The 49,565-nt window shown below is 35.4% G+C and carries 48 protein-coding genes; 30 read left to right on the forward strand and 18 right to left on the reverse strand.

Annotated elements, in window-relative coordinates:
- The first annotated feature begins 103 nt into the window (after nt 1–103).
- The 4 genes from ACSHWW_RS13020 (at nt 104) to ACSHWW_RS13035 (ending at nt 3,096) form a co-directional block, all read left to right on the forward strand.
- Complete coding sequence (locus ACSHWW_RS13020) at nt 104–1,153, forward strand: COX15/CtaA family protein (protein WP_435682900.1); 1,050 nt, start codon at nt 104–106, stop codon at nt 1,151–1,153.
- Between the two features lie 147 nt (nt 1,154–1,300).
- Nucleotides 1,301–1,837 (forward strand): IS1096 element passenger TnpR family protein, encoded by a 537-nt coding sequence (locus ACSHWW_RS13025; protein WP_435682901.1) that lies wholly within the window; start codon nt 1,301–1,303, stop codon nt 1,835–1,837.
- A 6-nt stretch (nt 1,838–1,843) separates the two neighbouring features.
- The gene (locus ACSHWW_RS13030; RefSeq protein WP_435682902.1) at nt 1,844–2,902 is read left to right on the forward strand and encodes a nucleoid-associated protein; all 1,059 of its coding nucleotides are present in this window, start codon (nt 1,844–1,846) and stop codon (nt 2,900–2,902) included.
- 5 nt (nt 2,903–2,907) lie between these two features.
- Nucleotides 2,908–3,096, forward strand: a complete 189-nt coding sequence (locus ACSHWW_RS13035) for a hypothetical protein (protein ID WP_435682903.1) — start codon at nt 2,908–2,910, stop codon at nt 3,094–3,096.
- Nucleotides 3,097–3,415: 319 nt separating this feature from the next.
- On the opposite strand, the gene ACSHWW_RS13040 is transcribed toward ACSHWW_RS13035, so the two are convergent.
- The gene (locus ACSHWW_RS13040; RefSeq protein WP_435682904.1) at nt 3,416–3,748 is read right to left on the reverse strand and encodes a winged helix-turn-helix transcriptional regulator; all 333 of its coding nucleotides are present in this window, start codon (nt 3,746–3,748) and stop codon (nt 3,416–3,418) included.
- 102 nt (nt 3,749–3,850) lie between these two features.
- Here ACSHWW_RS13040 and ACSHWW_RS13045 point away from each other — a divergent pair, with 102 nt between their 5' ends.
- The 6 genes from ACSHWW_RS13045 to ACSHWW_RS13070 all read left to right on the forward strand — a co-directional run bounded on the left by ACSHWW_RS13045 (nt 3,851) and on the right by ACSHWW_RS13070 (nt 8,728).
- Nucleotides 3,851–4,450 carry a nitroreductase family protein gene (locus tag ACSHWW_RS13045; RefSeq protein WP_435682905.1) on the forward strand — a complete coding sequence of 200 codons (600 nt, stop codon included), beginning with the start codon at nt 3,851–3,853 and terminating at the stop codon, nt 4,448–4,450.
- A 130-nt stretch (nt 4,451–4,580) separates the two neighbouring features.
- Nucleotides 4,581–6,041: a DNA recombination protein RmuC gene (rmuC, locus tag ACSHWW_RS13050; RefSeq protein ID WP_435682906.1), complete on the forward strand. Its 1,461-nt coding sequence runs from the start codon at nt 4,581–4,583 to the stop codon at nt 6,039–6,041.
- Between the two features lie 402 nt (nt 6,042–6,443).
- Entirely contained in the window at nt 6,444–7,064 is a 621-nt protein-coding gene (locus ACSHWW_RS13055; protein WP_435682907.1) for a MarR family transcriptional regulator, read from the forward strand.
- Nucleotides 7,048–7,755, forward strand: a complete 708-nt coding sequence (locus ACSHWW_RS13060; protein ID WP_435682908.1) for a DUF3307 domain-containing protein — start codon at nt 7,048–7,050, stop codon at nt 7,753–7,755. Before ACSHWW_RS13055 ends, ACSHWW_RS13060 begins: the two co-directional genes overlap by 17 nt.
- The gene (locus ACSHWW_RS13065) at nt 7,752–8,117 is read left to right on the forward strand and encodes a 6-phosphogluconate dehydrogenase (protein WP_435682909.1); all 366 of its coding nucleotides are present in this window, start codon (nt 7,752–7,754) and stop codon (nt 8,115–8,117) included. The genes ACSHWW_RS13060 and ACSHWW_RS13065 overlap by 4 nt, the downstream gene beginning before the upstream one ends.
- Before the next feature lie 65 nt (nt 8,118–8,182).
- Nucleotides 8,183–8,728: an acyl-CoA thioesterase gene (locus ACSHWW_RS13070; protein WP_435682910.1), complete on the forward strand. Its 546-nt coding sequence runs from the start codon at nt 8,183–8,185 to the stop codon at nt 8,726–8,728.
- Here ACSHWW_RS13070 and ACSHWW_RS13075 read toward each other — a convergent pair.
- Genes ACSHWW_RS13075 through ACSHWW_RS13085 form a run of 3 tightly spaced genes read right to left on the reverse strand, consistent with a single transcriptional unit; the run spans nt 8,725 to nt 10,783 of the window.
- Nucleotides 8,725–9,567, reverse strand: coding sequence for a DUF5777 family beta-barrel protein (locus ACSHWW_RS13075; RefSeq protein ID WP_435682911.1), 843 nt, complete (start codon nt 9,565–9,567; stop codon nt 8,725–8,727). The genes ACSHWW_RS13070 and ACSHWW_RS13075 overlap by 4 nt on opposite strands.
- Nucleotides 9,568–9,621: 54 nt before the next feature.
- Complete coding sequence (locus ACSHWW_RS13080; protein ID WP_435682912.1) at nt 9,622–10,392, reverse strand: choice-of-anchor V domain-containing protein; 771 nt, start codon at nt 10,390–10,392, stop codon at nt 9,622–9,624.
- A 16-nt stretch (nt 10,393–10,408) separates the two neighbouring features.
- The gene (locus ACSHWW_RS13085) at nt 10,409–10,783 is read right to left on the reverse strand and encodes an OB-fold protein (protein WP_435682913.1); all 375 of its coding nucleotides are present in this window, start codon (nt 10,781–10,783) and stop codon (nt 10,409–10,411) included.
- Nucleotides 10,784–10,858: 75 nt separating this feature from the next.
- On the opposite strand from ACSHWW_RS13085, the gene ACSHWW_RS13090 reads away from it, so the two are divergent.
- Nucleotides 10,859–11,215, forward strand: a complete 357-nt coding sequence (locus tag ACSHWW_RS13090) for a hypothetical protein (RefSeq protein WP_435682914.1) — start codon at nt 10,859–10,861, stop codon at nt 11,213–11,215.
- 2 nt (nt 11,216–11,217) lie between these two features.
- Nucleotides 11,218–11,778 (forward strand): YceI family protein, encoded by a 561-nt coding sequence (locus tag ACSHWW_RS13095; RefSeq protein ID WP_435682915.1) that lies wholly within the window; start codon nt 11,218–11,220, stop codon nt 11,776–11,778.
- A gap of 67 nt (nt 11,779–11,845) precedes the next feature.
- Here the strand turns inward: ACSHWW_RS13095 and ACSHWW_RS13100 are convergent, their stop codons facing one another.
- The 3 genes from ACSHWW_RS13100 to rpmH form a co-directional block, all read right to left on the reverse strand.
- Nucleotides 11,846–13,372, reverse strand: coding sequence for a serine hydrolase (locus tag ACSHWW_RS13100; RefSeq protein ID WP_435682916.1), 1,527 nt, complete (start codon nt 13,370–13,372; stop codon nt 11,846–11,848).
- Nucleotides 13,373–13,503: 131 nt separating this feature from the next.
- Nucleotides 13,504–16,356: a carbamoyl-phosphate synthase large subunit gene (gene carB, locus ACSHWW_RS13105; protein ID WP_435682917.1), complete on the reverse strand. Its 2,853-nt coding sequence runs from the start codon at nt 16,354–16,356 to the stop codon at nt 13,504–13,506.
- 193 nt (nt 16,357–16,549) lie between these two features.
- Nucleotides 16,550–16,714, reverse strand: a complete 165-nt coding sequence (rpmH, locus tag ACSHWW_RS13110; protein ID WP_042249657.1) for a 50S ribosomal protein L34 — start codon at nt 16,712–16,714, stop codon at nt 16,550–16,552.
- Between the two features lie 259 nt (nt 16,715–16,973).
- Here rpmH and ACSHWW_RS13115 point away from each other — a divergent pair, with 259 nt between their 5' ends.
- Nucleotides 16,974–17,489: a DUF2892 domain-containing protein gene (locus tag ACSHWW_RS13115; protein WP_435682918.1), complete on the forward strand. Its 516-nt coding sequence runs from the start codon at nt 16,974–16,976 to the stop codon at nt 17,487–17,489.
- A gap of 135 nt (nt 17,490–17,624) precedes the next feature.
- Here the strand turns inward: ACSHWW_RS13115 and ACSHWW_RS13120 are convergent, their stop codons facing one another.
- Genes ACSHWW_RS13120 through pyrR form a run of 4 tightly spaced genes read right to left on the reverse strand, consistent with a single transcriptional unit; the run spans nt 17,625 to nt 20,376 of the window.
- The gene (locus tag ACSHWW_RS13120; RefSeq protein WP_435682919.1) at nt 17,625–18,530 is read right to left on the reverse strand and encodes a ribonuclease Z; all 906 of its coding nucleotides are present in this window, start codon (nt 18,528–18,530) and stop codon (nt 17,625–17,627) included.
- A 40-nt stretch (nt 18,531–18,570) separates the two neighbouring features.
- On the reverse strand, nt 18,571–18,903 hold the full coding sequence (locus ACSHWW_RS13125; RefSeq protein WP_435682920.1) for a ribonuclease Z: 333 nt from the start codon (nt 18,901–18,903) through the stop codon (nt 18,571–18,573).
- Nucleotides 18,896–19,831 carry an aspartate carbamoyltransferase catalytic subunit gene (locus ACSHWW_RS13130; protein WP_435682921.1) on the reverse strand — a complete coding sequence of 312 codons (936 nt, stop codon included), beginning with the start codon at nt 19,829–19,831 and terminating at the stop codon, nt 18,896–18,898. Before ACSHWW_RS13130 ends, ACSHWW_RS13125 begins: the two co-directional genes overlap by 8 nt.
- On the reverse strand, nt 19,831–20,376 hold the full coding sequence (pyrR, locus tag ACSHWW_RS13135; protein WP_435682922.1) for a bifunctional pyr operon transcriptional regulator/uracil phosphoribosyltransferase PyrR: 546 nt from the start codon (nt 20,374–20,376) through the stop codon (nt 19,831–19,833). The genes ACSHWW_RS13130 and pyrR overlap by 1 nt, the downstream gene beginning before the upstream one ends.
- A 55-nt stretch (nt 20,377–20,431) precedes the next feature.
- Between pyrR and ACSHWW_RS13140 the strand changes: the two genes are divergently transcribed.
- Both ACSHWW_RS13140 and ACSHWW_RS13145 read left to right on the forward strand, forming a co-directional pair.
- On the forward strand, nt 20,432–20,863 hold the full coding sequence (locus ACSHWW_RS13140; RefSeq protein WP_435682923.1) for a hypothetical protein: 432 nt from the start codon (nt 20,432–20,434) through the stop codon (nt 20,861–20,863).
- Nucleotides 20,853–21,683, forward strand: a complete 831-nt coding sequence (locus ACSHWW_RS13145) for a hypothetical protein (protein WP_435682924.1) — start codon at nt 20,853–20,855, stop codon at nt 21,681–21,683. Before ACSHWW_RS13140 ends, ACSHWW_RS13145 begins: the two co-directional genes overlap by 11 nt.
- Nucleotides 21,684–21,803: 120 nt before the next feature.
- Here the strand turns inward: ACSHWW_RS13145 and rpsA are convergent, their stop codons facing one another.
- The gene (gene rpsA / locus ACSHWW_RS13150; protein ID WP_435682925.1) at nt 21,804–23,705 is read right to left on the reverse strand and encodes a 30S ribosomal protein S1; all 1,902 of its coding nucleotides are present in this window, start codon (nt 23,703–23,705) and stop codon (nt 21,804–21,806) included.
- 375 nt (nt 23,706–24,080) lie between these two features.
- On the opposite strand from rpsA, the gene ACSHWW_RS13155 reads away from it, so the two are divergent.
- The 3 genes from ACSHWW_RS13155 to ACSHWW_RS13165 all read left to right on the forward strand — a co-directional run bounded on the left by ACSHWW_RS13155 (nt 24,081) and on the right by ACSHWW_RS13165 (nt 31,502).
- On the forward strand, nt 24,081–29,903 hold the full coding sequence (locus tag ACSHWW_RS13155; RefSeq protein WP_435682926.1) for a T9SS type B sorting domain-containing protein: 5,823 nt from the start codon (nt 24,081–24,083) through the stop codon (nt 29,901–29,903).
- A 147-nt stretch (nt 29,904–30,050) separates the two neighbouring features.
- The gene (locus tag ACSHWW_RS13160; RefSeq protein ID WP_435682927.1) at nt 30,051–30,779 is read left to right on the forward strand and encodes a carboxypeptidase-like regulatory domain-containing protein; all 729 of its coding nucleotides are present in this window, start codon (nt 30,051–30,053) and stop codon (nt 30,777–30,779) included.
- A 264-nt stretch (nt 30,780–31,043) separates the two neighbouring features.
- Nucleotides 31,044–31,502, forward strand: a complete 459-nt coding sequence (locus tag ACSHWW_RS13165; RefSeq protein ID WP_435682928.1) for a DUF1801 domain-containing protein — start codon at nt 31,044–31,046, stop codon at nt 31,500–31,502.
- A 6-nt stretch (nt 31,503–31,508) separates the two neighbouring features.
- Here the strand turns inward: ACSHWW_RS13165 and cmk are convergent, their stop codons facing one another.
- Together cmk and porQ are read right to left on the reverse strand one after the other, a co-directional pair.
- Nucleotides 31,509–32,198: a (d)CMP kinase gene (gene cmk, locus ACSHWW_RS13170; RefSeq protein ID WP_435682929.1), complete on the reverse strand. Its 690-nt coding sequence runs from the start codon at nt 32,196–32,198 to the stop codon at nt 31,509–31,511.
- The gene (porQ, locus tag ACSHWW_RS13175) at nt 32,198–33,223 is read right to left on the reverse strand and encodes a type IX secretion system protein PorQ (RefSeq protein ID WP_435682945.1); all 1,026 of its coding nucleotides are present in this window, start codon (nt 33,221–33,223) and stop codon (nt 32,198–32,200) included. The genes cmk and porQ overlap by 1 nt, the downstream gene beginning before the upstream one ends.
- A 229-nt stretch (nt 33,224–33,452) precedes the next feature.
- On the opposite strand from porQ, the gene ACSHWW_RS13180 reads away from it, so the two are divergent.
- A complete protein-coding gene (locus ACSHWW_RS13180) occupies nt 33,453–34,634 on the forward strand; it encodes a T9SS type A sorting domain-containing protein (protein ID WP_435682930.1) in 1,182 nt (393 codons plus the stop codon).
- 300 nt (nt 34,635–34,934) lie between these two features.
- On the opposite strand, the gene lon is transcribed toward ACSHWW_RS13180, so the two are convergent.
- Nucleotides 34,935–37,391: an endopeptidase La gene (gene lon / locus ACSHWW_RS13185; RefSeq protein ID WP_435682931.1), complete on the reverse strand. Its 2,457-nt coding sequence runs from the start codon at nt 37,389–37,391 to the stop codon at nt 34,935–34,937.
- Here lon and ACSHWW_RS13190 point away from each other — a divergent pair.
- The 10 genes from ACSHWW_RS13190 (at nt 37,360) to ACSHWW_RS13235 (ending at nt 46,253) form a co-directional block, all read left to right on the forward strand.
- Nucleotides 37,360–37,524: a hypothetical protein gene (locus tag ACSHWW_RS13190; RefSeq protein WP_435682946.1), complete on the forward strand. Its 165-nt coding sequence runs from the start codon at nt 37,360–37,362 to the stop codon at nt 37,522–37,524. The two genes, lon and ACSHWW_RS13190, sit on opposite strands and share 32 nt — an antisense overlap.
- Nucleotides 37,525–37,630: 106 nt before the next feature.
- Complete coding sequence (locus tag ACSHWW_RS13195) at nt 37,631–38,224, forward strand: RNA polymerase sigma factor (protein WP_435682932.1); 594 nt, start codon at nt 37,631–37,633, stop codon at nt 38,222–38,224.
- A complete protein-coding gene (locus tag ACSHWW_RS13200) occupies nt 38,217–38,795 on the forward strand; it encodes a hypothetical protein (protein ID WP_435682933.1) in 579 nt (192 codons plus the stop codon). Before ACSHWW_RS13195 ends, ACSHWW_RS13200 begins: the two co-directional genes overlap by 8 nt.
- Complete coding sequence (locus tag ACSHWW_RS13205) at nt 38,779–39,870, forward strand: hypothetical protein (protein ID WP_435682934.1); 1,092 nt, start codon at nt 38,779–38,781, stop codon at nt 39,868–39,870. Before ACSHWW_RS13200 ends, ACSHWW_RS13205 begins: the two co-directional genes overlap by 17 nt.
- Nucleotides 39,871–40,492: 622 nt before the next feature.
- Nucleotides 40,493–41,218 (forward strand): head GIN domain-containing protein, encoded by a 726-nt coding sequence (locus ACSHWW_RS13210; RefSeq protein ID WP_435682935.1) that lies wholly within the window; start codon nt 40,493–40,495, stop codon nt 41,216–41,218.
- A 406-nt stretch (nt 41,219–41,624) separates the two neighbouring features.
- Nucleotides 41,625–42,002: a DUF2200 domain-containing protein gene (locus ACSHWW_RS13215; RefSeq protein ID WP_435682936.1), complete on the forward strand. Its 378-nt coding sequence runs from the start codon at nt 41,625–41,627 to the stop codon at nt 42,000–42,002.
- Nucleotides 42,003–42,238: 236 nt separating this feature from the next.
- Nucleotides 42,239–42,844, forward strand: coding sequence for a hypothetical protein (locus ACSHWW_RS13220; RefSeq protein WP_435682937.1), 606 nt, complete (start codon nt 42,239–42,241; stop codon nt 42,842–42,844).
- 82 nt (nt 42,845–42,926) lie between these two features.
- The gene (locus ACSHWW_RS13225) at nt 42,927–43,802 is read left to right on the forward strand and encodes a hypothetical protein (protein WP_435682938.1); all 876 of its coding nucleotides are present in this window, start codon (nt 42,927–42,929) and stop codon (nt 43,800–43,802) included.
- Between the two features lie 171 nt (nt 43,803–43,973).
- On the forward strand, nt 43,974–44,996 hold the full coding sequence (locus ACSHWW_RS13230) for a hypothetical protein (protein WP_435682939.1): 1,023 nt from the start codon (nt 43,974–43,976) through the stop codon (nt 44,994–44,996).
- A 135-nt stretch (nt 44,997–45,131) separates the two neighbouring features.
- On the forward strand, nt 45,132–46,253 hold the full coding sequence (locus ACSHWW_RS13235) for a protein kinase family protein (protein WP_435682940.1): 1,122 nt from the start codon (nt 45,132–45,134) through the stop codon (nt 46,251–46,253).
- A 198-nt stretch (nt 46,254–46,451) separates the two neighbouring features.
- On the opposite strand, the gene ACSHWW_RS13240 is transcribed toward ACSHWW_RS13235, so the two are convergent.
- Nucleotides 46,452–47,093, reverse strand: coding sequence for a DUF6266 family protein (locus ACSHWW_RS13240; protein WP_435682941.1), 642 nt, complete (start codon nt 47,091–47,093; stop codon nt 46,452–46,454).
- A gap of 417 nt (nt 47,094–47,510) precedes the next feature.
- Between ACSHWW_RS13240 and ACSHWW_RS13245 the strand changes: the two genes are divergently transcribed.
- The gene (locus ACSHWW_RS13245; RefSeq protein ID WP_435682942.1) at nt 47,511–47,846 is read left to right on the forward strand and encodes a helix-turn-helix domain-containing protein; all 336 of its coding nucleotides are present in this window, start codon (nt 47,511–47,513) and stop codon (nt 47,844–47,846) included.
- A 560-nt stretch (nt 47,847–48,406) separates the two neighbouring features.
- Here ACSHWW_RS13245 and ACSHWW_RS13250 read toward each other — a convergent pair.
- Both ACSHWW_RS13250 and ACSHWW_RS13255 read right to left on the reverse strand, forming a co-directional pair.
- Nucleotides 48,407–48,838 carry a hypothetical protein gene (locus ACSHWW_RS13250; protein ID WP_435682943.1) on the reverse strand — a complete coding sequence of 144 codons (432 nt, stop codon included), beginning with the start codon at nt 48,836–48,838 and terminating at the stop codon, nt 48,407–48,409.
- A gap of 390 nt (nt 48,839–49,228) precedes the next feature.
- Nucleotides 49,229–49,565 (reverse strand): hypothetical protein (locus tag ACSHWW_RS13255; protein WP_435682944.1); only part of this gene is annotated, 337 nt, incomplete at its 5' end.

Consider the following 49,565-nt stretch of genomic DNA (forward strand, 5'->3'; position numbering starts at 1 on the left):
ACTTCAGTCGGCGCAAATAAAAAGAACGCCGCAGGCGACAGAACAAATTCACAGCGGCAGACTTCAGTCTGCCAGCATTAATAAAGAATAATTAATAAGTAGATTGAACACAAAAACCTTTTTCTCAGATAGAAATTATCGTGTCGCGTTACGCTGGAGTATCGCTATCATATATCTCATCATCATTGCCGGTGCTGTGGTACGCATGACAGGATCTGGAATGGGTTGTCCTGATTGGCCTAAATGTTTTGGCTACTACATTCCTCCTACTGAGACAAGTGAATTAGAATTTTCACCAGACACACCTTATAAAAAAGGAATGGTGATCATTCATGATGAGGAACTACGCGTTGCCAAAAAAGATTTCTTCACTACAACTTCTTATCAAGAAGCAGACTGGAACGCTTATACTAAGCATGACTATGCAGTGTTTAACGTATATCACACCTGGACAGAATATGTGAATAGATTAATAGGCGCACTCGGTGGATTAGTAGTACTCATCATGTGTGTGTTCTCATTAAAATACTGGAAAAAACGCAAGAAAATTACAATTCTAAGTATAGTCGCATTGCTCGCCATGTTGATTCAAGCAGTGATAGGTAAAATAGTAGTAGATACTAACCTGTCTCCAGCACTTATTACCATCCACATGATTGTAGCCTTGCTAATTGTGGGACTACTTATATACTTACTTCACGAAGTACAACCCGTCGATAATAGATATGAGGCACAATCATCCTTCTATAATTTAGCCGTAATACTGATTGTGCTTACCTTAATTCAAGTAGCGCTAGGAACTCAAGTAAGACAGTATTTAGACCATCAAATAGATGAGTTGGGTTATCCATTTTTATCCATTTGGTTAGAAGAAAATGCTCCATTAGTATTTCTCGTGCATCGCTCCTTCTCTATTCTATTATTAGGTTTACACGGTTGGTTTGTATATAAAGCGATCAAATTTTTAGGACATCCTAGAAGATACTACGGCTGGCTTATGGCGCTGTTATTATTGACTATTTTCACAGGCGTGCTTATGAATTATGTGGACTTTCCATTTGGTTCTCAAGCGGCTCATTTAGTTCTTGCTTCTATTATTTTAGGAGTGCAGTTCTACTTAATGATGCGTTTGAGAAAAGCGATAAGCTCATAGTTTTAAGAATTAGATTACTTTTTAGTAACTATAGGTTTGTTGAATACGCTTTCGCGAAAGCGTGTCAAAAATCACACATAATTACCACACTTCATTTTCCTCAAACGATAGGATAAGTGTATCTTTGTCCACCTTAAAAAGTAATCCATGATTTATAGATTTAGAGCTATTCTAGATGCGACTGATGACGTTTTCCGCGATATAGAAATTGATGGTAGCGCTAGTTTAGAAGATTTCCATAATGTACTCACGCAAAGTTTCCAATTACCTGGAGATGAAATGGCTAGCTTCTATTCAAGTGACGAAGACTGGAACCAGAATGAGGAGTTCAGCCTCTTTGACATGAGTGAAGGAGCTATTCCTGCTCGCACGATGAGTGGTACCACTATTGAAGAAGTTGTCACGACTGAAAAGCCTCAATTAATCTACATATATGATTTCTTAAGTATGTGGACATTTCTACTTGAACTAGCAGACGTTGCTGGACCTCAAGATGGCGTAGCTTATCCACAAGTGATATTTTCTATAGGTGAATTACCAGACAGCGCACCCGATAAAGAATTTGAGGCAGATCCACGATTTGCAGACGAGACTGGAGGCGATGAGGAATTCCGTGGTGATATAGATGATGGTGATGATGATTTTTATGACGAACAAACTTTTGACGATTACGACTTATACTAGAATACTATGATCAATCTTTTCAACACGCGTATTGAACAACTAGCACTTCACCGTGTAGGTAATAAAAATAAAGGAGAAATCCTTTTAACGTCTGCCGGCACAACTCCACTGGATGACGAGTTACATGCGTTGATGAAGGAATACTTTCTGAAACCTTTCCGTTCAAAAGAAGAGACTTATTATAGCTTTACTCATGAGCAAGATCTAGAGTTTCATGAAATGTATGGTTTTGCAAAAGCAATTTTCAATACACCAGCATCACTACTAGAAATTTCTAAAAAGATTGCCACACAATTGTATGAGCAGAGTGTTCATCCACACATAAGAAGTGGAGAATTGTATGTATGCCATCTTGATAATGTCATGCTCGATAATAAAAAAACGAGTGCGATTGGGATTTTTAAAAGTGAGCTCAAACAAGATTTCTTGCAGTTTGAAGAAGGTGAAGATGATTTGAGAATCTTATTACAGCAAGGTGTTAACTTGAACAAGCTGGATAAAGGTGCCATCATTTTTGATACAGACGAGGAAACCGGTTATAAAATTCTCTCCGTAGATTCAAACCGCTATGATGCAAAATACTGGTTAGAGAGTTTCTTAGGTGTGGACGTTTTTGAAGATGAGAATTTCTTCACAAAGAAGTATTTAAAATTTTGTCAGGATTTTGCAAAAGAAGTAGTCCTTCCTGCTGAGGATAAGAAGGAAGAAGTGATGTTTATGAATCGCTCTGTAAATTATTTTGCAAAGAATGATGATTTTGAAGAAACTGCGTTTTTAAACGCAACACTTGATAATCCAGACTTGATTCCTGAATTTAAGAATTATAAAGTAGAGAAAGGTCCTAAATATAGTATTGAAGACGTTTCTAATTTCCCGATCTCAAACACAGCAGTAAGTGCTGCTCGTAAAGGAATTAAAAACATCATCAATCTAGATACCCACGTACAGATTAAAATGGATTTCACAAATCCTGAAAGTGCAGAGAAGTATCTAGAAAAAGGATGGGATGAAGAAAAACAAATGTATTATTACCTAGTTTACTTCAACCGCGAAGAGAAAAAATAACAGTCATGAAAAAGTCATTTGCTTATGTTCTTATAGCCGTTGTGGTTGTTTTATGTGGTGTACACATTTCCCGCATGAACTGGGCAGACTTGAGCTGGGAAGCTAACCAGAGTCCATACACTGGATTGATTATCGCTTTACTGATAGGTGTTCTTGTAGTTGCAAGACTAGTAAAGGGAGAACCTAAGATTTAAGAGAAGCTACATGGCTCCATAAAGAGCTGTTTTGAACCATACTGCTCATTATCCATTTATTCTATGTAGGTTTACCATAGGTCATTTTAAATGATGACTGATTTTGTGCTACGGCACATTTCACTAATTAATCAATAAATCATGGCAAAGAGTAAAGACGCAAAGAAGAACGTAAAAAAGGAACCTACTAAAACAGCCAAAGAAAAAAAAGCTGAGAAGAAATTAAAGAAAGGTAAATAGATCTTAGAACATTATTCCTTTATAGAATAACTGCATACTATTAAACCCAAGTGAATTTAAAATCACTTGGGTTTTTAAATTAGATTCTTTTTTGAGCAGCCGCATTACCCCAATCTGCGATAGACTGAATCAAAGGAATAAGAGTTTTCCCAAAATCCGATAATGAATACTCCACCTTAAGTGGTGGCTTAGATGTAAAGACTTTACGCTCTACTATTCCATCTTCTTCCAGTGTTTTTAATTGTAAACTTAATGTGCGTTCAGTGACAGTCGGCATCATTTTGCGCAACTCGTTATATCTTAATGGACCATCTATAAGATGAAATAAAATCACCGTTTTCCACTTTCCTCCAATCACGCCCATGGTTAAACTCGCACAACATGGGTATTCTTTACCATTAAATGAATGCATAATTCTTATAAAATTTAAACTATCCTTTTTGACCGTTATTGCAAAGATAGAATACTATACTTAATTTTGTAACTATAAATAATATAGTTTAAAAATACACATATGAGTTTTATAGAATCCATGCAACAACGTTATACTACAAAACAGTATAATGCAAGCAAGAAAATAGACAGCAAGAAAATAGCCGAGTTAAAAGAAATTTTACAACTCAGCCCATCATCCATCAATAGTCAACCATGGAAATTTACTTTTGTTTCAGACAAAGAAACCAAGCTTAAACTGTCTGAGGTTTCCTGGATCAACACCAGCAAAGTAATCGATAGTGATACCGTAGTTGTTTTTAGCAGAATAGATAATCTCGATTTATTTGAAAAGCAAATAGAGGCAGAATTACCAGAAGGTGCTGTAGGTTACTATAAAGAGTTTCTTAAACCACAACCCGAGGCAGATGTAAAAGCATGGTTTGATAAGCAAGTGTATCTTTCCTTAGGTGTTTTTCTAAGTGCCTGTGCAGCTATGGGAATAGATGCAACTCCTATGGAAGGAATTGAACCAGCAAACTATGATAAGATTCTAGGAGATACAGACCATGCAACGCTAGTAGCCGTAGCTATAGGATATAGAGATCAGGAAGACTTTAATCAACCTAGTAAAAATCCTAAATCTAGAAGAGCACTTAACGACGTCGTTAAAAGTATCTAATGTCATTTTTTGAATAATTATGGTAAGCCCAAAGATTCTATGAAGAATCTTTGGGCTTTTTAATAACTTCCTTCACTTTCATTTCCCATCTCTCGAGTTCCTTTTTACCTTTACATAAATTGATCGATTTATGTCTTCAGAGCTTTCTGTATTGTTATTTGTGTTGCTAGGTATTGTTATAGGCGCTGTGGTAGCATGGTTTTTCATGAAATCTAAAGCTGCGAGCACTGTTAAATATTTAGAGTCTGAAAAGTCTCAATTGCAGTCTCAATTGGAATTGCAACAGCAGGCTGTGACAGAACGTGATCAGTTGCGACTTGAATCCAGTAGCTTAAAAGCACAACTAGAATCTAAGCTAGAAACACAGCATGATTTAAATTATAGACTCGATAAGCTTGAAAAGCAATACATAGAAGTTAATCGTGAAAAAAATAATTTAGATATCCTTCTTGCTGAGCAACGTACCGCTTACGCGAAAGCAGAAGAAAAACACTCTGAGGCACAACAAGAAATTGAAAAACTCAACGAGAAATTCACTAAAGAGTTTGAGAATCTGGCCAATAAGATTCTAGATGAAAAAAGCACCAAGTTCACTGACCAGAACAAAAAGAACATCGAGCAAATATTGAATCCATTGCAGGAGAAGATATTAATGTTTGAAAAGCGTGTGGAAGACACTCACAAAGACACTATTGAACGTCAAAGCATTCTTAAACAGCAAATTATAGGTCTCAAAGAACTCAACGAGCAAATGAGTAAAGAAACTACTAACCTTACCAAAGCCTTAAAAGGTGACGCAAAAATGCGAGGAAATTGGGGTGAACTAGTGCTAGAACGCGTTCTTGAAAAATCGGGTCTGGAAAAAGGATCAGAATATGAGGTACAACAAAGCTTCAAGACCGAAGACGGAAAAACCGTTTTCCCAGATGTGGTCATCAATCTTCCAGGTGGGAAGAAAATGATTATAGATTCTAAGGTTTCCTTAAACGCTTATGAACGCTACGTAAATGAAGAAGATGAAGTATTACAAGATCGTCATTTAAAAGAACATGTAAACGCACTTAAAAAACACGTGAGCGACTTATCTGGTAAGAATTATCACGAGTTATATCAAATAGAAAGTCCAGACTTCGTACTACTTTTTGTACCTATAGAACCAGCATTTGCCATGGCATTAAATGCAGATTCTAATCTATACAGTGAAGCCTTTAATAAAAACATCGTTATCGTCACTCCTACTACGCTACTGGCTACATTGCGCACGATTGACACCATGTGGCAAAATGAAAAACAGCAAAGAAACGCTCTCGATATCGCCACTGCAGCCGGTGGATTGTATGATAAATTTGTACTGCTTACAGAAGATTTAATTAAAGTAGGAAGTCAGCTGGATACCGTTAAGAAGAGTTACTCTTCTAGCATGAATAAACTTACTGAAGGTTCTGGTAACCTTATAGGTCGAGTCGAACGATTAAAAAAGCTAGGTGCCAAAGCCAATAAAAATCTCAATGAAAAATTATTAAATCGCGCCATTGAAAACGATCCCGATTTTCTAGATGGTAGCGATGAAGAAAAACGATTGGATTTATAACATCCCATCTGCCCTGAGGATATCTTCTTGAATGACGAGAGTATAGTCTTCAAGTTTTCATTTATTTTTATTTTTCATTTTATTTTTGACAGCATTTTTACCTCGCCTCAGTCCTCTCCAGCGGATAGGAAGCCGCATTTGTTCTTTAATAGAATCCTAGTTGAAATAGTTTGGGATTCATGATTCTCATCTCTACTACGGACATCTTACCAAAGGAAATAGTTTTTTAATTAAGGTTTATTTTCGAGTTCAAATTCGAGTTCATTTTCAAGTTCAAAATATATTACGCTTTTACGTAATAAAGTGACATTATTACACTTTTATGTAATAATTATTAATATTACGTAATAATGTAATATATTTGAATTATTACGCATTTACGTAATAATTTAAAAATCAATTATGGAAGTAATATTAGCAGGTGATATTATAGGTTCTCAAAAGAACAAGCCCGATGATTTTCTAAGTGTTATTGAACCTATTTTAAAAGAACACTGTAAAGATGGTATGTACCAAATCTACAGAGGTGATAGTTTTCAAGGCTGGATTAAAACTCCAGAGCTAGGATTATCCATTTGTCTTAAAATAAAAGCCGCCTTAAAAAGTAAAGGTTCGCTAGATGTGCGCATCGCTATAGGAATGGGTGAAGTTAATCTTATTGATAACAACATCGCATTATCCACTGGTAGTGCGTTAACACGTTCAGGAGAATTGCTCGATTCCTTAAAAGAAGTAGATCAAAATTTGATGGTTCAAAGTAATCATCATCTAGATTATTATATGAATACAGCTTTAAAAATGGCATTGCTCTATATGGACCAATGGACCCAAAATGGAGCTGCAGTCATACATCAAACCATTAAAAATCCAGATGCTACACAAACCCAACTCGGCGAGATATTAGGCATTAAACAAGCCACTGCCAGTAGAAGATTAGAAAGAGCCTACTGGAATGAAACTCAAGATATCATAGAATTATTCAAACAATACTATAAAGACATAAGCCATGCTCCTACTCATTAAATTACTGATAGCCCATTTTTTAGGTGACTTTGTACTGCAGTCTAACTCTTTTACTAAAAAGAAAGAAAAACACCAGCTTAAATCACCACACTTATACATTCACGTGTTATTGCATGGTTTACTAGTATTACTATTCTTAAATGATCTAGAATTATGGTGGGCAGCACTGCTTATTATGGTGACACATTTAATCATAGATGCAGGTAAATTAAAATTAACTAATAAGAAAAACGCACGCTGGCTATTTCTCATAGATCAACTACTGCATATCCTTGTGATTATTGTAGTCTATGGAATCATTGAAAATTTTAACTTGATAGAAGACTTTCAAATTCCAGAGCAACTATGGTTGTTCATACTATGTGCCATATTCCTTACCAGCCCAGTAGGAATCATGCTCAAGGTGTTTTTTACAAGATGGAAATTAACCGAAAAAGATACAGGAATAGATTCCTTAAAAAATGCTGGTAAATGGATAGGAATGATTGAAAGGTTACTCGTTTTTGTATTCATTATCTCAGGTAATTTTAGTGCGGTAGGTTTTCTACTCACGGCAAAATCGGTGTTCAGATTTGGAGATTTGAGTAAAGCAAAAAATATGAAGCTCACCGAGTACGTTTTAATAGGGACATTGCTTAGTTTTGGTATCGCAATTCTTGTGGGATTGCTATTTAACAATATTATATTATGAAAAAGATTTTAGGTATCATCATCGCAACCATTGCCATCATGGCGATATTGTGGTATAGTTTTCTATATTTTGCAAGCTATTCAGACGGTTATCGCTCTGGAGAGTTGATAAAATTTTCAAGTAAAGGGTTTGTTGTGAAGACTTGGGAAGGCGAGATTTCTCAGGGAATAAGTGGTGCACAGATTTTTCAATTCTCAGTTATGGATAATGAGCCTGAGGTCATTGAGAAATTAAAAGAATATCAAGGTAAGTATGTGAAACTGAAATATGAAGAAAAATTTGGAACGTTCTTCTTTTGGGGTGATACTAAGTACTTTATTACAGAGGTTACTTTAGAGAACTCACCTCATTTTAATAAATAAGGAATTAAGAATACTGTTCTTTTTGTTACGCTTTCGCGAAAGCGTAACCACAAAAACCAACCGCAATGAAAGATCTTTATAAATCGCCAGAGCAATCCAGAGTCATGTTATCACTACTCATGTTACCATCAAATGCCAATTTTTCAGGAAAAATCCATGGTGGTTACATATTATCACTCATTGACCAAATTGCGTTTGCGTGTGCCTCAAAGCATAGCGGTAACTACTGTGTAACGGCAAGTGTGGACGTGGTAGATTTTAAAGCGCCCATAGAAGTAGGCGAAATGGTGACTTTAAAAGCATCAGTAAATTATGTGGGGAAATCTTCCATGGTTGTAGGGATACGTGTAGATGCAGAGAATATCCAGACTGGAGAATCTAAGCACTGTAACTCCTCATTTTTAACCATGGTTGCCAAAGATAAAGAAGGAAACACCGTTGCTGTTCCTGGTCTCAAGATAAGCAGTGAAACTCACGTACGTAGATTTGCCAGAGCCATCAAAAGAAAACAAATCAATAAAAAAAGCGCCCTAGAAATCGCACAAGCAAACTTCTCTGACGCTAGTTATAAGGAAGAATTAAAAAATTATAACGTACAAATTACTCTTTAGAAAACACGTACTAGGTTAAATCCAAAGAAGAATCTACCATCTAGCCAGTCGCCAGTTCCTTGACTCAAGAAACCGTTTGTTAACATGGGTTGAGAATTTGTAAAGTGCATTTGAAAAACGTGTCCACCAGTTTCTAGATCGACTCCTATACTTAAAGGATTTACATATGGACTGCCGCTAGCTCTATTCATGTGGTAACCATAGTCTGCATTTATAGACCAGCGATTAGTCAGTTTATATCGTGCTCCTACTCCTAAAGCATATTGCGTATTATCTTGAGGATCATAATTCACAAAATTCTCATGAAATAAAGTAGGACTTATTTGAGCAGATAACCTTTTAGAAATTTTACGTGCAATAATAACTTGAGCAGTGTAACCTAATCTGTTTTCAAATTCTAGTTTAGGTAAAATTTCTTTATCCAGTCCTGTATTAATATCCAATGCTGTAAAAGCTGATATACTCATTGGAAAACCTGTTGTCTGTTGTTCTGCTAGTTTAAATTTACTAGCAAGTTGATAGGTTTTATTGAAAGAACTACGGCTAGCTTCTATATGCATCCAGTCTGTTAATCCATAAACAAATTGGAATCTTGTTACTGCATTATCAAGACCAAATAAATCTTCAAATCCATTCTCTACACTACCAAAACGGTGCGAAATGATCAATTGAAATTCATTTTTTGCCACCAATTTAGTAGTTTCAAAATTGACAACTTTAAGAGATTTCCATGTAGAAGTTACTGTTGTATCATCTTCTGGTTCTAATCCTTCAAGTAAATCATCTTGTGCAAATAAAAATGCTGGTGCGAGAAATAAAAGGTAAACTAGTTTTTTCATAATAGTAAAAAGCCGCTTTTTTAAACAAAAAGCGGCTCGTATTAAAGGGAAGAATTATTTTTTGATAAAACGTGCTGTAGTAACTGAGCCGTTAACTGCAACGTTTGCTATATAAATACCAGCACTTAAGTCTGCTACGTATAATTCGTTTTCTTGTTGAAGAGATACTTCCTTTAGTAAAGCTCCATTCATATTATAAATCTCAAGCTGACCTTTTTCTAATTGATTCAAATTGATATTTAAGATATCATCTGCCTCAGTTGGAAACATATTAAAACTAGAAATAGAAAGATCTGTACCATTTGATAAAACTGGAGCTGAACTTCCAGCGAGCATTTGGTCACCACTATTCCCTGAGGCACCATTTGCTTGAATCGTAGAATAATAAAAAGTTACCGGACCTACATTATTATTAGGAGCTCTCCATGAAAATGACCAGCTAGAACTATTTGAAGCTGAATGTGTCAACCCATTACCTAATCCACCATTACGAGCTTGACTTCCAGTACCAGCGGTCCAGTTACCAACTTTTGTGTTATTTTGATCCTCAGCAGTGATGTTAAAGCCAAATTTATTAACTGAAGAACCGTTAATAGACAATGTAAGATTGTAAGTCGTTCCTGCTACATAATCCATAGGAACACCAGTAAGAATAGGTGTTCCACCATGAGTAGATCCTGGAGAATGACATGCTGTACAATTGTTATTTGCATCTCCAGGCGAACCTGAATAATTTCCACCTTGACCACCTGTGAAACCTACTAATAAAAGTAAGCCCAATGGCAAAGCAGTTAATAAACTGTAAAATGAGTAATTTTTTTTCATCGCTTTTTTATTTAATTTATTTTAATATCGCTTGATCTATTTTAACTTCTTCCATCAGGTCGTCGTATCCTAAACATCTTCCTTTAATGGTAATTGATTCATTTTGTTTAATTCCTGTTGTTTCAAGTATTTCCACAAAAATTTGATCATCTAATGTAATACTTGTTTCCTCTACTGAGCTGACCACACCTTGAATCTCGATAACTTGATCTAGTGCTTTAGTATCATTTACAACATCATCGTCTGTAAATAGATTGATTAATTCTTGAGAATTAAAAGATGCTGTTGCCTGACTTAAGGCAACATCTCGATGATCCTGGTATAAATAATTATATCCTAGAATACACAAAATGGCAACTAAACTTAACCCTATGACAATCTTTTTAATCATTTGTAGAAACAAATATTGTTTAAATTTATAACAAATTTATCATAGAATCGTATATTTATAAAAAAAAATAACTGCATGAAATACAAATGGTTATACATTATTCCCGCCTTTATTCTCACTTCTTGTACTAACACAAGTCCAGATGATTTAGTTAATAATGAGCCCATCACAGAAACTATTAAGTATAATGAGAACGTCGCTCCTATTATCCAAAGTCAATGTGTTCAATGTCACAACAGTAACTTTGCATCTGGTGGATTAGTACTAGAAAACTATGCTGATGTAAGAATGAGTACAGAAAGTGGTTCGCTAATTGATAGGATTACTAGAAATGCCGGTGATCCACTCTTGATGCCTCAAAATGGGCAATTACCAGCTGCAAGTATTAACTTAATCTCACAGTGGCAAACTGATGGTTATCTAGAAAATTAAAAATGAAAATAGTCTTATTAAGTATTTTATCGCTCTTTTATATATCTACCCATACTAATGTGGATCAAAAAGAACGTTATCAAACGAGAACAGGAACCATAAGTTTTGAGGCCTCAGTACCTAGTTTTGAAGCTATAGAAGCAGAAAATAAAAGCTCTACGGTTGTTCTTGATATGAGTACAGGAAATGTTGCAGCACTAGCGCTTGTTAAAGGATTCAGGTTTCCCATTGCTTTGATGCAAGAACATTTTAATGAAAATTATATAGAAAGTGATGATTTCCCTAAGGCAGTTCTTAAAGGAACTTTAAAGGATTTTAATGCTATAACTTTTCTAGAAAACGGAAAAGACGATTATACACTAGAAGGTAGTTTAGAATTACATGGAGTTAAAAAACAAGTTTCTATTCCAGTACAACTATCTAAAGATGGAAAAAGCATTTTACTCACTTCTTCTTTTAACTTAAAACCAGCAGATTTCAATATTGAAATTCCAGGCGTAGTATCAAAGAAAATAGCAAAAGAAGTACAGGTTACTGTACATGCTACTTTAGATAAAAAATAAAATTATTACATATAAAAAAAGAGCACTGTTCTCACAGTGCTCTTTTTTTTATAATTAAAATCGTTCCCTACTCTACTTTCTTAGCATTCATCTCATAGAAGAAGAAGTCATCATTAGGAACATCAAATGTGATCCCTTTTACAGTGCCATAAGCATCTTTTTCAAAAGTTACTGTTCCAAAAGAATACCACGCTTGTGGCTCGTCCCAATTGATTTCATAAGAATCATAATTAAAATGAGTCAAGTGACTATTCAATAATGGTGTGTGCTCCCATTCTAGGACAAGCTTTTTTCCTTTCTGCTTTACATAGAAATTTCCATAAATAGGCGCATAATAAGTTCCTATAATTTCTGAAGTTTCAAGCGTAGGTTTTGTACCTTTTACTTGTTTTGCCTTACGGTCTGCAATACGAGTGTCAGACTTTTTCCAGTTATCGTATCCTTCCAGCATTTCACTGCTCCAATCTTTGTGTTCTCTATTTAAAAATCGGTCAAAAACGGCATATGCAATAGCATTTGTAGGTGCTTTAGGACCATTAGTTAATACCACAACTCCTAAATTTTCGTCAGGTAACATTTGAACGGTAGAGATCATTCCATCATATCCACCACCATGTCTTACTCTAAAATGACCTTGATAATCACCTATAAACCAACCTAATCCATAACCAGAATATGTCATTCCAGTACTATTACGATTCACATGATTCACACCAAAACTATTATGCAAATTCCACATGTTATTACGGTTACGAGTGTTGAACAAAGTGTCATTATTTTGAGTCACACCATGATTCATGTTGGTAATCATCCATTTACTCATGTCGTGAACGCTTGAAATAATTCCGCCAGTTGATTGTACATTGTCCCAGGCTACCCAAGGAATTACATAGTTTTCATTTTTATCATTCATCGCATGCGGACTTGCTACATTTTTATTTCTACCAAAATCTTGAACACTCACCACAGTTTCATCCATTCCTACCGGTTCCAAGATACGTTCCGTCACATTTTCTTTAAATGATTTTCCCGTGATTTTCTCTATCAAATCTCCAGCTGTTATAAACATCAAGTTAGAATAGCCATATCCATCTCTAAATTCATAGGCTTGCGGCACGAACTTAATGCGTCGCACCACTTCTTCAGTGCTCAACTCAGACTTGTACCAGATCCCATCACCTGAAAAAGTTCCCAATCCTACGTTATGACTTAACAAATCCTCAACGGTTACCATTCCACTTATAGTTGGATCATAAACTTCAAAATAAGGTAGATGACGTTGCACTTTATCTTTCCAATCCAACTTTCCTTCCTCTACTAATTGCGCAATAATTGCCGCCGTAAATGCTTTGGTATTACTGGCTATGGCATATAAAGTGTGCTCGTCTGGAGACTTGCGCTTCCCTACTTCCATGACTCCATAACCTTTTTCAAATACGATCTCGCCATCTTTAACTATTCCTACACTTACTCCAGGAATGCCCCAATCTTGTACTGTTTTAGAAATGTAACTATCGAGTTCTTTTAAATCGACTTCTTGAGCGATTGAAGTGGTTGCTGTTAATAATAAAAGTGCTAAAAAGAATTTTTTCATAATGAGAGTAATTGAAGTAGAAAGATAATGGATGTTACGCTTTCGCGAAAGCGAGATACTAAAACAAAGAAAATAAAAAACCTTGCTCTAGTGAGCAAGGTTTTAGAAAATGTTTATGATAACTGAATCTACTACTTACTCAAGTACATTCTTCTGCGAGCGTATAGTTCATAAAAAGCGTCATCTTTAAGACTATCTACAAATAAAATACTCTCACCGGTAGATTTCATCTCTGGTCCTAAGCGCTTATCAACGTTTGCAAACTTATTGAAAGAGAATACTGGTTGCTTAATCGCATAACCTTCTAACTGTGGATTGAAATTAAAGTCTGTCACCTTATTATGACCTAGCATGACTTTAGTCGCATAGTTTACATAAGGTTCTCCATAAGCTTTGGCAATAAATGGAACTGTTCTACTCGCTCGCGGATTTGCCTCAATGATATAAACCTTATCATCTTTAACAGCAAACTGGATATTTATCAATCCCACGGTTTCCAGTGCTAGCGCAATCTTTTTAGTATGATCTTTAATTTGTTGCATTACTAAATCACCTAAGTTAAATGGTGGCAATGTCGCATTTGAATCTCCAGAGTGCACTCCACATGGTTCAATGTGTTCCATGATTCCTATAATGTAAACGTTCTCACCATCGCAAATCGCGTCTGCCTCTGCTTCTATGGCTCCATCTAGATAATGATCTAGAAGTAATACATTATTAGGTATTTTTCTTAAAATATCTACTACGTGCTCTTCAAGCTCGTCTTTATTTATTACAATCTTCATTCCTTGTCCACCTAGTACATAAGATGGTCTTACTAGAATAGGGAAATCAAGATGCTCTGCTGCGGTAAGTGCCTCGGCTGGAGTGGTTGCTGTTGCAAACTCTGGATAAGGAATATTATTTTCTTGAAGCATTTTTGAGAATAAACCACGATCTTCTGCAAGATCAAGTGCTTCATAACTAGTTCCCATAATTTTAATACCGTAGCGAGATAATTTCTCTGCTAGTTTAAGAGCTGTTTGTCCACCTAATTGAACAATCACACCTTCGGGCTTCTCGTGACGTATGATGTCATATATATGTTCCCAGAATACTGGTTCAAAATAAAGCTTGTCTGCCGTGTCAAAGTCTGTTGAAACCGTTTCAGGATTACAGTTAATCATTATAGTTTCATATCCACATTCTTGAGCAGCATAAACTCCATGCACACAACAGTAATCAAACTCAATTCCTTGTCCTATACGATTAGGTCCAGATCCTAAAACGATGATTTTCTTCTTATCAGATACGATACTTTCATTCTCTGCATATCGATTCCCGTCTGCAGTTTCCATCTCAGCCTCAAAAGTTGAGTAATAGTATGGTGTTTTTGCTGGGAACTCTGCCGCACAAGTATCTACTAATTTATAAACACGATTGATGTTCATCTCATCGCGCTTGTTATAAACCTCACTTTCTAGACAACCCAGCATGTGTGCTATCTGACGATCTGCAAATCCTTTCTGTTTAGCTTCTAGAAGTAGCTTTCGCGAAAGCGTATCAATATCAAATTTAGTAATCTCAATTTCTAACGAGTGTAATTCCTCAAACTGCTTGAGGTACCACATGTCTATTTTAGTAATATCGTGGATGCGAGAAAGCGAAATTCCCATCGCAATCGCATCATACAAAGCAAATACTCGATCCCAACTTGCATTGGTCAATTTCTCAATGACCTGATTATAATCTGTATATCCTTTACCGTCTGCACCTAGCCCATTACGCTTAATTTCAAGTGATTGTGTTGCTTTGTGAAGTGCTTCCTGGAAAGAACGACCTATTCCCATCACCTCACCTACAGACTTCATTTGTAGTCCTAGAGTACGATCTGCTCCTTCAAACTTGTCAAAGTTCCAGCGCGGTATTTTTACAATTACATAATCTAATGTAGGCTCAAAAAGTGCGCTTGTAGATTTTGTAATTTGGTTATCTAATTCATCAAGTGTGTAACCTATAGCTAGTTTAGTAGCGATTTTTGCGATAGGATAACCCGTTGCTTTTGAAGCCAGTGCACTAGAACGACTCACACGTGGATTAATTTCAATCGCGATGATATCTTCCTTCTCATCTGGGCTTACTGCAAACTGCACATTACATCCACCTTCAAATTCACCTATACTGCGCATCATGTGAATAGCCATGTCACGCATTTTTTGATACGTGCGATCAGATAATGTCATCGCTGGCGCCACTGTAATCGAGTCACCCGTGTGGATTCCCATAGGATCCATATTCTCGATAGAACATATAATAACTACGTTATCATTCTTATCACGTAGTAACTCTAGCTCGTATTCTTTCCAACCTAAAAGTGCTTTATCGATCATTACTTCGTGGATAGGAGAAGCTTCAAGACCACGAGTTAATAATTCATCATAATCTTCTTCCTTATGAACAATAGCTGCTCCAGCACCACCTAGTGTGAAGGAAGAACGGATACATAATGGAAAACCAAATTCCTGCGCGATTTCTTTTCCTTTTAAGAAAGACGTAGCCGTTGCTTGTGGAGCCATTCCTACTCCTATCTCACCCATCAAATTCCTAAATTTCTCGCGATCTTCAGTAACATTAATGGCGTCTATATTTACTCCTATCAAATCTACATCGTGGTCTTCCCAAATACCTTTTTCCTGAGCTTCAATACATAAATTAAGTGCGGTCTGTCCACCCATGGTAGGTAATACCGCATCAATTTGTGGATGCTCCTTTAAAATTTGACGTATTGAGGTCGTGTTTAATGGTAAGAGATACACGTGGTCTGCCATGCTAGGATCTGTCATGATCGTAGCAGGATTTGAATTGATAAGAATAGTTTCTATTCCATCTTCTCTTAAGGAACGAAGTGCTTGTGTTCCAGAATAATCAAATTCACAGGCTTGTCCTATGACTATAGGTCCACTACCTATGATTAATATGGATTTGAGATCGGTTCTTTTCGGCATTTTAATGTACTTTTTTAGGTGGCTTAAATATCGTGGTAAAAATTTAGTTTTTGGTCTTGATTTGAGTTGTGGTTTGAGAAGTAATAAACAGGTTTTCGACTATTTTAAAATCCCTTGAGACTCGTTACAAGACATAAAAAAAGGCGTTACTTTAAAAAAAAGTAACGCCTTATATATCAATACTAGAGAATCATTATCTCTTATGTCTTAACTCTGTAGATACAGAAAGTTTCTTACGACCTTTTGCTCTACGACGTGCAAGAACCTTACGACCGTTTGCAGATGCCATGCGCTCTCTGAAACCATGTTTGTTTCTTCTTTTTCTTTTAGACGGTTGGTATGTTCTTTTTTGTGCCATAGCTTATATTCTATCTCTATATATAAAAAGGATTTCTCCTCCATTTTTTATCGGGTGCAAATATAAGAAGTCTTTTTACACAAGCAATAGGTGATGTTGTTTTTTTTGAAATAATTTTTGAGTTGATTTTGAATTAAATTTATTCTTAGAAATATAAAATATGGTGCCCAAATTGTAAATCTATTAAAAATCTCAATCCTACAAACCACGCTACTCTTCTCTTAAATATTTATCTTTGCAGCTTAATTAAAAAACCACCATGTTTAATAAAAACATTAAAATCGTCATTGCTGTGTTGATCGTAGCATTTGCCGTATATCAATTTACATTGAACGAAATTATGAACGGTATCTTCTTGATACTGCTCGCTGGAATATTCGTTTTTCTTTATTTTAAAAACGAGATGATCTTGCTGGCGTTCTGGAAACTGAGAAAGCAAGATTTTCCTGGAGCTATGAAATGGCTTGATAAAATTAAAAATCCTGAGGCAGCTCTAGTCACTAAGCAACAAGGTTATTATAACTACTTACATGGTTTAATGATTTCTCAAACTAACATGACCAAAGCTGAGAAATACTTTAAAAAGGCTATCAAATTAGGATTGAGCATGGATCAAGATCTTGCCGTTGCAAAATTAAACCTTGCCGGTATCGCTATGACCAAACGTAGAAAACGTGAAGCCACTACGCTGCTTACTGAGGCCAAAAAACTAGATACACACAACATGCTCGCTGATCAAATTAAAATGATGAAACAGCAAATGAAGAAGATCTAGCTGTTGGCTGTTGGAATATAAAATTATTAAAATGCCCAATCTAGCGATTGGGCATTTTTTTATGGCTGGAATAATTTTAGTTCAAATAAACATTTATCTTAAGTCAGCAGCAGATTCCGCATCGAGTGCGGAATATCAAAAATCAAAAACTTTCCCATCTGCTGCGAGTTCTACGTTAGGGAATGTTTCTAGCGCTTCTTTTCTGAATAGTTCATAATCGCCGTAACGTGTGGAGTAATGTCCTAATATTAGTGTACCTACTTCAGCTTGTTTTGCAATATCGGCGGCTTGTGCAGCGGTGCTGTGTTTGGTACGCTCGCAGAGATCTTCGTGAGATTTTAAGAAGGTAGATTCGTGATAGAGCACGGTCGCATTCTTTATAATAGGAACAATATCGGGCTTATACATCGTATCGCTGCAAAATGCATAACTCAATGCCGGTACCGGATCCATAGTGAGTAAATCGTTTGTGATGACCTCGCCATTTTCTAATTGGATATCGTGACCTTGCTTCACTTTACGATAGTAAGCATGATCTATTCCATATTCTTCACAGGCAACTATATCTAGCTTGCGTTCCAGTGGTTTCTCTTGAAATAGATATCCATTGGTATAAACTCTGTGATTTAGTGGAATGGTGGTTACTGTAACCTTTTCATCTTCATAGATAAGATGAGATTCTTTGGACTCGCTTTCGCGAAAGCGTAAATCAAAAGTCGTGTAACTCTTAGTCAACTTTAATTGTAATAAAATGATCTCGCGTATACCTTTAGGACCGTAAATGGTAAGTGGCGTATCTCTGCCTAGTAAACAAAACGTAGAAATCATCCCAATAAGGCCAAAAAAATGATCGCCATGGAGATGAGATATAAAGATTGATTTAATACGAGAAAACTTCACTCTATTCAAGCGCATGGCCATCTGGGTTCCTTCTCCACAATCAATCAAAAACAAATTACCACGCATTTCAAGGACTTGAGATGTAGGTCTTGTTGATGCTGTAGGAGTTGCACTATGGCAGCCTAGAATGGTTAGTTTCAAATGTTATTAAATTATTGGGTTTGTGAGTTTCATGGAATGATTAAAACCCTAAATCTCTCTCGATGTCTTCCATCTCGATAACGTCTTTTGCTTCTTGCAAGGTAGGAACTACAAGCAATTCCACCGGAATCTCATCTGGTGACAATGCAGCATTTACCATTACAAAGGATTGTTTAGTTGCTCTGTGGTTATTACTTAATTCTAGAAAAAGTAATAGATCTGGTAGTGTAGCATCATGATACTGTATTAAGTCTACGATCACACTTTTACCTTCAAACTGGTCAAATATGGTAGGCAGGAACTGAGCGAAGTTTTTTATATCATCATATTCATCTCTCAGTAACGTAAAATTGTCGTGAGTTTCACTAATCATCGCGTTGAATTTTTGAAGCAATTAAATATAAAACGGCCATGCGTATCGCGACACCATTCTCTACTTGGTTAAGTATTATAGCTTGGTCTGAGTCTGCTACATCACTGGTTATTTCTACACCTCTATTTATAGGACCAGGATGCATAATGACAATCTTCTTTTTAAGACTGTCCAGTAATTCCTTATTCACACCATATTGTTGCACATACTCACGTACACTCGGGAAATAAGAAATATCCATGCGCTCGTTCTGAACACGTAGCATATTTGCAACATCACACCATTCAAGTGCTTTGCGCAGGTTTAATTCCACTTTTACACCTAGTGATTCTATATGAGTAGGAATTAAAGTGGCTGGTCCACAGACCATGACCTCTGCTCCTAGTTTTTGAAGACAATAAATATTAGAAAGAGCTACACGACTGTGTAAAATATCACCTACAATCACTACCTTTTTACCTTCAAGAGTTCCTAGTTTTTCTCTTATACTATAAGAATCTAGTAATGCCTGAGTAGGATGTTCATGTGCTCCATCACCAGCATTTACTATACGTGCATTTACATGCTTAGCTAGAAATACTCCTGCACCAGGATTAGGGTGACGCATCACTACGATATCCACCTTCATGGCGAGAATATTATTTACTGTATCAACTAATGTTTCACCTTTCTTTACAGAACTTTGCGATGCGCTGAAGTTGATCACGTCTGCACTTAATCGTTTCTCAGCGAGTTCAAAGGATAGTTTAGTACGAGTAGAGTTTTCAAAAAAGAGATTTGCAATAGTAATATCTCTCAGTGATGGTACCTTTTTAATAGGTCTATTAATCACTTCCTTAAACTGATCTGCGGTAGTATGAATGAGTTGAATATCCTCTTTTGTGAGGTCTTTTATTCCTAATAAATGGTTCACACTTAATTCACTCATTAGCTTTCATTTTTTAATAGGTAAACAGCATCTTCTCCATCATTTTCTTTCCAGAGCACTTTTACTTTTTGGTCGCCTATGGCATCTACTTGTCTTCCATTATAATCTGGCTGTATAGGAAGATGTCTAGAGAACCTGCGATCTATAAGCGTTAATAACTCGATAGATGCTGGTCTTCCAAAAGATTGTAAAGCCGTCAAGGCTGCTCTTATACTACGACCTGTATAAAGGACATCATCTACGATAACCACATTCTTATCTTCAACGATAAACTGTATGTCTGTAGAATTTGCTTTGAGCGGTTCATCTCCACGACGGAAGTCATCTCTATAAAAAGTAATATCAAGTAAACCTGTTTTCAAATCCTTAATCCCGTAATGTTCTTTTAACATGACAGAAAGTCGATTCAATAAAAACCTACCTCTAGGTTGTAAACCTATAAGTGCTGTTTTTTCAAAACGATTGTGATTTTCAATTAATTGACACGCTAACCTGTGAAGTATAATATCCAGTTCTTGCGCGTTGAGAAGTATTTTTTGACTCATTAATTGCTGCTAATTAATGCAAAGATAACTATTTTGCATAGGATAATGAATCATAATGAAATTACAATCTTATATCAAAATCGTTTTAGTTGCCATTCCGGTATTAATGATAGGATGGCAAGTCTATGCCAGTAATTTTATGACACTTACTCCATGGAAAGGTGGTGGCTATGGTATGTACACTGAAAGTCATCGCACTCTAGGTTTAATCCAATTAAAAAATGATACAAGGACTATTCATGTATATCCATTAAGCGATGAACTTTACGAGAAACTAGACAGCCTGGATCAACGTTCTTATGATCTTCATAAGAAGGAAGCCATGCTATTTATCTATTTTCCACAAAAGTATTTTGATGCCTATAAAAATTTAGAATATTTAAAAAGTCTAGTTAAGGAAGGTGACACTTTATATCTTCAAGGAGTTGAAATTGACATTGATTCTAAAAGTATTCTTCAAAAAATCCTATTTGAGAATGCGATTTAAATTATCAAATTTACTTGATAAAGAAATAACCATACTTTATCACATACTTATACTGACAGTAGTTAGTCACGGTTTTACTTTATGGACCAGTCTTAGATTACCTGTTTTAATACTTGCAATAGTTTTTATTTTTTATCGTAACGTGAAAATTGAAAAATGGGTGCTTATCATTTATTCTTTATTTTTTGCAGGTCATATTTATTCAAATTATTACAACACAGCAAACCACTATTTCCTATTAGGTATTTTCACTTGGTATGTTACTTATAAACTATGGTTCAAGGATTCTAAATGGAATTTCCCTTTATACCTTATCTCTCTTATATTTTCAATAGCCACGTTGCAAAAGTTAATCTCACCTTACTTTATGAATGGAAACCTCTATGCAGAGCTTTTCCTATCTGGAGATAGTACACCTTATATAGGTGAGCTTTTATTTACAGACTATAATCACCTTGTAGAACAATTTCAAGAATTTTACACTATAAGGTACGGTGGACACATGACTAGTTTAGAGGTTAGTGATTCTATAGTTATGTGGATTAAAGTAATGACTTATGTTATTCTATTAGTAGAATTAATCGTTACCGCATTTTTATTATTTGCTAGACATTATTATAAGTATCTCGTTTTCTTAATATTCATAATAGGTACCGCCTTTTTAAGGTTTGAATATGGATTCTTTTCTATACTGCTATTGATTTGTTTGTTTGATGTAAAGTTGCCTCAAACTAGACTTCATAAATACTACCTAGCAGTATTCTTAGTTATGATTGTCATTTACACACTTTACAATCAGAAGATCATTTTTGGTTCGTAATATCTATCGTTATTAAATAGGTTCAATTATTTAAGTTCATCACAGCCTTACTAACTTTAAGACATAAAAAAATCCCTTGTCAATTTGACAAGGGATTTATAATCATTACTTAAAGTAAATCTATTCTTCTTCAGTAGAAGCAGCTGGAGCAGCTTTAGCTTTCGCTTTAGCCTTTGCTTTTGGTGCAGCTTTAGGAGCTTTACCTTCCATGCGGTCTTTAAGAGCTTGTAGCTTAGAGTTTGCATCACCTAGTGTAGGCTTATCAGTTGACTCTGCAGATTTTGCAGCTGCCTGCTTAACAATCTTAGCTTCTTCTTCTTTATGGATTACCATGTGAGAAGCAACAACTCTCTTAAATTCTTTATTGAATTCAATGATCTGGATTTGAGCCATCTCACCTTTCTTCAATTTAGTACCATCTTCTTTTTCTAAGTGACGAGTAGGAATGAAAGCAGTAATGTCTTCATTAAACTCAACTACAGCACCTTTATCTACCATATCAGTAATAGCAACCTCGTGAGTTGAACCTATACCGAAATCAGCCTCATACTTATCCCATGGGTTATCCATAGTTTGTTTGTGACCTAGTGATAATTTACGTCCTTCTACATCTAGTTCAAGAACAACTATGTCTAGTTTATCTCCTACTGCGCAGAATTCGCTTGGATGCTTGATTTTCTTAGTCCATGATAAGTCAGAGATGTAGATTAATCCATCTACTCCTTCTTCTAACTCAACAAATACACCAAAGTTTGTGAAGTTTCTCACGATACCGTTGTGAGTTGAACCTACAGGATACTTAGAAGTAATATCTGTCCATGGATCTGGGTGAAGTTGCTTCATACCTAGAGACATCTTGCGATCTTCTCTATCTATAGTAAGAACTTGTGCATCAACTACATCACCTACTTTTACAAAGTCACCAGCACTTCTTAAGTGTGTAGACCATGACATTTCAGATACGTGAATTAATCCTTCAACTCCTTCTTCAACTTCAACAAATGCACCGTAATCTGCGATTACAACTACTTTTCCTTTTACGTTATCACCTGGCTTGATCTTGTCAGATAGAGCTTCCCATGGGTGAGCCTCTAATTGTTTAAGACCTAACTGGATACGTGACTTATCTTCATCAAAGTCAAGGATTACTACGTTAAGTGTTTGATCTAATTCTACAATCTCGTTAGGGTGATTGATACGTGACCAAGAAAGGTCAGTAATGTGAACTAATCCATCTACACCACCTAAATCAACAAATACACCGTAAGAAGTAATGTTTTTCACAACACCTTCTAGTACTTGTCCTTTTTCTAGACGAGAGATAATTTCTTTTTTCTGCTCTTCGATATCAGCCTCAATAAGAGCTTTATGAGAAACTACTACGTTTTTAAATTCGTGGTTGATTTTCACAACTTTGAATTCCATAGTTTTATCTACATAAGCATCATAATCACGGATAGGCTTCACATCAATTTGTGATCCTGGTAAGAAAGCCTCGATACCAAATACGTCTACAATCATACCACCTTTAGTACGACATTTTACGTAACCGTTAACGATTTCTCCTGTATCGTGTGCGTTGTTAACGCGTTCCCAAGCCTTGATAAGACGTGCTTTACGGTGAGAAAGGATCAATTGTCCTGTCGCATCTTCACGTACATCTACAAGAACCTCAACTTTATCACCTTCTTTAAGGTTTGGGTTGTAACGGAACTCATTTAAAGAGATAACACCTTCAGACTTTGCGTTGATGTCAATAATTGCATCACGATCTGTGATTTTAATTACTGTACCAGTCATCACATCGTTGTCGATGGTATCTACGAAGTTATCTTCTACAAGCTTTTCAAAAGCTTTCAATTGATCTTCATCAACTTTTTCGATTCCTTCACTGTAACGTTCCCAATCAAATGTGTCTAAGAATTCAGTTGGGTTAGTTTGTTGTTCTGTAGCGGTAGGTGCAGTGTGCGCCTGTGTTTCTTCATTAGAAACTTCTGCTACTTTTTTGTTGTCTTCAGCCATAATAGGTTGCTGATTAAAATTTGTATTCTAAAGAGGCGTGGAAACTTACAGAACTTCCTTAGAAGATTTGTTTATAAAGTTTTGATTCCCAACCGGTTTCCTTATTCTCGATTTGGGTTTGCAAAAGTACAATTGTTTTTATTAAAATCATACAACTTTTTGAGTGTAATTCACTGACGGCGATCTTTTTGATCTCGCTTTCGCGAAAGCGTATTCTAAACTACTACTACCTAAAGATGAGAATCACTAATAAAAGATATTTTTGCTCATTAAAACATCCAAAAAATAAAAACTGACGTATATTTAAAAACCGCTTTATAATCAACATGTTGTGGTTTTAAAGGAGCTACCTATATAAATAATTTAAAAGAGTCAATGATTAAAAAAACACTTGTACTATTCTTTTTTCTAATTTCTCTTAAAGTCTTTGCTGTTGATATATACGTGGATCAATCAGCTCCTACTGGTGGTAATGGTTTAAGTTGGGCTACTGCTTTTCAAGATATACAAAGTGCGGTAAACGCAGCTTCTAGCGGTGATCAAATTTTAATAGCTCAAGGGATTTATCAACCTAGTACAGAGATTGATATAAATATTCCACTAACATTAATAGGTGGATTCCCAGCAGGTGGCGGTATTCAAAATAGCACGATATATACTACTCAAATTCAAGCAGATTTTGATCCAGTAAATTTGATTGCAAAAATATTTGACATATCTACCACTGCAGATTTTAATATTTCAGGAATAGCCTTTTTTAATTGTAGAATTGCGATTGAATCTAATTCAAATCTATTTATTCATCAAGTAAGCTTTGATCAAATTCTTACTAATGCGGTTCGACTTACAGGTGTTTTTACCACATGTAAAATTAGTGATAGCTTATTTACAAATATTCAAGAGGAATCTATAAGAGGTTTTGGACTTACGCTACAAAATTTTGATATCACAAGATCCACGTTTGAAAATAATATGGATCAAGCCATAAGCATTGGAACAAGCACTATTAATACTCAAATAAGCAAGTGTAATTTTAGAGGATTTGATACCACGAGTGGTATCATCAACCTAGGTGGATTTAATGCTCCAGCAGGCGCCACAGCTGTTATTACTGATATAATAGCAGAAAACAATACTCTAGTAAGCGGAGCAGTCCTAACTTTTAATAATATTGATCTTACACTTACTAACTCTATTTTTAATAATAATAGCGGTGAAGGCACTATCAACTTGCTAGGTAATGGAGGTAATTTAATGATGGATCAAACCAGATTCACAAACAATACTGCAATAAGTGTTTTTCCTAAACCTGTTATGGGAATGAGGAATGTAGAAATGATTGTAACAAATTGTTTATTTGAGAATAATAGCGCCACTGGATCGGGACCTTATGTCGTAGGAGAAATAAGAGGAGATGTTACTAATCCAACGGTTACATTCCGCAATTGTGATTTTATTAATAACACGGCAAATGGATCTGCTGCAAGTATTCTTCAAATAGGGTATGGCGCTTATGCTATTGTAGATAGCTGTGTTTTTGATGCTAATAATAGTAATGTATTTATGGGTATTAACTCTGTTAATCCTATAGGTATGGAGATTACTAATAATACGTTTAAAAACCATACTCTTAATGAGCCATTAGTTTATATGTATGACACTACTAATGGACCTTATACTGTTGAATTATCAGATAATATTTTTTTAAATAATGTTTTTACTCCTGTAGAAATTACTAGATTTTCAGTTTTGAATAGCAATAGAAATACGTTTATAGGTGATAATATTGACGTAGAAATAAATCGCATTCTTTCTTTCAACTCAAAAAGTGATTACTATAGAGGTAATAGTACCGGTGGTATTTTTTTAAGTTTAGGAAGAATAGATGCTGCTGTTGAAAACATAATGATGATCTCAGAGCAAAATGGAGGCTCGCATTTGCTGTTGGATTCGGCAAATGACACTGCATTAAACATAACAAATGGAACCTTTACTGCCTCAGACCTAGCGACAACAAATGTATCAGTACGATTTAATTCTATTTTACCTTCTACTCTGCATAACTCAATTATCTGGTCAGGAAGTAATAATCTAACCCAAAGTGGCTTTTCAGGAAACACGAGCAACTTAACTGTCAACCACAGTCTAGTTAAAGGAGAAAATCCTGCAGGCACGGGAAATCTCAATGGCACTTTAATTACAAATGAACCCATATTTGTAAATCCCACCGCTTATGATTTTAGAATGCAACGCTGTTCACCTACTGTTAATGCAGGTCTTAATTCTTATACAAATTCACCTATCGATTTAGGAAACAATCCTAGAATATTTGAGACCACGATTGATTTAGGAGCCTATGAGTTACAAATACCTTTTAACGCAACATGTATCGTTCCTCCTATTCCTAACTGTACTTCTTTATTATCACCGCTTGATGGTTCGATTGATGTGCCTCTTACCAGTAATATAGTCTGGAATGCAGTTAGCGATGCTATAGGCTATAATATTCAAGTGGGAACCACAGCAGGAAATAATGATATCGTTGATGTAACTTTAGGTAATACAACCTCTTATAATTTTTCAAATCTATTACCAGCAGCCTCTCAATTATTTGTAACCATTACACCTATTAACGGTAGTGGTAATGCTATAAATTGTACTGAAGAAAGTTTTTTTACCGCAAGTGCTTTGAACAATTGCACAAATCTATCAACACCTCTAAATGGTGCCACAGCGGTAATGACAGATACTGATTTAACTTGGAATCCTGTTGCTAATGCTACAGGTTATATTATAGAAATAGGAACAATCTCTGGTAGTTCAAATTTAATCAGCGCAGTCGTCAATGCTAATGTCACAACCTATAACATCCCATTTGATTTACCTGATGCCTCTGAGATATTTGTTAAAATTATCCCTTTTAACGAATTAGGAGAAGCTACGGGATGCGTTGAAGAAAGTTTTTTTACAGATATCATCGCTATCGTTCCTCCATGTACATCCATTATTTCTCCTTTGAATAATGCAATGAATGTTCCTATAGATACCGATATTTCTTGGAATCCAGAACCAACTGCAACGGGTTATTTTATTTCCTTAGGAACCGCACCAGGACTGACTGATGTGTTGAACAATTTTGACAATGGAAACAGCACCGTTTATAATCCACCTACAGATTTTACAGCTGGCGGATTCTTTTACGTAATTATAACACCGTATAACACAGTTGGTAATGCAATTGGTTGCACCGAAACTAGTTTCATGACATTACCTCTTGCAGGATGCTCCACTTTGACAAGTCCCGTAAGAGCCGATACTAATGTACCTGTAACCACAAATTTAACATGGGATATAGCGATAAATGCTACAGGATATCGAATAAGAATAGGAACTTTTCCTGGTGCTGGAGATATACTTCCTGACACTGACGTAGGAAACACAAATACCTATAATCCGACATTTAATTTACCATACGGTACTGTTATTTATGTAAAAATTACTCCATATAACTCATCTGGAAGTGATCCAGCTTGTTCAGAAGAAGAATTCACTACCGAAATAATTCCTGTCGTTCCATCATGTACGAGCATCATCGCTCCAATGGATAACGCCATTGATGTGGCGATTGATACTGATATTTCTTGGAATGCTGTAGCAACTACAACGGGTTATTTTATTTCCATAGGAACCGCACCTGGATTGACTGATGTATTGAACAACTTTGATAATGGAAACGCTATACTTTACAATCCGCCAGTAGATTTTGCGGAGAATACTACTTTTTATGTAACGATCACTCCTTATAACGCCGTAGGAAATGCGGTAGGTTGTGCTGAAACTAGTTTTACTACTGAAATAATTCCAGTCGTTCCACCATGCACCACGAACATCGCTCCAATGGATAATGCCGTTGATGTGGCGATTGATACTGATATTTCTTGGAATGCTGTTGCAACTGCAACGGGTTATTTTATTTCCATAGGAACCGCACCTGGATTAACTGATGTGTTGAACAACTTTGATAATGGAAACGCAACACTTTATAATCCACCAGTAGATTTTGCGGAGAATACTACTTTTTATGTGACGATTACTCCTTATAACGCCGTAGGAAATGCAGCAGGCTGTGCAGAAACTAGTTTTACTACAGAGATTATTCCTGTCATTCCTCCATGTACGAGCATCATCGCTCCAGTGGATAATGCTATTGATGTGGCAATCGACACTGATATTTCTTGGAATCCAGAACCAACTGCAACGGGTTATTTTATTTCCATAGGAACCGCACCTGGATTGACTGATGTGTTGAACAACTTTGATAATGGAAACGCAACACTTTATAATCCACCAGTAGATTTTGCGGAGAATACTACTTTTTATGTGACGATTACTCCTTATAACGCCGTAGGAAATGCAGCAGGCTGTGCAGAAACTAGTTTTACTACAGAGATTATTCCTGTCATTCCTCCATGTACGAGCATCATCGCTCCAGTGGATAATGCCGTTGATGTAGCGATTGATACTGATATTTCTTGGAATGCTGTAGCAACTGCAATGGGATATTTTATTTCTATAGGAACTGCACCAGGATTGACTGATGTGCTGAACAACTTTGATAATGGAAACGCAACGCTGTATAATCCGCCAGTAGATTTTGCGGAGAATACTACTTTTTATGTAACGATCACTCCTTATAACGCCGTAGGAAATGCGGTAGGTTGTACAGAAACTAGTTTTACTACAGAGACGATTCTAGTAGTTCCTCCATGTACGACCATCATCGCTCCAATGGATAATGCCGTTGATGTGGCGATTGATACTGATATTTCTTGGAATCCAGAACCAACTGCAACAGGTTATTTTATTTCCATAGGAACCGCACCAGGATTAAATGATGTCTTAAACAATTTTGATAATGGAAACGCAACACTTTACAATCCACCGGTGAACTTTCTAGAAAACGCTACGTATTACGTAACCATCACACCTTACAATGCAGTAGGAAATGCGGTAGGTTGTGCTGAAACTAGTTTTACTACTGAAATAATTCCTGTCGTTCCACCATGTACGACCATCATCGCTCCAATGGATAATGCCGTTGATGTAGCGATTGATACTGATATTTCTTGGAATGCTGTAGCAACTGCAACGGGTTATTTTATTTCTATAGGAACCGCACCTGGATTGACTGATGTATTGAACAACTTTGATAATGGAAACGCAACACTTTACAATCCACCAGTAGATTTTGCGGAGAATATTACTTTTTATGTAACGATCACTCCTTATAACGCCGTAGGAAATGCAGCAGGCTGTGCAGAAACTAGTTTTACTACTGAAATAATTCCTGTCGTTCCTCCATGTACGACAATCATCGTTCCATTGGATAATGCCGTTGATGTAGCGATTGATAATGATATTTCTTGGAATCCAGAACCAACTGCAACGGGTTATTTTATTTCCATAGGAACCGCACCTGGATTGACTGATGTGCTGAACAACTTTGGTAATGGAAACGCAACGCTGTATAATCCGCCAGCTGATTTTATTGAAGGAACAACTTACTACGTAACTATTATTCCATACAATGCAGTAGGTAATGCTGTTGGTTGTACAGAAACTAGTTTTACGACTGAAATTATTCCTGTCATTCCGCCTTGCGCGACCATCATTGCTCCTGTAGATAATGCGATTGATGTGGCAGTTGATACATTCATAAGTTGGAACTTTTCGCCAGGTGCAACTGGATATATCATAAGCATTGGAACAACTCCTAACGGTACAGATGTTCTCAATAACTTTGATAATGGTAGTAACGTCTCTTATGGAGGTAATCAGAATCTTCCGGAAGGAACTATATTATATGTAACCATAACTCCATATAACGGTTTGGGAAATGCAGTAGGTTGTACATCTACTCGTTTTACAACTAGAAGATTAGATATAGATATCCCTAAGTATTTCACGCCTAATCAAGATGGTTTCAATGATTTATGGGAAGTAAAAGATCCCACTGATAAAATTGAGGTGATTTCAATTTTTGACAGATATGGCAAATTACTGCTTACCCAATATACCGCTCCCTATTTATGGGATGGGATTTTCAATAATAATACTTTGCCATCAAGTGATTACTGGTATCAAATCAAGCTGAATGATGGAACTGAAATTACAGGCCATTTTACTTTGAAGAGGTAGTTTTAGTACGCTTTCGCGAAAGCGTTTATAAAACACTCTTATCAAATCTTGACATCATTCACTCACCCATAAGCCCTATTCACTCATTGTAGCTAGTAATCAGGTTTTTACAAGATTAGTTTTATACCAACTTTAAAACTTTAAATCATGAAAAAATTATTACTCTTAGGTTTCATAATGCTCATGGCATTTGTTTCTCAGGCCAAAACTATTACTGGAAAGGTAGTTGACGAAACCAATACGCCTCTTCTAGGTGTAACTATCTTTAATAACACTAGTAAAAAATCTACCTCTACGGGCTTTGACGGATTATACTCTATTGAAGCCAAAAGAAATGAAATTTTGACTTTTCATGTAACTAACTACCAACCCATTCACATTAAAGTAGGAAAATCGGTATTGAATATTTCCATGAAGCCTGAAATCCAACAAAGCTTCATCAGTTGTTATCGTGTCATGCCTAAAATCGAATCTCACGGCACCATAACCGATACAATCCAAAAAAATAAAAAATCGATTGCCGAAATATTAAAAACTCAAATTCCGCATGGGTATGTAACAAACCGAGACACAATAAGGACTAAAACCAAAGATATTCCCTTTAAAGAACGTTTATACCTAATTAATGGTCAAGCAACTAAACTACAAGATTCAGGAATTTTGGATACTCAAGAACTCGAAAGAATTCAATTTGTAAAAGAAAAAATAGAACCATTATTCATCATTAATGGAAAACTTGCTACTGTAAAAGAGTTTAGAGCAATCAATCCAAGGAACTTAGAAAGCCTCACAATCATAAGACCTGCTGGAGAATTAATTCTTCATAACAATAGAAACTTAGATAGAATTATAGTTATCGAAACAATAGATAAATAGTCATTAAATCCCATTAGAATATAAATAATACAAGTGAATCCAGTTTAAATCAATTAATAATCAGTAAATTAACATTTTTAACATTTTATATTCTTAAAAATTGATGTTTAACTGTAATTAACTCAACATTTCTACGACTAATTATTTTCAAACGACGCAGATTGGATAAATGAAAAGGCTTAGAAGCCAAAAGTACTTTTCATAATCAGCGTCGTTTTTTATTTTAAATGAATTCTTTGTATTATTGAATACACTCTCACTATCATGACTTCAAAAGCAACAACTCCTCAAGAATATCTAGAAAATTTACCTGAAGATCGTAAAGATGCTATCCATAATTTAAGAAATGTAATTCTCAAAAACATGCCGGCAGAACTGGAAGAAGGGATGCTTTATGGTATGCTGGGTTATTATGTACCTAAGTCTGTTTATGCACCTGGCTATCATGTAGGCAAAGAATACTCACCGTTACCATTTATGAATGTTGCCTCACAGAAAAATTTCATTGCTCTTTATCATTCTGGTATTTATGCACATCCACCGTTAATGGAATGGTTTAAAGAGGAATACCCTAAACATTGTAAATACAAACTGGATATGGGAAAAAGCTGTATCCGTTTCAAGAAAGTAAATGATATTCCGCTAGAATTGATAGGCGAGCTTTGCACTAAAATGAGCGTCGCTGAATGGATAAGTATTTATGAAAGTGTAATTAATAAGTAGAACCATCTACCTCATCGCCTCTTGAGCCCAACAAACTAATTGTTCAAACTGCTCTTCTCGAGACATTTTACTCGTATCAAGCAATTTAGCATCTTCGGTCTGTGTGAGTGGACTGTCTTCTCTGGTAGAATCGATATGATCTCTTTCTATCACGTTTTTAAGCACTTCTTCATACACAACTTCGTCTCCACGTTCTATGAGTTCATCATAACGTCTTTGTGCACGTACTTCTGGTGCTGCGGTCATGAAAACCTTTAACTCTGCATCTGGAAAAACTACGGTTCCTATGTCGCGACCATCCATGACTACGCCTTTTTCTTTTCCCATTTCTTGTTGCTGCGCTACTAACTTTGCGCGTACTTCTGATACTTCGGCCACAAGACTTACTACACTACTTACTTCTAGCGTGCGTATTTGCTTTTCAATATTTTCACCGTTAAGATATACGTCAGCACGATCTGTTTCTTCATTGCGTTTAAAACTGACCTGAATCTTATCTAAAGACTCCACGAGTTCTTGTGTATGGAGATGATTGTTGCGGTATATTTTTTCGCTTAAAGCGTAATAAGAGATAGCTCTATACATCGCACCAGTATCCACATAAATGTACTTGAGCTGCTGCGCTAGTTGCTTAGCCGCAGTACTCTTTCCTGTACTGGAATGTCCGTCTATGGCTATGGTAATCTTATCACTCATTATTGTAAATTTATGTTTACTCCAAAAAGGCTCGTATGAGAAGCTAGTGTATATCGAGCGTGTGTATAACTGAATCGCATTTTATTAATTTTTAATGAGAATCCTGCACTGACTCCAGAAAAAGCTCTGGTATCCTGAATACTCAACTCTTGTGCCCTGCGAAAATTGTACCCAATTCTTACCTGGAAGGTTTGCTCTGGAAAAATCTCTACTCCAAAAACCGTATGACGCAATGCATTATTTAAAAAACCGGGCTTGTCCTCGATAACGTTGCCGTCGAGATCTGTTTGATTATTAGCATCATTTGAGAAAGCGATATTCCATTGTTGCAGGTTCTCAAATGTGACATGAAGTCGCAATGGTAGGTTTCTCATATTGTTTGAAAATCCAAGTGCTACTTCAAGCGGTAACTTTTCACGTATTTCATTATATGGTGTGAACTGAACTCCTATATTGCGCACTACTAGTGCGATTCTTATGTCTTTATCTTCATTATAAAACAAGGCGCCAAAATCCACAGCGCCACCTAATGAAGTGTATTGCTCGAGCTTAGATGAGATCACCTTAACATTTGCTCCTAAGTAAATATCAGAAAACGGAATATTATAAGCATATCCTGCAGATATCGCTACTTCATTACCGCCAAATTCTCCCGTGGAAACTCCTTGCTCGTTATAACCATCAAAGGTTCCGTAATCTAAATAAGTAACTCCTACGTGAAAGGTTTGCACTCTACGATCCCAAGTGTAAGCATAACTCGCCGTACCATAATTCACGTCGCCCAGATAATTAGCATAGTTGACTTGAAGTTGATTATCCATTTTAGGATTGATCGTCGCAGGATTGAAAATTCCAGAAGTAGGATCATAATCCACACCAGTAAGCACGCGTCCACCTAGAGCAGCTTGCTTAGTTCCAGCCGGTAGGTTAAGAAACTGGTATGTGGTTCTTCCTCCTATTTGCGCTTGTGCGAAAGCAGCAGACAAAATCAGAAGCACTAAAAACGATATGTGAGATTGAGATATTTTCACTTATAAAATAACGACTGCAAGTTTAATTTATTTTTGAGCGTGTTACTAATGATTGAATAAGGAATTTAAGATTAAAACCTCTTTTTCAGATATAAAGAGATGAAGCTAGGTTGAAGTATTAAAATCATCTGTTTTTCAAGTCTTCAAATTTAAATACCCCATATGGGGAATGTTATGACATCAGTATGATGGATAAATTTGAATTCATCAATAATTTACCATCATGAAAAAAATTACTCTGATTCTATTTTTATTTGCAGGCAGCTATTTATTTGCTCAAAACCAGCTGTTATCTGCTGTTGAACAATATTATGACTCCTCTACTTCATCATATACAAACAGTAGCGGCTATGATTATGCATATGATTCTAACAATAATTTAATTTCTGAAATCTATTACTACTGGGATACTCCTTCAAATAGCTTTGTTCCTAGCTACAAACAAGAATGGACTTATAATTCCAATAATAAAACAACATCCATCATTTATTCCAACTATGATAATCAAAATAGTCAATATTTAATAAATGATCGAGAAATACTAAGTTATAATGCTCAAGGCGAATTAATCGAAATCCTAGATCAAAATTATAACGGTAGCCAATATGTGGATGATGCGAGAAGTACATTTACATATCAAAACGGAACACCTAACGGATTTATATATGAAGAATGGAACGGATCACAATGGGCTCCAGAAGAAAGAGCTACTGTAAACTATAACACAAACGGAACTATAAATAATGCCGTTTATGAGGAAATAACAAATGGTGTTTTTGGGATTTATGGAAGAGAAACTTATCAGAACAATTCGAGTGGTTTAATTACTACGGCTACTTATGATATATATGACGGAACTAATTATACTGCAGATCAAAGAATCGATTATGTTCTAGATAGCAACGGCAATAGATTAAGTGAAACCGAATCCTATAATCCAGTTTCTACACCAAATTTTAAGGAAGAATTTACTTATGACACTTCTATTTTAATGAGTGCTTTAGCAAATCCTTTTAAGGATAAAACAGGCATTGATTATGTAGGTTATAATAATCCACACGTAAATAAGGTACTCACTAAAATCCAATCAAACTATGATGATACCTCAATGACTTTTCAGATATCTAGCAGAACCATTTATAACTACAACAGTACACTAAGCGCAGATAAGGAAGTTCAACTGGTTGAATTCAAAATTTTTCCTAATCCAACAACAAGCATTATCAACGTTGCATCTCAAGAGACCTCTCTATCTCAAATCGATATGTATGATGTACTTGGTAAAAAGGTATTTACTACAACTCAAACTACTTTCAATATCTCAACACTACATGATGGATTATACATTATGAATCTTACAGATGAGAATGGAAGCGTTACAAGTCAAAAGATTGTGAAGAATTAAGCCTAACGCTTCTTCAACTACAAAGCTCGAGAATTTATTCTTGAGCTTTTTTTATGAATTATGCAAACATCCGTCCCAGCCTTCCCATACCTAATCGGTAGGCAGGCTTCAAAGGAAGGAGCTGTTTTAATTTTCAAAATATCATCCGTGTATCAAACCCTTTTGATATTCAGCAAGCTGAAGTATCTGTTTTCCCTTCGCCTGAAGGGAAAGGCTTTTTGAAATTCTCGAAAACAAAAGCGATAAATAAAAAAATCCCCAGCACTAGCTGAGGATTTTTAAATAATATTAGAAAGAGAATTAACTCAACTTCTTAGCATTCTTAACCTTTTGCTTAGTGAGTGCTAGCTCTAGAACGTCGCTCATATCACTTACATAATGGAATGTCAATCCTTTGAGGTACTCAGCTTTTATCTCTTCGATATCGCGTCTGTTTTGCTCACAGAGTAGGATTTCTTTGATACGTGCACGTTTAGCTGCAAGAATCTTTTCTTTGATTCCGCCTACTGGCAGGACTTTACCGCGTAGGGTAATTTCTCCTGTCATGGCGATGCTTTTCTTCACCTTACGTTGCGTGAATAAAGATACTAGCGAAGTCAACATCGTAATTCCAGCGCTAGGTCCATCTTTAGGAGTGGCACCTTCTGGCACGTGAATGTGAACGTTATACTTTTCAAATACCTCAACAGGAATACCTAGTTCGTCAGCATTTGCTTTAATGTACTCCATGGCTATGGTAGCACTTTCTTTCATCACTTTACCTAGGTTACCCGTAATCGTTAGATTTCCTTTTCCTTTAGAAAGAATAGATTCTATAAAAAGAATATCTCCACCTACTCGAGTCCATGCCAGTCCTGTGACTACTCCAGCAACATCATTATTCTCGTACTTATCACGCTCCATACGTGGCGATCCTAGTACTTCTATAATGGTATCGTTAGTTACTTTTAAGTCATAATCTTCTTCCATAGCGATGCTCTTTGCGGCATAACGCACCATTTTTGCGATTTGCTTATCCAGCGAACGCACACCACTTTCACGAGTATAACCTTCCACAATCTTTTCGATTTGTGGTTTTGCTATTTTGAGATGTTCTTTAGTAAGTCCATGCTCTTTAAGTTGTTTAGGTAATAAGTGTTGTTTCCCTATCTCAACTTTCTCTTCAATCGTGTAACCAGTTACGTTAATAATCTCCATACGATCGCGCAACGCTGGCTGTATAGTGTTTAACGAGTTACACGTCGCTACAAACATGACTTTACTTAAGTCAAATCCCATTTCTAGGAAATTATCATAGAATGAGCTGTTCTGTTCTGGATCTAGAACTTCAAGCATCGCACTTGATGGATCTCCATTATGAGAAGAACTTAACTTATCAATCTCGTCCAGTACAAAAACCGGATTAGAGGTTTTGGCTTTTTTAATGCTTTGGATAATACGTCCAGGCATCGCTCCTATGTATGTTTTACGGTGACCACGGATCTCAGCCTCATCACGTAATCCACCTAGTGAAATACGTACATATTCTCTTCCCAGAGCCTCGGCCATAGATTTCCCTAGAGAGGTCTTCCCTACTCCTGGTGGTCCATATAGACATAGAATAGGCGATTTCATATCATTACGCAGTTTTAATACCGCTAGATATTCAATAATCCTTTTCTTCACTTCGTCAAGACCGTAGTGATCACGATCTAATATTTTCTTAGCACGTTTGAGGTCAAAGTTATCTTTAGAAAACTCATTCCATGGTAAGTCAAGGAATAAATCCAAGTAATTGCGCTGTATAGAATACTCTGCCACTTGCGGATTCATGCGTTGCATCTTTGCAAGCTCCTTTTCAAAATGCTCCTTTACCTTATCATCCCATTTCTTAGACTTAGCACGTGTGCGCATCTCATCGAGTTCTTGATGAGAAGAAACGCCGCCACCTAGCTCGTCTTGAATCGTCTTCATTTGCTGGTGTAAGAAATACTCACGCTGCTGCTTGTTAATATCAGAATGCACCTTAGACTGGATATCATTTTTAAGAGCCAGTTTTTGTTGCTCTACGTTCATATAACGCAAAGTTTCTAGCGCGCGATCTTTCAAATCGTTCATTTCTAGTAACTGCTGCTTTTCAGACACTTTTAAGTTCATATTTGAACTCACAAAGTTGACTAAGAAAGAGTTTGACTCTATATTCTTAATAGCAAAACTCGCTTCACTAGGAATGTTAGGGCTTTCTTTAATGATTTCCAGGGACAGCTCTTTAATGGAATCTATGATTGCATTAAATTCTGAATTTTCTGGAAGCGGTCGTGCCTCAGGAATATCAGTCGCACGAGCGGTAATGTAAGGTTGTTCTGTAAGGATTTCTCCCATTTTAAAACGTTTCTTACCTTGAATAATCACGGTCGTGTTCCCATCAGGCATTTTTAAAATGCGCAAAATACGAGCAACCACACCTGTTTTATGCAGGTCGTCTGCGCCAGGTTCTTCAATGGATTCGTCTTTTTGAGCGACTATACCTATGACTTTATTTGCTTTATTTGCTTCCTCGAGCAACTTGATAGAACGATCTCTTCCTGCGGTGATAGGAATCACCACGCCTGGAAATAACACCATGTTGCGCAATGGCAAGATGGGTAATTCCTCGGGAACAGACTCATTATTCATTTCTTCCTCGTCCTCGGTACTTAATAACGGTATCAATTCTGCCTCGTGATCTAAATCACCTAGTGACAAATTGTCTAATTTAATCTTCTTTGGGTTGAACATATGCTTTCTTCTCGCCACTATGTCACAAAACACGGCGGCTCTTCAAGTTTATATTAATATTTTTATGGCAATGAGATGTGATTGTTACGCTTTCGCGAAAGCGGGAAAACCACCATTAAAACTCTTTAAATGAGCATTTTAAAAACTCATTTACACATTGCTAGCTTGCTGCATCGCTTATAACGAAGCAACTTGCTACGATTAGTTTTTCAAATTCAATGCCACTCCACTGTAACAAATTGAAAAAAGCTGCATCTTTAAATCGTAACACTAACCAAGTGACACCAACCGAAACTGAAATAACGCTATACGACTTGTGCGAGCAAGGCGATCAGAGAGCACAACTGCAAGTGTATGATAACTACTCACGTGGTATGTATCACGTTGCGTTGCGCATACTGAACAACAGTGCTGAGGCTGAAGACGTCATGCAAGAAAGCTTGATTACAGCGCTCAACAAGATGAGTCAGTGGAATCGTGAGGCGACCTTTGGCAGCTGGTTAAAACGCATAGTGATCAATAACAGTTTATCGTTATTGCGCAAGAAGAAAAAGATGGAAACCGTATCCTATGATGATGTGGCCTACCACCTAGAATCGCAGGCAGATGATGAGCAAATCGATATGGAAGAAGCCGGAATGACTGCGCAAAAAGTACTGCAAGTTATGAATGAATTGAAAGATAATTATAAGCAGATTTTAACGCTGCACCTAATAGAAGGAATGGATAACGAAGAAATATGTGAGATTATGAATATAAGTAACGCCATGTGCCGCACTACTCTATCTCGCGCCAAAGAAAGTTTAAGAACTAAAATTAAAGCTCATGCCTAAATCCATGGAAGACTGGTTTAAAGATCAAGACTTTAATACCACAGAGTTACCAAGCGGTCACCGCGATAGATTTTTGGCGCGTTTACAAAACGCTCAAGAAGATGCAAAAGTAGTCTCTATAGATAGAGATGGAATTGCTCAAGGTAATGATGACGCTACTAAAAACCACTGGTTCAAGTGGTCACTCGTTGCTGGACTAGCGATTCTTATAGGTTTTGCTGGATTTAACATGGGATCTACCACGAGTAATGATCTCGCTAGTGTATCTCCAGAAATGTCCAACGCTCAAGATTTTTTCTCAAATACAATTACTGAGGAATTAAGAAAACTAGAAGCTGAAAATAGTCCAGAAACAGAACGCTTAATAGCCGATACTAAAACACAATTACAGGAACTGGAAAATGATTATAAACAATTGAAACTGGATCTAGACACTAGTGGTAACAGCCGTCCTGTAATTGCTGCCATGATTCAAAATTTTCAAAATAGAATAGAATTGCTGGAAGCAGCACTCGATCACATAGAATCTCTTAAACAACTTAAAACTAACATTGATGCAACCCTACTATAAAATACTCTTACTCGCTTTTTTACTGCCACTTGCAGTAGTGGCTGGTCCTGAAAAAGGAAAACACACCAAAAAGAAAAGCCTTAAAAAAGCATACACGGTCAATAAAGACGCCATGTTATTACTAGATAATAAATACGGCAGCATGACTATTACCACATGGGATCAACCTCGAGTGGAAATAGAAGTTCACGTAGAAGTTACTGGAGATGACCAAGAAGATGTCGATGAAAAACTACGTGAAATAGATGTAACTTTTGAGTCCAGTGCTAGTCGCGTAAGTGCTCGAACTATAGTAGAAAAAAACCGCAAAAATTGGAGCTGGAGCAGCTGGTTTAGCAATGACGATAAAGTAAGTGTTGAAATTAATTATGTGGTTAAAATGCCTATCACAAACGATCTCGATGCTCGCAATGACTACGGTACTTTATCACTCGATAAATTACAAGGTCATGCTCGATTGAACTGTGATTATGGTAGAATGGATATAGGTGAATTACTCCACGAGGATAACTACATCAAGATGGATTACACAAAGAAGTCCACGATTGATTACGTAAAATCTGCCACGATAAATGCTGACTATAGCAGTTTCTCACTCGGTGAAGCTGATAAAATAGAACTCAAAGCAGACTATTCTCATAGCGAATTCAAAAAAGTAACAGACCTAAATATCAATACTGACTACGGCAGTATTTCCATAGGAGAAGCGACAGACTTTACCGGTCGTGGTGATTATGTAAGCTTTAAAATAGATACCATTGTAAAATCGCTCAACCTCAATACTGACTACGGTTCTATAAGTGTCGCAAGATTAAAAGCTGGATTTAAGGAAGTAACGATACGTAGTGATTTTACCGGAGTAAAAGTGTATTATGAACCTAGTGCCAACTTTGATTTTACGGTAGATACTGAGTTTGCTGGAATATCACTTAGCGATGCCGCAACGGTTACCCGATCAGACAGTGATCATACCGACAAGTTAAAAGCCGGATATAACGGTACTGAAAATAGCGGAAATACAATCAACATAAGAACATCTTATGGATCTGTAAAGTTGAGAGCTATTGATGATTGATGATTAGCGATTAACGATTGGAGATTTTTGATGAATATTGAAACACCCATCTCCTGTCTTCCCTCAAGGGAAGATGATAATGTAAGTTTGAAGCCTTTTCCCTCGAAGGAAATGCCGAAAGGCAAAGGGTGTTTTTGCATCATGATTAACGAGTCATATTTGAATAACAATAACTCGAAATCTTTTCCCTAACCCTAAAGGGTGAGATTTCTAAATTGAAATAACGATAAGTTTATGAACCCTTTAGAGCTGGGGAACGGAAACAAGACAATAACAACAACCTAACTACAATAAACAACAACTCAGTAATTAAAAGTTGTAACAAGAATAATAACTGTTGATTTTTAAAGAACAAATAATCCGAAATATGTTTCACAAAACTTAAAGATTAACGATTGGAGATTTTTGATTTTTGAAGAATAAATAATCCGAAATCTTTTCCCCAACCCTAAAGGGTGAGATTTCTAAATTGAAATGACGATAAGTTTACGCACCCTTTAGGGCTGGGGAACGGAAACAACTCAACAACCCAATAACCCAATAACCCAATAACCTAACAACCAAGAAACCCAACAACCCAATAACCCAACAACCCAACAACCTAAATTTAAAAACCCACAACATGAAAAAGATCTTATTATTATGCATCGTAGTATGCAGCGCACAAATGACAACCGCACAATGGTTTGGTAACAAATCGGTAAAAGGAAATGGCGAAGTAACCACACAAACTTTCAACACTAGCGATTATGATGGCGTGGCCGTTGCAGGTTCTATGGACGTGACTTTAGTTCCGGGAACAGAAGGTAAAATCACCGTATCCGCTGAATCTAATATTATGGAACACCTCAAGATTGAAGTTAGCAGTGGAAAACTCATTATAGGGACTAAGAATAACACAAGCATCAATCCTAAAAGAGCGATTAAAGTAACCGTTCCTGTGAAATCAATTGATTATGCTAGCGTATCCGGTAGCGGTGAGATCATGAGTGATATGACGCTGAAGTCGCGCAATTTTCGTTTGAAAGTTTCTGGTTCTGGAGATATGAACTTAAATATAGAAACTGATAACTTAAAAGCAAGTGTTACAGGAAGTGGTGATATGGCCATCACCGGTCGTGCCGAAAATCTAGATGCAAGTGTAACTGGTAGTGGTGATTTAAAAGCCACTGGTTTAAAAGCAAACAACGTAGAAGCCTCAGTTACTGGTAGCGGTGATGTAGCTGTTTATATCAACGGTGGCGATTTTAAAGCACGAGTAACCGGTAGCGGTGATATACGTTATAAAGGAACGACTCGTAATGTAGATAAGAAAGTAACCGGTAGCGGTGATATCGATAAGATGTAAGCTCGTAGACTATTTAATGATTGAAAGCCTTGATGAAAATCAGGGCTTTTTTTTGTGCGCTTTCGCGAAAGCGTGATTACAATACATTAAAGTCTAACAGTATAGGTGTGTTTTCAAGTGTAACTTGAGTTATGTGCGTGTATATAAGTGGTGATTACTTATAACCAAATCTCGCAGAATTTCTTTTCAATTTTTATTTGCTAAATTAGGTGTGTTAAACACATCAATAATTGTACAGATACACCATATTTCCTATTTGGAAGTAACCAATTGAAAAACAATCTTTAATCAAATACATTACGTATGATAATAATTGGTCTTAGATTAATAAGTTTTGAACTTTTAGTTGCTCTTCTTGTAAAGTAAATTGATTTCTAAAAATTGGAATATTAATAAAGCTCGTAAAATGAAAGTTACAGTCGAAAAAAATGAAAAAGTTGCAAAAATGATATTTGCATCCATTTATCCACTTTACTTGAATAGGTTGGAGAAAAATAGTCGAACAAAAGAAGAACTCAACCAAGTAATAGAATGGTTTACAGGTTTTAATAATGACGATTTACAAGCACTTATTGATAAGAAAGTGACTTTTAGAACATTTTTTCAAAATGCTAAAATTCATCCTAACGCACACTTGATTAAAGGAGTCGTATGTGGTTATCGAATTGAAGAAATAGAAGATGAATTTGAATTGTATAAACAATGCAGTCAAATGGAAAAACTCATTGATGAACTAGCAAGAGGTCGTAAAATGGACAAAATTTTACGTGTAGACAAGAAATAAAAACGGGTGCCCATAAAGAACCTAGATTAAAAACAACCTATTTTTTCAATAATTGAAAAACTTATGATGCTAGGCTCATAGATTCAGTTGTTTGATTCTAGAGCCTTTTTTATATACAAATTTGTTGCTAAACGGCTGAATAAAACTGTTTACTCATTGAAAATGCCCATTCACTCATTATTAGTTTCACAACTTACAATCAAGGATTAGATTTAGAAAAATAATCTAAGCATAACATGGATAGACAGAAATTTATAATAACCTCAGCTTTAACAGCCATTGGGTTGTCAACTTTTGGTTCAGTACTTAAAAAGCCAGATGGAACCTATAACGGAGATTGTGAAACTACTAATGATATATTAGGTCCTTTTTACAGGCCTGACGCTCCACTTCGTGCTAACTTGTTAAGTAAAGGACTGGTAGGGTCAAGAATTCAATTAAAAGGTACCATTTATAAATCTGATTGTATAACTCCACTAGACAATGCTATGGTGGAAATTTGGCATTGCAATACAAAAGGTGAATATGACAATGATACTACTGATTATAATCAACGTGGACGTTTAATGACTAATAAACAAGGAGAATACTCCTTCGCAACCATTATTCCAGGGAAATATAAAAATGGTAGTTTATATCGTCCAGCTCACATTCATTATCGTGTAACAGAAGAGAATAGTAAAGAATTAATCTCGCAAATCTATTTTAGAGGTGATCCACATATAGAGAAAGACCCATGGGCTTCTCAGGCAAATGCTACTATGAGGATTTTAGAAATTATACCAGAAGATACCAGTGGGAATTTGGTCATACATTTTGATATTTATTTGAAAGAGAAATAAATAAGGTTGTTTTCAGACCTATGGTTAGTCATTATCTTAATCCCAACAGTTCTTATAAACAACCGTGTCAAACATTTAAAAAATGAAAAAAATATTGAATCTAATACTGCTGTTGTTAATTGCAAACCTGTCTCAGGCTCAACATTGTAATTGGGATTATGAAGAGATTACAGTTATAAAATTGATTTCAAATAGTGATGATAAATCGTTAATAGATGTAAATATTACTGTAGTAGATTCTTTAAATCAACCCATAGTTAATTCTGGTGAACCTTTAATGTTTTGGCAAAATTTAAGGAATAAAAAAGATAGCCTGACAGGTATAAATCTGTATTATGAAGGAGGCATTAATCGACCTTATTATTGGTTCGCTAACGATAATTTTGTTTATGTCTCGCATCGTGAAGATAAGAAGCCAGTAAGGATTAAGATAACTCAGAGAAAAGCTAACTCAGAGAAAAGACATATTGAGAATACAATTATTGAAATCCCTACTTGGTATACCCAACCATTATGCACCAATTCATCTAATTGGCTAAGCGATGAGTCACCAGCTTTTATTAAAGGTTACAAACCTTATATAATTAGAATAAAAGACTCGCCTAAAAACAAACTTCAGACTAACAAAACGAGCTATTCAGAATCTGATACTATAGTTTTAAAAAACATCACAAATCAAATGATGGAATTAAAAACTACAGGTGGAATGAATCCTTACCCAAATGTGATGATCCAAAAGTATCAAAATAATGGCTGGATAAATCATTACAAAAATGAGCAAATGTTACAAGCAGGCCTTTCATTTATGTATTTATTTGAAAACACTAAAATTAATATTAATCTCAAAAGTCTTTATCAAGGTTTAAACAGTTTAGATGACGGAAAATTTAGAATTGTATTAACGACGACAGATTATAAACACATATACTCAAACCCATTCCTTATAGAATCAAATTGATCATTGTGTCTCCTACATTTCATTAACTTTAAGGCTTAATGCGAGGCTGTGATTCATTCAAAATTTCATAACTTCACTATATTAAAGCATAAACCAAAAGGACAATGCGTACCGGCTAAAACGTCTCACTCGCCTTATACCTTTGCCGTTGTAAGTCATTAAAACAAACCTATGAACAAAGCAATTAATCTTCAGAAAAACCTAATGATTTTCGGAATACCATTATTAATAATCGGAATAATGGTGTTCATTACGAAATCAAATATATTTAGCGCAAATCCAAGTAGTTTATCTATTGGAATTACATTTGATTTATTGTTAACTGTACCACTCGTATATTTTCTATTAATTAGAAAAACAAATATCCCAAAAACAACAGTAGTACCATTTTTAATTGTTGGTATTATTATTTGTTCGCTAATACTTCCAACTGAAAATCAATATTATCTAAATCTTTTTAAGACTTGGGTACTTCCAATCGTGGAACTATCAATTTTATCGTTTGTTATATTCAACGTTCGGAAAGGAATAAAACGATATAAACTAAACAAAACAGAATCGGTTGATTTTTTCGCATCATTAAAAAATACTTGCTATGAAATACTTCCAAAAGGAATAGTTATTCCTGTTGTAACCGAAATTGCAGTTTTCTACTACGGATTTGTTCATTGGAAAAAAAGAAAATTGAAAGACAATGAATTTACTTATCACAAAGACAGCGGAACAGTTACTCTATTAATTGCCATTATATTTATAGTAGCTATAGAAACAATTACATTTCATATTTTATTAGCGAAATGGAATACTACTGTTGCTTGGATTTTGACTTTTTTGAGTATTTATTCTGGTATTCAAATTTTTGGATTTGTAAAGTCAATGTTCAAAAGACCAATATCAATTGAAAACGACAAACTGTTCCTTCGATATGGTATTATGAACGAAACTACTATTGATTTAGTAAACATTGACAGCATTGAAATTTCATCAAAAGATATAGAGTTGAACACAGAAAATCGAAAGCTATCATTTTTGGGAGAATTGGAAAGCCATAATGTAGTTATCAGATTAAAGAAAGAAAACACATTAATTGGACTATATGGAATTAAACGAACATATAAGAATTTAGCATTACACGTTGACAATAAAATTGAATTTAAGAATCGAATAAATAACGCCTTACAACAATCGCTATAAGTAATTGCTTGTTCTCGCCTACTTCTGAAAATCCTCGCGGATTTTCAGCTTGGTGTTTACTTGCAAAGCTAAGTGCTAATCCACGCAACTACTCATAGCCGAACCGTTAGGTGCAATTAGAACAAAACAATCTGAATGAAAGGAGAATTAATACAATTTTTAAGAACAAAAGATTATAAGTTCATTGAAGAAATTGGTCAAGGCGGAACTGGTAGAACAGTCTTGCTTGAAGACGAAATTATCAATGAACGTTTTGTTTGCAAAAAATACTCACCTTTCTATGATGAACACAAAAAATTATTCTTCAACAACTTTAAGGATGAAATAAAGTTACTACATCTTCTCTACCACCAAAATATCGTTAGAGTATTCAACTATTACTTATATCCAGAAGAACATACAGGATATATTTTAATGGAATTTGTAAAAGGGCAAAATATTGCTTCTTTCCTAAAAGATAATCCAGACAAAATAAATGATGTTTTCAAACAAACAATAGACGGATTTATACATTTAGAGTCTGCAAAAATATTACACCGTGATATTCGTCCTGATAATATCCTGGTTTCAGAAAAAGGAATAGTTAAGATAATAGATTTTGGATTTAGTAAAAAAATAGATTTCGAATCTGATTTTGACAAAAGTATTTCATTGAATTGGCGTTATTCACCGCCAAATGATTTTGACGAAAAAATTTATGATTTCAGAACTGAATTATATTTTATAGGTAAACTCTTTGAAGAAATTATCAAAGAAAATGATTTTCAAAACTTTGCTTATAAAGAACTTCTAAAGAATATGGTTGATGCAGACTACAACAGTCGTATTGCATCCTTCTTTGACTTAAATAGAAGAATAATATCTGAATCGACACCTGAAATTTCTTTTACAAGTCAGGAGAAAAAAGTCTATCAAAGTTTTGCTAGCGATTTACAAAGCGTCTTTTCTAATATCGATATTGACGCTGAATATATTTCTGATATTCAAAAAATAATAAAAGAAATTGAGGAAGTTCATAAAAATTCGATTTTAGAAGAAAATTTACAAAGTCAAAATTCCCTTGCTCGATGTTTCATAAAAGGAAACTTTCGATATTGGAAAAACAGAGATATAAAAGTAGATACGGTTTATGCTTTTTCAAAATTTATAAGTTCTGCATCAAAAGAAAGACAAAAAGTTATTTTAAATAATTTATGGCAGAGATTGGATAATATTGAAAGGTCTGACCCTAACGAAAAAGATGATTTACCCTTTTAAAAAAACTGCACCTAACACGGTGTTATGCAAATAACACTCTGTATATATTGATATTATTGTCTTTACAAATGGTATAACAAAAATGGTACAACATAGGTACAACTTTTTAAACCTTATATCATACCCTTGTAAAATACTGTACTAAAACAAAAAACCACTCCTTTTAAGAGTGGTTTTCTTATGTCTATTTAGTAGTTTTTAACTTGCCGTACCAGAGCCTAAATAGATACTATTTGATACTTGACTACCATCTGCCGAAACAAACGCCATAAATAGCTCTACTGTGTCTCCTGCGTATGTGTTTGGTATTGTTACTGTTTGTGCTCCAGCTGTTCTATCTGCCCCATCAAGTAGATAGATAGATTCCTTTTTTGATGGGTTGTAAACCAACACCATTGCTTTATCAGTTGCATTTGCATTTCCTTCCGCTGAATTATCTCCCCAACTAAAATCAACTTGACCTGCATTTGATAAGTCCGTAACGCCATTTAAAACGCCTGAGAGACTTCCTCTACTCAGTAATGCATTAGTATAATCAACCGTAAAATTGGGTGCAGTACCAGTGATAGCATTGTTTAACAAATAAGACATTGCAGAATTAAATTCTGTACGCTTATTAGCGAAATTCTTGTAACCAACCCTTAAAAAGGCTTTATTCGGTTGAAGAAATTCCAACACGCTTGAAAATTTGGTTCTTTGATTTACTTGCCCTTCCGTTCTTGGATTCGCAACACTTGAAGGCTTGATTCTGATGTAATCAATACCTTTCCAATTACCACCGATAATGTTTCCAACTTTACCAGATAGTCCTCCTAAAATTCCTTGAGAGATTTTGCCCATAACATATGTAGATTTAAAAATTACTTATTCGAACCTGGTACGGACTTAATTCGGACATAACAATATTTTGGTTTTGACCTTTAAGCAAATATAAAATCTTCTGCAAGTCTTTTACATCTTCTCGTTGCGATTGCCTTTAGTTGCTCCCTATTACTTTGCCCCTATATATTTTTAAAAGAAAAAATGAAAAAAAAGAAAGCAATATAGAATTGTGGCGTGGGTAATGGCGACAAGGTTTTTGGGTAAAAGTTTTTCTTAGCAAAATGTATCAAATTATATTCAATAGTATATTAGAAAAAGTTTTATCCAAAACCCGTAGGGCTTGACCTTTTCGGCATTGTGCGGTGGGCGAAGGAAGCCACATATCTTTGATTTCTTTTTAATTATTTTTTGAAGCCTGAATTTAAATCGAAGACTATGGAAAATCCTTTTGAAATTATCAATCAAAGATTAGAACGTATTGAAACTTTACTTGAAAACATTTACAGAGCAAGTAATATCAACGAAACTGGAATTGCCACAACTCCAATTATGAATATTAAGCAACTGTCAGCTTATTTAGACCTATCTGTATCGGCTTTATACAAAATGACAAGTACTAAAGAGATTCCGCACGCAAAACGTGGTAAAAGGCTTTATTTTGATAAAAAAGATATAGATGGTTGGGTATTGGAAAACAAAGTAACTACTTCAAGTGATATTGAAAGAATGGCTACTGAGTATATTCTCAAAAATCCTGTTAAGTATCCTTGATGTTCTGCTTTTCTGGGGAATTAACACTTAAAAAAATAGGTCTATTCCGAATTGAGCGTTGGGTGATGCGTTTGTAAGTGTAGCGTTTTAAATAGTTGTTTGATAAAACAGCATTTAAATAAGCTACTCTTACAGGACTTATAGACGATAGCGTATTGCTTTTTTGAGGCACGATAAAAAGTAATATGCTATGGCGTATGACTACACTTTATAGACCTATTTTTTTATATCCTATTTCTTGGGTGGTGGGGAAAAGTGGACAATTAATGTGCTTAACGAAATGAGACAAACAAAGACTTGAGCTAAGGAATACTTGGACTTAGTGATGGTTTTGTGCAGTTCGAATGAGTTAAGTGCTTTAATTGATATATTTATCAATCATATGACCGTGTTTAAAGGTCTGAATGTCTTTAATAGTGTTTGATATAGCGTCATTATGAACTTCAACGAAAAACATATTTATAGCGTAAAGGTTTATCCTTAAAGACTCCATTATTACTGAATCTAAATATACACCGAACTCCCATAGATATGTAAATCGTGATTGTTCCTCTAAGGAATTAAATTCGTATAACGTCATTTTGTTGCGACAATAAATTATTTAAATCGTGTAAAGTAATCGGTGTAGATTCAAAAACCATATCTAAATCATTGTTTTGATACAAAATGAAACTAATATGATTATTTGCGTAACTAATAATTAAATGGTCATTTTCAAACTGTAACATATAACCGTCCAATGATTTTGTGGAAAATGCTAACTGTGAATATTTGCGAAAGGCATTAAAAGAATCTTTAGTGTTTTTAAATTCAAAACCGACACGCTTATTGTTGTTATTAATAGCATTAAATGAAAATGATATTATTTCTGGATTAACCTCTAAACACACTGAAGCTTCTGATTCAGATGTGCATTGAATGTTTTGACCTATAACTAAATAGCTTATAAACAGTAGAATTAAAGTTAAATGCAAATTTTTCAGCTTAAGCAAGATATTAAATATTTTGATAGTAACGGATGTTAATCTAATTCGGATGTGCGCGTTGGCTTAGCGGATATTTTACATAATAGCAGTTATAGCTACGAAAATATAACAACACGCCGTAGGCAACCTATGAAAGGATTTTTGCTACTATAACTTCTATTATGTAACATAGCTTGGGGTTGTTTTTGTGGCGCTGTAATTGTTTGAGCGTTGGCGATAGCTCTTTACTTTTTTTAGGAACGAAGAAAAAGTAATGTGCTATTAGAGCGTTGGCTACAATTACCGTGACTTAAAAACAACAGTGTGGTGGCGAGCGGAACACAATAAAATACAGAGGTTTCTTGCCGTAGCAATAAACTGGATTTTATTGTGTGGGGATTTTAACGGACTAAAGTATTAATCTAAGAATTTAGTAGCTTTTTTATCTAATATTAATTCCGCAACCTTATTAGATTCTTCAGGATTAATTACAGAAATCAATTCATTATAACGAACGGATTCCCATAATTTATGCTCTTTACTACCAACTTCATTAGGTTCATCAGATATTAAATAAAAGTTGTTATCCTTTAGCGATTTGTTGTATTTGCTTGTTAACGACGAAATCAACGTAAAGTAATGACTTATGTTTTTATCAATAACGGATAAAGACTGATCAAATGATAACGATTTTGCTCCAATTAAAGAACCATTAAGGCCAATACAATCCATCTCGTAAGGAAAGTATATTGAA

Origin of the sequence: Nonlabens sp., from assembly GCF_051251825.1 — a bacterium.
Taxonomy (GTDB): Bacteria; Bacteroidota; Bacteroidia; order Flavobacteriales; family Flavobacteriaceae; genus Nonlabens.

Coding starts and splice junctions, on each gene's coding strand:
- ACSHWW_RS13025 (WP_435682901.1), top strand. CDS start 1,301: ATGATTTATAGATTTAGAGCTATTCTAGATGCGACTGATGACGTTTTC.
- ACSHWW_RS13030 (WP_435682902.1), top strand. CDS start 1,844: ATGATCAATCTTTTCAACACGCGTATTGAACAACTAGCACTTCACCGT.
- ACSHWW_RS13035 (WP_435682903.1), top strand. CDS start 2,908: ATGAAAAAGTCATTTGCTTATGTTCTTATAGCCGTTGTGGTTGTTTTA.
- ACSHWW_RS13040 (WP_435682904.1), bottom strand. CDS start 3,748: ATGCATTCATTTAATGGTAAAGAATACCCATGTTGTGCGAGTTTAACC.
- ACSHWW_RS13045 (WP_435682905.1), top strand. CDS start 3,851: ATGAGTTTTATAGAATCCATGCAACAACGTTATACTACAAAACAGTAT.
- rmuC (WP_435682906.1), top strand. CDS start 4,581: ATGTCTTCAGAGCTTTCTGTATTGTTATTTGTGTTGCTAGGTATTGTT.
- ACSHWW_RS13055 (WP_435682907.1), top strand. CDS start 6,444: ATGGAAGTAATATTAGCAGGTGATATTATAGGTTCTCAAAAGAACAAG.
- ACSHWW_RS13060 (WP_435682908.1), top strand. CDS start 7,048: ATGCTCCTACTCATTAAATTACTGATAGCCCATTTTTTAGGTGACTTT.
- ACSHWW_RS13065 (WP_435682909.1), top strand. CDS start 7,752: ATGAAAAAGATTTTAGGTATCATCATCGCAACCATTGCCATCATGGCG.
- ACSHWW_RS13070 (WP_435682910.1), top strand. CDS start 8,183: ATGAAAGATCTTTATAAATCGCCAGAGCAATCCAGAGTCATGTTATCA.
- ACSHWW_RS13075 (WP_435682911.1), bottom strand. CDS start 9,567: ATGAAAAAACTAGTTTACCTTTTATTTCTCGCACCAGCATTTTTATTT.
- ACSHWW_RS13080 (WP_435682912.1), bottom strand. CDS start 10,392: ATGAAAAAAAATTACTCATTTTACAGTTTATTAACTGCTTTGCCATTG.
- ACSHWW_RS13085 (WP_435682913.1), bottom strand. CDS start 10,783: ATGATTAAAAAGATTGTCATAGGGTTAAGTTTAGTTGCCATTTTGTGT.
- ACSHWW_RS13090 (WP_435682914.1), top strand. CDS start 10,859: ATGAAATACAAATGGTTATACATTATTCCCGCCTTTATTCTCACTTCT.
- ACSHWW_RS13095 (WP_435682915.1), top strand. CDS start 11,218: ATGAAAATAGTCTTATTAAGTATTTTATCGCTCTTTTATATATCTACC.
- ACSHWW_RS13100 (WP_435682916.1), bottom strand. CDS start 13,372: ATGAAAAAATTCTTTTTAGCACTTTTATTATTAACAGCAACCACTTCA.
- carB (WP_435682917.1), bottom strand. CDS start 16,356: ATGCCGAAAAGAACCGATCTCAAATCCATATTAATCATAGGTAGTGGA.
- rpmH (WP_042249657.1), bottom strand. CDS start 16,714: ATGGCACAAAAAAGAACATACCAACCGTCTAAAAGAAAAAGAAGAAAC.
- ACSHWW_RS13115 (WP_435682918.1), top strand. CDS start 16,974: ATGTTTAATAAAAACATTAAAATCGTCATTGCTGTGTTGATCGTAGCA.
- ACSHWW_RS13125 (WP_435682920.1), bottom strand. CDS start 18,903: ATGATTAGTGAAACTCACGACAATTTTACGTTACTGAGAGATGAATAT.
- ACSHWW_RS13130 (WP_435682921.1), bottom strand. CDS start 19,831: ATGAGTGAATTAAGTGTGAACCATTTATTAGGAATAAAAGACCTCACA.
- pyrR (WP_435682922.1), bottom strand. CDS start 20,376: ATGAGTCAAAAAATACTTCTCAACGCGCAAGAACTGGATATTATACTT.
- ACSHWW_RS13140 (WP_435682923.1), top strand. CDS start 20,432: ATGAAATTACAATCTTATATCAAAATCGTTTTAGTTGCCATTCCGGTA.
- ACSHWW_RS13145 (WP_435682924.1), top strand. CDS start 20,853: ATGCGATTTAAATTATCAAATTTACTTGATAAAGAAATAACCATACTT.
- rpsA (WP_435682925.1), bottom strand. CDS start 23,705: ATGGCTGAAGACAACAAAAAAGTAGCAGAAGTTTCTAATGAAGAAACA.
- ACSHWW_RS13155 (WP_435682926.1), top strand. CDS start 24,081: ATGATTAAAAAAACACTTGTACTATTCTTTTTTCTAATTTCTCTTAAA.
- ACSHWW_RS13160 (WP_435682927.1), top strand. CDS start 30,051: ATGAAAAAATTATTACTCTTAGGTTTCATAATGCTCATGGCATTTGTT.
- ACSHWW_RS13165 (WP_435682928.1), top strand. CDS start 31,044: ATGACTTCAAAAGCAACAACTCCTCAAGAATATCTAGAAAATTTACCT.
- cmk (WP_435682929.1), bottom strand. CDS start 32,198: ATGAGTGATAAGATTACCATAGCCATAGACGGACATTCCAGTACAGGA.
- ACSHWW_RS13180 (WP_435682930.1), top strand. CDS start 33,453: ATGAAAAAAATTACTCTGATTCTATTTTTATTTGCAGGCAGCTATTTA.
- lon (WP_435682931.1), bottom strand. CDS start 37,391: ATGTTCAACCCAAAGAAGATTAAATTAGACAATTTGTCACTAGGTGAT.
- ACSHWW_RS13200 (WP_435682933.1), top strand. CDS start 38,217: ATGCCTAAATCCATGGAAGACTGGTTTAAAGATCAAGACTTTAATACC.
- ACSHWW_RS13205 (WP_435682934.1), top strand. CDS start 38,779: ATGCAACCCTACTATAAAATACTCTTACTCGCTTTTTTACTGCCACTT.
- ACSHWW_RS13210 (WP_435682935.1), top strand. CDS start 40,493: ATGAAAAAGATCTTATTATTATGCATCGTAGTATGCAGCGCACAAATG.
- ACSHWW_RS13215 (WP_435682936.1), top strand. CDS start 41,625: ATGAAAGTTACAGTCGAAAAAAATGAAAAAGTTGCAAAAATGATATTT.
- ACSHWW_RS13220 (WP_435682937.1), top strand. CDS start 42,239: ATGGATAGACAGAAATTTATAATAACCTCAGCTTTAACAGCCATTGGG.
- ACSHWW_RS13225 (WP_435682938.1), top strand. CDS start 42,927: ATGAAAAAAATATTGAATCTAATACTGCTGTTGTTAATTGCAAACCTG.
- ACSHWW_RS13230 (WP_435682939.1), top strand. CDS start 43,974: ATGAACAAAGCAATTAATCTTCAGAAAAACCTAATGATTTTCGGAATA.
- ACSHWW_RS13235 (WP_435682940.1), top strand. CDS start 45,132: ATGAAAGGAGAATTAATACAATTTTTAAGAACAAAAGATTATAAGTTC.
- ACSHWW_RS13240 (WP_435682941.1), bottom strand. CDS start 47,093: ATGGGCAAAATCTCTCAAGGAATTTTAGGAGGACTATCTGGTAAAGTT.
- ACSHWW_RS13245 (WP_435682942.1), top strand. CDS start 47,511: ATGGAAAATCCTTTTGAAATTATCAATCAAAGATTAGAACGTATTGAA.